The organism is Alishewanella maricola (assembly GCF_016343785.1).
Lineage (GTDB): Bacteria > Pseudomonadota > Gammaproteobacteria > Enterobacterales > Alteromonadaceae > Alishewanella > Alishewanella maricola.
In genome coordinates, this window is sequence record NZ_JAEINI020000003.1 from 115343 (window position 1) to 173013 (window position 57671).

Genomic DNA, 57671 nt, shown 5'->3' on the forward strand with positions numbered 1-57671 from the left:
TGCATCACCGCTTGGAAAATTAAGCCAGTCTTGCGCGGGTAAATCGGCCAGCCACCAATGCTTGCTACCGATATGATTAACAATAATATCCTGAATCACTTTAATGCCACGACGATTCGCAGCGGCGACAAAGTCGCGAAATTGCGCATTGCTGCCAAAGCGTGGGTCAACTTGATATAAATCGGTAGCTGAGTAACCGTGATAAGAATACGCCGGTTGGTTATTTTCGGTTAAGGGTGTGGGCCACACCGCCGTAATACCCAAGGTTGCAAGGTACGGCAGTGCCGCTTGCATACCCGCGATATCGCCACCATGACGACCGTTATCCTTTGCACGGTCCACACCTTCTAGCATAGCGGGTACTGTATCATTTCTCGGATCGCCGTTGACAAAACGATCAGGCGTGAGTAAATAAATCACATCACTGCCATTAAAGCCTTGCCGCTTCGCGGAACCCGGCGCTCGCGGATGCAGCGGATAATCATAGCGAAGTGCTACCTTTGCTCCCTGCTTTAGTTGCAGCGGCAACTGCCCGGCTTTTGCCTCAGCAGCGATAGTCAGCTCCACAAACAAATAGTTGGGATTGTCAGTGCGCGTGACTTGGCTAATCGCAACCCCAGGGTAAGTTAACGCGGGTGTTAAGCTACTGATATTTTTGCCGTATAACAGCAGTTCAACCGTTGGATGCTGCATGCCCACCCACCAATTTAACGGCTCGACCCGTTGTAACGTTGGTATGCTGGCGTGAAGCGGTAAGTTACAACCAAGCAGAATGACAGCAAGCAGCAAAAAGCGCATGTAAGATGAGCTCCTGTTTAAGTAAACAGCGCCAGATAAAACCGGCGCTAGTGATCAGTACTGAGACTATTTAATGACAATCTGACTCAACTCAGCCTGCCACGTGAGTTTGAGATACACTTTTTTTGCCGCTTTATCGTACCAAGCCAACTGCTGGCCTTTAGCAAAGCGCTGTGGTTGCGCGACGAGCGGAATAAACTGGCCATCGACATAGATTTTGTCTGGTTTGCCACGTTGATTATGTACAACTAAGGTTAGTTCGCGCTGTGCGGGTTTACCCTGATAATCTCCACCTTGGCGCTGCAACGAAAACAGCAGCTTTTCGTTGCTGTGCTCTGCGTTAAAGCTCAGCAATTCATATTGGCCTTTGGCAAGCGAATCGGGCGTTACGCCGTCATCTTCAAACATCTGGCCTTTAGCCGAGCTTACACTGGTATCCGCGTAGTAATGTAAGGTAAGCGCTTGGCTACTGTAGTCTGCGGTTCGCTGGATCGGTGCCGTCATCGGGATAAAACTCCCGGCTTTGACTAACACCGGTATGGTTTCGAGAGTGACTGGGCGCTTTACAACTTCGCCGCCAATAATGCGTTCACCGTTAAAAAAGTCAAACCACACGCCCGTTGGCACATTCACTGGCCATTCGGTCACACCAGGTTCAGTCACCGGTGCCACTAAAAACGCCTCACCCCACAAGTAGCTATTGGTTTCTTGGCGCAGTTGGCTATTTTGCTCATCAAGGAAAAACAACGGCCGCATCAGGGGTATCCCCGTTTGGCTATGTTGATAGGCCAGCGTGTAGTTATAGGGCAGCAGTTGATAACGTAAGTTTAGCCAGGGGCGCAGAGTGTCAATGACCTCATCACTATGAAATACCGGCTCAGGGGCAATATGTTCTTGCGCATGTGGCCGATAAACTGGCTGAAACACACCGTACTGTAGCCAGCGAATATACAGCTCAGCATCAAACTGCTCACCGCCGGCAAAACCGCCCAGATCAGAATGAATATAGCCAAAACCAAATAAGCCCATTTGTAGCGCCAGCTCAACTTGTGGCTTTAACCCACCCCAACTGCGCTCGACATCGCCGGTCCAAGGCACCATGCCATAACGCTGCGAACCAAGATTCCCAGCACGCATCATAATAAAAGGCCGCTGCTCGGGGAAATCTTGCCGATAGCCTTGATAGACTAATTCTGCCCAGCGCTGCCCATAAGCATTGTGTACCTCATTGGCCGTCACACTACCCATACCCGGTAACTGATGCTGGGTATCTGCTGGATGCACTTCGGGCTCACCTAAGTCGCCCCAAATACCACCAACCCCTTGCGCCAGTAGATCACGATAAATACCCCAAAACCAACTTGACGCTTCAGGTTTAAACACATCAATTAAGCCGGTATTGCCAAAATAAAAATCAAAGGTGTTTGGCTTGCCATCGGGGCCCAAGGCTATAGCACCGGCGTCAACAGCTTGCTGCCAACGTTTGGAACTGGTTAAGACGAATGGCTCAGTAACCAAAATGGTTTTAATGCCATCGGCGGCAAAGTCAGCCAGCATGTGCTCCGGCTCAGGAAACGCCTGTGTATCCCAAGCCAAGTTGCCCATATGGCCTTGAATGTCTTTACCAAACCAATATAGATCAATGACGATGGCATCTAATGGTAAGTTTAGCTCACGAAATTTTTGCACCACAGCACGCGCTTCGGCTTCTGTACGATAACCAAAACGCGACGCATAATTGCCTAAAGTCCAACGCGCCGGTAACGGTGCCTGACCACTCGCCGCGGTGTAGTTAGCAATCAGTTCAGGTGTATTTTGCCCTGCCACCACGATATAAGCACTACGGCCACCTTCGGCTTGAAAAGCCAAGGTATCGGCTTGGCTATGGCCCAGATCCAACTCGCCGCTAGCACCATTATCAAATAGCAGCATGTAGTTTTTACTCGACATCACCCCAGCCAAGCTAAAATACATCTGGTTTGATTCGGTGCTATAACCATAATGTGCTTTGTTATACAGCGGTAATTTATGCCCACGACGATCCATACCCAGTACGCGCTGGCCACCGCCAAATAACATCTCCTCGGGCGTTAAGCGAAACTTAAAAGCAATTTTTGTAGTATCGGGTTGCAACAAACCCGCAATATCTTCAGTCAGTAACTGCTCACCTTGATAAAAACGTAGTGCTAGTGGGCTTTTTTGTATTTCGACCCGCAAGCGGGCGCTTTGCAAGATCAGTTGCTCTGGCTGTTGCTGCAAGGTCAGTGCGACTGCAGGTGTCTTATCGGCTAAAATCAGGGAGGGTAATTGTTGTCGCCCTTCCGGCTGATACCAGACCTCTACCACCGCATCGTGTTGAAAACGCAAACTCACTTGGCCACGGTCGGTAGTTAAAATAAGCTGGTTATCATTAACCCGATGTGATTGATAATGTTCCGCCGCACCGAGTAGCAGCGAGGCAAACAGCAGCGCACTACACACCAACCATTGAAAATAACGTTGCATAGTTTTTCCTTAACGCACCAATTGATATACCAAAGAGCCCAGTGGTGCCAACTTCACCGCAATACGGCCTTCACCATTGGTCACTACTAGTTCATGGTTTACACCCGTTAACTGTTCATGTAATGCATATTTGCCATCGGCTAATTGCCATTGCTGCATGAGCGTGCGAGGTAATTGCAGCTGAAATTCGACTGACTCTGTGGCATTGAAATGGCTAACCACCACCAATTGTTGTTCGTTAGAAAACCGTGCAAAAGCCAATTGCTGCTCGGAATAAGCACTGCCTGCCGCTAAATTTAGCGTATGCAATTCCACATAATCACCGTTGAGCGCCGGCGCTTCGCGACTAAAGCTAAGCAAGCGTTGATAAAAATGCCGCAAGTTCATTTCGGCGGGCGTCAACGCGCCACCATCAAACTTCCCGCCATTCACCCAGCGCTGATGATGCGGTACGCCCCAATAGTCAAAAATCGTGGTGCGGCTGGCTTTGCCAAAACCGGCATCTTCACTCGCCGGCTCACCGACTTCTTGGCCAAAATACAACATAGTGGGTGAACTACTGATTAATGTTGAGACCACCATGGCTGGCATGCCTTTACGCGCATCTCCAGCAAACTCGGGGCTGGCAATGCGCTGCTCGTCATGATTTTCTAAAAAATGCAGCATATGGTGTTCAATATCCGCCATGCGCTGCTGCACCTGCACTAAGGCTGAGGTAGGTCCTTTGCCTTGCATCACTAATTTTAAGCTGTCGTAAAACTCGACCTTGTCATACAAATAGTCCATTAAACCTAACTGTATATAGTCGCGATATAGCGCTGGCTGATACACTTCTGCAAGTAAAAATGCTTGCGGATTAGTGTGTTTGATATGCGCGTTTAAATAACTCCAAAACTCCACGGGCACCATTTCGGCCATATCATAACGAAAGCCATCAACACCCAGTTGCAGCCAATATTGCGTAATATCACGGAATTTTAACCAAGAGTCAGGCACTGACTTACCTTGCCAAAACTGGTAATGCGCTTGCCAATCTTTCTGCGCATAATCAGCCGGCAAGCGGTCAAAATCATAACTGCCATCAGGCCGCACACCATAATTGATTTTGACCGTTTCATACCAATCATCAAAGGCGGGTTTGGCCGCTCGTGCACCATTACCGGTCCATTTCGCCGGATTTTCGTTAAATTGGCCATCAGCCAACGGATGCGCTTGCCCCCCTAACACTTGATAATCAGCGGGCCAGTCAGGTACTTGAAAGGCTTCGCCAGGCACATAGTAAAAGTTATTGTCACGCGCATAGACCACACTGGTATCATCATTCGCGCCAAAATCAGCCACGCCAGCAGGTTTCGCCAGCGACTGATAAGAGCGCGCCACATGATTGGGTACAATATCAATTAACACCTGCATGCCATGCTGGTGAGTACGCGCAATCAACGCTTGGAATTCTTGTAAACGCTCAGCAGGATCAACCGCTAAATCAGGATTCACACTGTAATAATCTTTTACCGCATACGGCGAACCGGCGCGGCCTTTCACTACATCTGGATCGTCATCACTGATATCATAAGCACTATAATCGGCAATAAGCGCATGATGTGGCACACCGGTAAACCAAATATGGGTGGTCCCCAATGCTTTGATGCCACGTAGGGCGTCATCATTGATGTCATTAAATTTACCCACGCCATTTTGCGCCAGCGAACCCCAGGGTTTGTTAGTACTGGTGGTATTGGCATAAAGACGAGTAAACATTTGATATACCACCGCCTTGCCCTGTGCAGCGGTGTGTTCCGAGTCTGCGCTAACCACGGCTGGCGATGTTGCGGTGTGCGATGCGGGTGTGGGGGCTTTATCACAGCCGGCCAACACTGCGAGTGCCGCCAAGCTCAATAAGCGAATTCTTTTTATCATCTTGCTGCTACCTATTGGGTTTATCCCAATAAGTTACCGCAATTTTTGACGCAAGCATTGCCTTTTTTTGGTGCATACGTATGCAACAGGTCGATACCCAAATTAGGGTTGCAACACTTGCTCGGTCCATAATACGGCTTCTTGATAAAGCTCCTGCAAGTCGGTCAATGGTTCGAGAGCCTGTTTTAGTTGCTCCATTCTTGGCCAATCAGCTTGTTCAAAGGCTTCTATCAATTGTAAAAATTGCCCTAACACACCTTTTCTTGTTAACAGTGCTTGTTTTACATTGTCTAACAGCGGTAATTGTTGCAATAGTTCTGCCAGCGGTTGCTCGACTATTTCGTGCACATTTGAAAACAAACCGGCTAAGAAAGCACTTGGAGGATTGTCAGGCAATTTCTTTTGTTTTGCGAGTTGCCCGCAAAAATAAGCCCGCACTAAAGATTGGGTGATCCGCTCATCAATGCCGCCATCCGCTAAATTGGCTAACGCTAACAACGAAATAAATTTCTTTAATTCCGTTTCGCCCATAAAGACCATGGCATGCTTTAAAGAAGAAATTTTTTCTGCACGCATAGGCCCGGAATTATTAATAAAACACAGCAATTTGTAAGATAAGCCCACATCGCGCTGACAACACTCAGCTAGCCGATTAAAATTCATTTTGCTGGATGACGCTTCAGCAATTAACTCCAATAAGGTCGTTTTGTTTACCGGTAATTGTTTGTGCTTCATCATCTCTGGGCGAGCGAATAAATAGCCCTGAAACAAATGAAAACCCAAAACCTTTAACTGCTCAAATTGTTCAGCGGTTTCTACACGCTCGGCTAATAAGATCAATGGAAATTGTTTTAACTCGCGTAATTTGTTGCTAATTTGCAGCATGTTAAACTGCTGAATATCAACTTTTAAATAGGTAATGTAAGGTAAAAAAGGCCGCCATTTTTCATCAAAGTCATGATCATCTAACGCTAATTTATAGCCGCGGTCATGCAAAAACTTTAAGGTATGCAACAGCTCCTCAGAGGCAGGAACCGATTCTAATACTTCAATGACCATACTTTCTGGGCGAATTGACGTAGGAAAGTGATAAATCAAGGTGTCTTCAGAAAAATTGATAAAAGCGAGTTTATTGGCGGCGACCTTTTCGACACCCAACAATAAATGATGTTGCATCAAGAGTTTAGATGTCGCCTCATCGGCGTTTATATTGGGAAAGGCATTCGCCTCACCATCTCGAAACAATAGCTCGTAGCCGATAGTCTCTTTCGACACATTAAAGATGGGTTGTCTTGCAATAAAACCATACATATTATGTAACCCTAAAGCACTACTGATTGTCAGTATAAACTTTAACGCTACTAGCACAAGAGCGCAGCAGAATTAATCCGCTGCGCAATCAAAAGGCTTTAATGTTTTTGCGAAACGCTACGCTGACCTGCTCGGTGATCGCGTGCCTGTGGTCTTTTTGCTGCAACGGCCCGAGGTGCTTTGCTATTAGCCGTGGTAACAGGTAAAGGTTGCTGCGGCGTAAAACCGGCAATCACCTGCCTTGGCAGTAGTTGCTTAATTAACCGCTCAATACCCACCAACTCTTTTAACTCTTCTGCACACACTAATGACACCGCTAAACCTGCGGCGCCAGCGCGACCTGTGCGGCCTATGCGGTGCACGTAGTCTTCAGGAACATTGGGTAATTCAAAGTTGACGACTTGTGGCAGTTGCTGAATATCTAAACCACGGGCGGCGATATCAGTCGCCACTAACACCCGTACTCCGCCCGCTTTAAATTCAGCGAGGGCTTTGGTACGGGCGTTTTGGCTTTTATTACCATGGATAGCCATAGCCGTGATGCCCGCTTTTTCTAATTGTAGCGTTAGCTTGTTGGCGCCGTGTTTGGTTTTGGTAAACACCAATACCTGCTGCCATTTATGCTCGTTAATTTGTTGAATGAGCAAGGCAGCTTTTTGGCTTTTATCTACCGGATACAGCCACTGTTCGATGCGCTCGACCGTACTGTTTGGCGGAGTTACCGTCACTTCTAATGGGTCGTTTAACAGACCTTTTGCCAAAGTACGAATTTCGTTGGAAAAGGTTGCCGAAAACAACAGGTTTTGCCGCTTAGGGGGTAATAACGCTAAGATTTTTTTAATGTCGCGAATAAAGCCCATATCAAGCATACGGTCAGCTTCATCTAACACCAGCACTTCAAGCTGATTAAAGCGCACGGCATTTTGTTGATATAAATCCATTAAACGGCCTGGCGTGGCAATCAAAATATCAACGCCTTTGCGAAGCGCCATCATTTGCGGGTTAATTTTCACGCCACCAAACACTAAAGTGCTACGCAGTGGTAAGTATTTACCATATAACGCCACGTTTTCTGCGATTTGCGCAGCTAACTCGCGAGTTGGCGTTAAGATTAAAGCACGCACTTGGTTAGCTTGTACTTTGCGTCCTTGCGTTCGGCCTTCCGCTAATAATTGTAATAAGGGTAAAGTGAAGCCGGCCGTTTTACCGGTTCCGGTTTGCGCAGCCGCCATTAAATCGCGCCCGGCTAACACGGCAGGGATGGCTTGTTGCTGAATAGGTGATGGTGTGGTGTAACCTTTTTCTGCTACTGCTTTTAAAATGTCAGCCGATAACGGTAAATCTGTAAATTGCATGCGTATTCCCGCAATTGTCGCTGCGAAAATCTCTGCCCGCAGCTGCAGTGCCCTTCCAAATGAAGGGCGCGCAGCTTACATTAAATTGCAGCAAAAAACGAGTAAATCGCTTAATTAGTCCCGTTAATTGGTAATAATGCAGTGAATCGCTTAGAAAATAACTTTTTCGTAAAAACAAAATGTTTTTTAATTTCAACTTTTGCTCTATTGCTACTTTGCAGCCTAGATCGGGAATGGTATTTTGTTTTATAAATCAACTCATATCGGGGCTTAGTTTTGAATCTTGCGCTTCCCAAAAAATCGGTTTTTGTGCGAAACCTTGAGCAGCTATTGGCACAGTTTTATAGCACTCAGCAAGCGTGTTTTTATAACGAGGCGGTAGATTTTTTTGCGCAATATCAAGAACAACAACGTGCTTTACATCAAGCGGAACTTGTTTGGAAGCAAAGTCAACAAGCGGGTGATATTGCCGAGGTTCAACGCAAAAACCGTAGCCTTTTTACTGATTTGCAATTTGAAGACGAAAAGCGACGTATCCGGTGTTGGACGTTGTTGCGCCAAGCCGCAGAAGCCCTGCTAAAACTGAGTGAAGGTACCACGCCGCTCGAAACACAAACGGCTAGTGCTCGCTTGCTTGGTGGTTTGTTAATGACTGCAAGCTCAAATAAACGCAAAACGCTCTTACTGGAAAACGCCTATAAACCTTGTTATCGCGCCTTACTTACCTTGCGCTTGTTAGAAGACTTACTAGAACAAAACATATTAAAAGAACCACTTTGGCAAGAGTGGTATCAAGAACGCAATTTGGGCTCTTTAACAGACTGCCCCTATCGGCAAAAGCTGCAAATACCGATAGTGATGGGCTGTATCATTCAACATGCGGGCTTAATGTGTTTACCAGCACAGCAATTGCTTGCCAAACAAACTGGCGGTGACAAGACCGAGCGAGCCTTGACTCAGGAGCAACGGCAAGAGTTATTAAGCCATTGCCTTACCGGCAGCCTCGACTTATTAAAATATGGCCTGGGCGAATTACCTTATAGAGGTAATAAACGCGAAGAACGTGATTTACATCAACAGCAACACGAACGCTTATTAAAACAATTACAACGTTTTATTAGTGCCAAACCCAATACCCCGCTAGGCAGCTTATTTAAAGTGCCGCAAGCTTATGCCTCTGTCGCCTTACCGGGCCGGCCGCGCTATAACTATGACGCCTTACCTAAAGCAGCATTGTTAATGCGAGATGGTGTGCAACGTGGTGATTACCATGGCGTGTTAGTTGACAGGCTGTTTCGGATTGTTGGTTTGTTCCCGCAAGGCTATGGCGTAGTGTTCACGCCTCTGGGTGATGATGGTAAACCACAAATGAAATATGAGTTTGCCATTGTGAACACCCTTTATCCCGAAAAACCGGATCAACCTGGCTGTCGTGTAGTGAGCCGAAATATGCAATATCGCAACACGGGGCATAATATTAGTTTAAGCAGTGAGCTGAATTTATTTTTTAAACCCGCGCGAGACCGTTTAAAGCGGCTGCCTGAAGAACGGTTAAAAGAGTTGCTGAATATACTGTTTAAAGACGGTGAAGAGAACTACATGAATGTACTCTTGCCTAAGTGCTGGTATCCAGAAAGCTTTTTTAGCGTGCCAGAAAACCAGAACCTATGGCAAACCGTGCATTTAAAACAAAACTAAGTAAAAATTCAGGTTTTGGCCGCTTTTACGCTGTTTAATCGCAGTAGACAACATACAGACGCTATGTCGTCTACTGCCAGTACGCTGACTTTCACTTACTTTGATGGCATTACCAATCCAACAGTAACGGCTCTTCCTCAGCGCGGTTCTGTTGCCCGTTTTTTTAACAGCACGCTGTCAGCATCAACGTTTAGCCTTTACTGCCCGGCCGCGCTTCGCTGCAAAAATTGTTGGTGACTAGGTAGTTGGGCTGCGGTGCGCTGCATAATTAACTGGATATCATCTAAAAAGCCGGTTAACTGCCCAGCTGACAAACTTTCCGCCAAGGGATGATAGTGCTTAGGTAAGACATGTTGCCCTAGCATCACTTGCTGCCAAGCTACTTCGGTAAATAACTCATCTTGTTGACGAAACACGGCAGCATTTTCAGCAAACAGCGCTATACGTTGCGCCAGCGAATCAGGCAAGGTCATTTGCTGACAATATTGCCACAAGCCCTGATCAGTGCGCTGATTTAAATGATAATGCAGAATAATAAAATCACGGATAGCAACGTATTCCTCAGCGGATTGCCGATTATATTCTTGGCGTAATTTAGCCATATCCACCGAAGTAGGAAAGCACTGTACTAAGCGCACTATGGCACTTTGGATCAGATGAATACTGGTCGATTCTAACGGTTCGAGAAAGCCACTTGATAAGCCAATCGCCACACAGTTGTGCTGCCATTGCTGTTTACGCCGGCCCGTTACAAAGCTAATTTTGCGCGGATCGGCTAAGGCCGGTGCATCTAAATGATCCATTAAAGTATGCTGTGCTTGTTCATCGCTTAAAAATTGGCTGCTGTACACCAAGCCATTACCGGTTCGATGCTGTAACGGAATACGCCATTGCCATCCAGCATCTCGGGCGATAGCGCGCGTGTACGGTAAAATAGGTTGTGTTGCGGCTGATGGTACCGCTAAAGCGCTGTTACAAGGCAACCAGTGTTGCCAATCTTCATAGCCTACGGCTAATTGCTGCCCAATTAATAAAGCGCGACTGCCCGAACAATCAATAAATAAATCGGCTGCCAACTTTTGGCCATCGGTTAATACCACCTCTGCAATTGCCTCAGAAGGATGCTGGGTTACCGCAGCGATAGTGCCTTCGGTGCGGCTAACGCCTAAGCGCTCACTGTATTGGCGTAAAAAAGCGGCATATAAACCGGCGTCAAAATGATAGGCATGCACTAAACCTTGTAAGGGCGTATTCGGGATCTGCGCTAAAGGCTGGTATTTACCGGCACGCGCGGCCTGATAATTTAATGAAAACTCCCAAAAACTGCGGCTATCACCGCGAGCACGTGCCGCTAACCAAAAATGATGAAACGAGGTAAAACCTAGGGGTTTGCCAATAGGTCCAAAGGCATGCATGTAACTGTCGCCCAGCTTGCCCCAATTCTCAAATTGTATGCCTAATTTGATGGTGCCCTTGGTGGCTTGCAAAAACTCGGCTTCGTTAATACCGAGCGCCGCATTAAAGTGTTGAATGGCCGGAATGGTTGCTTCGCCCACACCAACAGTGGCAATAGCATCAGATTCAATAAGTTGGATTTGTACTTGTTGGCCCATAAACCTTGCCAGCATAGCCGCTGACATCCAGCCTGCTGTACCACCGCCAACAATTAATACTTTTTTAATCGCGCGTTGCTGCATCATCCGTCTGTTGTCTCCATGATAAAAAAGCCCCTGGTTATCGATGATAACAGCAGGGGCGGCTTAGTCAGTTAGACTTTATTAAAACTTATATGACACACCGGCCATAAATGAGCGACCGTAGCGCTGATACTCAATCACGCGACGCGTGTCATCACCTTCAACCCGCACAAAAGGTTCATCGGTAATGTTGTTTGCTTGCAGTAACAACGTCAGACCTTCATAGTCACCCGAGAAGCTGTAGCTTAACTGAGCATCTACGACAGTTTCTGCTTCAATCATCCGTAAGTTACGACCATTACCAAAGCCTGAGATTTCACCTAAGAAATCTGAACGATAACGGCTGCTGATCCGTGCAGAGAAGCCTTCGTTTTCGTAGTAGAACGTTAAGTTAGCCACTTTCTCTGATAAACCGGGTAACGGCGTAGCAGGATCATCGGGATTCGCTTTGATATTACTATCAGTCCAAGAACCGGTTAATACCGCACCGAAGTTGTCTAACGCTGGCGTTAACATGCCACCGCTAGCCGATAAGGTAAATTCTAAACCGTTGATCCGACCGCCTTGACCATTTTGTGGTGTCGTCACAATACCTTGGTTAATCACCGGTACTTCGCCACCTGATGGGAAACCGGTAAAGTCTTGGATCACGCGCTGATCATAGATGTAGCTTTCTAAATCTTTGTAGAAAGCAGCAATGGCCACATAACCATTACTGTTGTCGAAATACTGCTCGTAAGAGACATCCAGTGAATTAGCAATCCAAGGGCGTAAGGCAGGGTTACCACCACTAGCGCTCCAAGGTGAATTTTGCTCTGGCGTTGCTTGTGCGTTATTCAGTGCAGGGTTAAAGCCGAAATCTTGGCTCGCCCGCATCTGATCCATCCGCGCCCGCGCCATGGTCCGCGCTAAACCAACACGGACATATTTCGCCATACCTACTTCAAAATTCAGGTTTAAGCTAGGCAGTACTTCCCAGTATTTATCGCCACCGTCTAAACGGAAAGACGAGACGTTAATACCTGAGCCTGACGCCGCTAACGCGAAAGAAGATTGGTCAGTGTGCACTAATTGCGTACCCACATTACCGGTGACGGGGATTTCACCAATACGGCTGTTAATACCCACTTTGATATAACCGGTGATCACGTCTTCTTCTACGTTCCAATCTTTAATCAAAACGTCAGCATTGGGGTTACGCACTTTGACGAGCGCACCGGTATCAATCAACTCGCGCGGATCATAGCTCACCATGCCTGGAATACCGAAAGCGGCTAAGCTGGTTGTGCCGGCCACGTTCGGGATCGGCGCAGATAAGGCGCCATTAGGTAATGCCAGGAAGAACTCGTTAGCTTGCTTGTCTTTTTCACGGTTGCTGTAGTTAATACCGACTTCTAATGAATCGAAGTTTTCGCTTTCTAGCATGGTTTGTGCACTAAAACGCAGCTGATTCAAATCATCGGTAATACCAGGTGAGTTGAAATAACCTAACTGTCCGCCAGGGATAATATCGCCACCCCAACCTTGCGGGCTGGTGAGTAAAATTAAGCTGGGATCAGCATAGTTAAGCGTAGTGTTAAACACAGGGCCATTTGGGCCCATGGCGAAAGATAAATTATCTAAAGCGCCTGTTCCAGCAGGGCCAGTACCGGCATCTGATTCTAAAATTAAATCGGTACGGTCTAAGGATGAGTGACTAATATCTAACGTAGCATCCCAACGATCAGATAACTTGAACTCGTTTTTCCAACCCAACGAGAATAATTCACTTTCGCGGTAGTTGCCGTGGTTACGCACAATGCCTTTTACGCCAGTATAGCCACCTGAGGTCACTAAACCGTTTTCTACCGTTGCATTAACCAGTGGTGCGCCACCCCAAAATAAGGGTAACTCAATAAAGCTGGTGCGCTGCGTTTCATCAAACTGTGAGTAATAAAAATCAAGGGTGCTGCTGAATTTATCGCTAGGCTTGTATTCTAACACGCCGATAAAACCGTCGCGCTCTAATAAGTTAGAGTTTGCATACACTTTACCGCCGCCGATCACTTTATTGCCATCCGCTGTATCAGCATAACCCCATGCTTCAAAACGCTCGATTTGCACTGGGTTAGACATGTTGGCATAACCTAAGGCCACGCCAATGGTGTTATCGGCAAATTGGTCGATATAAGAGATGCTAAAACGTTGACCCGTGTCATCGGCACCGGCATTTAACGCATCAATTTGGCTCCATTCGTAACGCGCGTTCACCACTACCGTGGTTTCACCGTGTGTTAATGGGCTAACCAAACGCATATCCGCCGTACCGGCTAAACCTTGGCCCAGTAAAGCCGCGTCTGGCGTTTTATAAACGACCACGCCACTGAGTAATTCAGAGGGATACTGGTCGAACTCGACGCCGCGGTTGTCGCCTGAGCTCACTTGCTCACGGCCATTTAATAACGCGGTAGAGAAATCGGGTGCTAAACCACGGATACTGATGACCTGGCTGCGACCATTTAAACGCTGTGCCGTTAAACCGGGTAAGCGAGCTAATGATTCAGCAATACTGACGTCAGGTAACTTACCAATGTCTTCTGCAGAAACCGCTTCTACAATTGAACTATTGAACATCTTAATGTTCTGAGACTCTTGCAAGCTGCGGCGAAAACCACGTACTGAAATCACTTCAATCGCTTCTTCTTGCGCTTGAGCGGCTTGTGCCTCTGTCGCCTCTTGTGCCAACACCATTGAGCTGCTGCCCGCTGCCGCTAACGCCAATGTCAGCATACTGAGTTTAAATTTATTCATAACCCTACCTTCCCCGGTCTGTTGTTGTTTTATTGCTGCGAAATCCGTAAGCCTGCCCGTAAGTAATCAGTCTCGGTTTCGCCATGCTCATTTATTAAACTTATTCTGTCGTTCACTCAAGATGAATACGTATTCATAAGCAAAATTATGCCCAAATGCTGTGCATCGCAAGATAAGCTTGCACCTTGAATGCACAAAGCTAACATTGGTAGAGCTTTGTTTTTTATTGAAAAACACAGCGCGCCACGCAAAAAACACCGTTATCAAACAGAAGTTTGCACCAAAATGAACTGCATACGTATGCAGCATGTTCCCTAATGTCAGGGAGCTGTTTATGCTTGTGAGGGTAATATCTACACCAGACTAACAGGTGCTTTATGGAACAACTTCAACAGCTAGCCGATCTTGCCGGATTGCAACAAAGCTATGTGCATGCCAATGGTCACCCAGTGACCATTGCGCCAGAGGTGCAACAGGCCATCTTAAATGCCATGGGTTTTAACCTTTCAAATGAACAGGTTATTGCCGAGCAAGTTCAGCAAACTATTGCATCACGCTGGCAAGAGCCCATAGCGCCCGTTACGGTGGTCACCCAAGGCCAGCCACTACAAGTCAGACTCCAACTCGATGCACAGTACGCTAGCAGTTTGTGGCAATGGCAACTTAACTTAGAAGAGGGTGAAGTACGGCAAGGCGAAATTAGTCTTCAACCCAAAGATATTATTGAACAAGCCGTTTTAGCCGAGCAAAAAATGCTGGCCTTTATGCTGCAGTTACCCGACGATTTGCCACTGGGCTATCATCAATTACAATTGAGCGATGGTCATCATCACTGGCAGCAGCAGGTGATTGTCGCGCCAAGCCGCTGTTTTCAGTTACATGACAATGCCATCTTACACAAAACGATGGGCCCGGCTATTCAGTTATACGCTATTCGCTCGGCCCGCAATTGGGGGATCGGCGATTTCCTTGATCTTAAAAACATGGTGGCGCCGTTAGCGGCACTGGGTAACGACTTTATTGGTTTAAACCCATTGCATGCGCTTTACCCTATGTTGCCGCAAGATTGCAGCCCTTATAGCCCGAACAGTCGCTTGTGGCTCAATACGCAGTACGTTGCGCTTGAACACAGCGCCGAATTTCAACACTGTAGCGCTGCCCAACAGCTAGTGGCGTCAGCGGAGTTTCAGCAACAATTGGCCGCCTGTCGTGCCGCCAGTGATGTTGATTATGCCCAAGTTGCGGCATTAAAAGCCCCAGTGGCTAAATTGCTTTACCAGACTTTTAAGACCCAAGAGTTGGCCAAACAGAGTGCGCGAGCACAAGAATTTCAGCAATTTGTGCAGCAAGGCGGCGCATCGTTAAAACAAACTGCGCTATTCAAAGTGCTACAAGGTACGCTATTTTGGCAAGATCACGCGATGGCGGCTTGGCAAAACTTTCCACCGGAATATCAAAATCCGCAAAGCGATGCGGTGCAGCAGTTTGCCCAAGAGCATGCAGAACAAATTCATCAGCAATTGTATTTACAATGGCTAGCTCAACAGCAATTAGCCGAAGTAAAAGCTGAGTGTCAAAAGCAAGGTATGGCCATTGGTTTGTATTGTGATGTCGCGGTAGGCACCAGTCGCAGCAGTGCTGAAAGCTGGGCCGCGCCTGAAGATTTCTTACTGGATTTAAGTGTGGGTGCACCACCGGATATTATGGCCCCGAAAGGCCAAAACTGGGGTTTACTGGCTTATAACCCACACACCTTACGTCAAAAAGCGTATCAGCCATTTATTGAATTGATCCGTGCCAATATGCGAAATGCTGGCGCCTTGCGTCTTGATCATGTGATGGCACTGCTGCGTTTGTGGTGCTGTCCCTTAGGCGCGGATGCTACCGCAGGCGCCTATATTGGCATGCCCGCCACGGCGCTTTTTGCCATACTCGCATTAGAAAGCCAGCGTAATCATTGTGTGGTTATCGGCGAAGACTTAGGCACAGTGCCTGTTGCCATCAGCGAATTGATGCAGCGCTATCAGGTGTTGTCATATCGCGTGTTTATGTTAGAACAAAAACACGGCAGCTATGATTATCGTGATCAAACTTATCCGGCTCGTGCACTCGCCACCGTGACAACACATGATATGCCGACGCTAATTGGCTATTGGCAAGAGCATGATTTAGCGCTGCGGCATAAACTGGATTTATTTCCAAGCGCTGAGGTGGCCGCTAATTTGCAGCAACTGCGTAAAGATGAAAAACAGCTGTTACAGCAGCAGCTGCAATTACATGAGCCCGATGCCGCCGCCTTAGTAACGGCGTGTCATTTGTATGCAGCTGCTACACCGGCGCAGCTATTTGCCTATCAGTTAGAAGATTTGGTGTTGTTGGATACACCGGTTAATATTCCGGGCACCAGCACCGAATACCCCAATTGGCGTCGTAAATTGCCGAGCAATATTGAAGACATTTTAGCGCAAGCGGATGTCCAGCAATTATTACTCAAAATCAAACAGGCACGCGCCTAAAACGAAAAAACCCGATAGCTTACTTGCCATCGGGTTCTTTTATGCTTAATCGTCAGGTGACTGGTTAAGCCAACTTATTCAATTTGACCACGGATCTCGCCACTTGGGAAAGCTGGGGTATGAATGTTGACATAGTGCCCACCCGACGCCAATACGGCAAAAATCGCTGCATTCAGGTTAGTACCGGTGCTTGTCTGCCAACGATTCACATCCGCGGCATTTCGCTCAAGCGCAACAAGAACCGGACCATTACTCCCTCTGACACCTGTATGAATGTGCGCCATGGTGGCATCCGCAACGCCGCTCGTCAGCACTTGTAATTCCACATTAAAGTCTTGTAACCGCACTAAGGCATAACCATCACCTCGCGCCATTGTTGTCACTGCAGGTACTTCTTGCGCCCCAGACAGTGGGAACGTGACTAAAGCATAATCGCTAGCCCGAATGATTTGACCACGCAATTCACCACCTGGATTGGTTGGCGTATGAATATTCACGTAATGTCCGCCATCTGTTAACACCGCCAAAATGTCTGCGTTTATCACCGTATCCGCTGGCGTAGACCATTTACCTGCATTATCTGTAGCACGCTCCAGTGCAACCAAAACACCGCCATTTTGACCAATGCGACCAGTATGAATGTGTGCCATAGTGGCTGCATCTGCGTCTTGAGTTAAAGCAACCAACTCTAGATTAAAGTTGCTCGTATTCACTAAAGCATAACCCTGACCCGTTGCCGTTGTGGTTACCGCTGGCACTTCTTGCGCACCGCTGAGGTTAAACGTCGCTAATACAAAATTATCCGTTAAGATTTGCCCACGTAATTCGCCACCAGGATTAGCCGGCGTGTGTACATTGACATAGTGCCCACCTGAGGCCAGTACCGCAAAGATATCCGCATTGATCTCGGTTTCAGCAGGCGTAGACCATTTACCTAAGTTAGTTTGGTCTTGCTCAAGCGCCACTAACACTGGGCCGTTATTCCCCACGCGGCCAGTATGAATATGCGCCATCGTCGCGTCATTAACACCCTGTGTTACCGCAACCACTTCCACACTGTAATCTGTAGTATTGACTAACGCATAACCATCGCCCGAAGCGGTGGTAGTTACCCGCGGTACTTCTTGTGCGCCACTGAGTTTAAACGTAGCCAAAGCAAAATTGTCGGTTAAAATTTGACCGCGTAACTCACCGCTCGGATTCGCCGGTGTATGCACATTGACGTAATGACCACCTGAGGCCAACACAGCGAAAATATCAGCATCTATCTGGGTATCTTCTGGCGTCTTCCAGACACCAACAGCACCATCTGCTTGCTCTAACGCAACCAAGACACCACCATTATTGCCAACTCGACCCGTGTGAATGTGTGCCATAGTGGCATTATCAACGCCTTCAGTAACGGCTACCAGCTCTACACTGTAATCTGTGGTGTTAACTAACGCATAACCATCACCTGATGCTGATGTTGTTACCGCAGGCACTTCTTGCGCTCCACTCAAGGGGAAAGTAGCTAACACAAAGTTTTCCGTTAAAATTTGTCCACGCAATTCACCACTTGGGTTAGCAGGGGTATGCACATTGACATAGTGACCACCTGAGGCAAGCACTGCAAAGGTGGCTTCGTCTATAAGCGTATTATCCGCTAACACCCAAACACTCACATCATCGCTTAATTGTGTTAAGGGTGCTAGCACAGAACCATTCATACCAATACGGCCAGTATGGATGTGTGCCATGGTCGCATCGTCAACACCCGAGGTACGCACTGTCAAATTCACTTCGTAATCGGTTTGATCGACAGCCGCATAGGCATAACCCATTGCAGTAGTAGATACTGCGGGTACTTCTTGCGCACCTGATAATGGGAAGGTCACAATAACGGTTTGCGCATTGACAATTTGCCCACGAATTTCGCCATCTGGGTAGGCAGTGGTATGCACATTGATATACCAATCGCCATCTTTCAGATCCGTCATTAAATCTGCAGAAATGGTGGTCTCGGCTAATTGATATATCCCATCATTATTACCATCGGTGAAACTGAACGCGACGGGCCCATTTAAACCCAAATCACCATCATGAATATGCACAGCTTGCACATTGGCGACACTGGTTAAGTTTATCGATGCTCTGACTTGCATCAGGTTTTCATCAATTTCAACAGTACCCGTTGCCATTGCGGTAGACGGCGTGCGTGGCACTTGTTGATCGCCAGAAAGTTCGGCATTAAAGGTTTGTGATACGGTGAATACCGGTGGTGGTGGGACTTCAACTTTATCATTGTCGTTATCATTACAGCCCATTAGCAGTAACCCAATGACACTGAAACAAATCAGCTTTTTCATATGTGGATCCTTAACCGTTATAAGCCAAAACACGCCGTTTTTGGCAAGAGGGAATCTCTATACATCTAAGGTTGCATATGGTGTAACGTAAGGAAGGCGAAAAAGGATCGTTAATTGTGGTTATTATTTAAGCGCAAAGTTTGCCTAATCCTTAATTAATCGGCTACAGGCTAAAGACGACAAGCCCTTAAGGCATTACTTGCCATTAAAAATAATTCAGCTCAGCACTTAAGCTGCGCAACAAAAAATCAGGGATAAACATGAAACAGGCGCATCAAAATGCTTCAGAATTTTGACTTTGCTGAAATCCTCGCGGGTTTAATTCCGCTTATAGGTAAAACTGGCGCGATCAAAAAAAAAGCGTGGTTGCCCCGCCCATTGCTCCCAACTTTGCTGCTTTTGATAGCGTTGCTGTAGTTCTTCAACAAAGGGCTGCTATAGCTCACTTTCTTTCGAGTTCACATATTTAATTAACTCCTGCCCAAAACGCCATTGGGCAAACATTGCTAAGCTGCTAATAATCAACAAGCTTAAACCGAGCAGTGTTAATAACAGTTTATTTGGATCTTCATGGCGCTTACAAGCTAATTAAAGGCGTAACTTTATTGCAGAGTAGCAGCAAATAATGTGCATTAATGCGTTATTTCATTAGTCGGCACCATTACCCCTATACCTGCTAGCCCACTTTCAGCGCTATGCTGACTCAAGCGGCAACGCCTTAGCGCTTGACGGATGGTTTTCAAGCCGCTTAGCTAGTAAAACCCTTATTGATACTGCTAAAGTGCAGCTTCATTGACGCGCTGCAGGTATCACAAATACTGCGCAAGAAAGCATAGCCTTGCGCTAACGCAACTTTTACCCTGCCGGCCGCGCTGACTGATCGTGCAATAAAACCTTCACGGTCGGCCGCTTACTACATCATAAAAAGAGAAACAACCATGGCTAACGACGGCAACTACAAAAAAAAGAAAATTGGCGAACATACTTTAAAACCTGAAACTATGATGATGTCTTATGGTTATAACCCACAGTTTTCCGAGGGTTCCGTTAAGCCACCGGTGTTTTTGACCTCGACTTTTGCTTATCAGACCCCGGAAGAAGGCGAAGAGTTTTTTCATATCATGGCCGGGCGCAAACCGGCTCCAGCAGGTAGTGTCGGCGGCTTAATTTATAGCCGTTTTAACCACCCTAATGTTGAGATCATTGAAGATCGTTTGTCGTTATTTGAAGGGTCAGAAAGCGCGGTGGTTTGCTCAAGCGGCATGGGTGCGATCAGCGCCATCTTACTGGCCTACCTGCGCCCAGGTGATGTGATCGTACAAAGCGCCCCACTGTATGGCGGCACTGAAACCTTGATCCGTAAGTTTCTGCCAGAATTTAATATTCATACTGGGGAATTTCATAATGGCTTAGACGAAATGGGGATGCTAAGTTCACTAAGGGCCGCCGCGCAAAAAGGCCGCTTGGCGATGGTGTTTGTCGAATCACCCGCCAACCCAACCAACACATTGGTTGATTTTGCCGCGTTAAACCGTGTACTCGACATCATCAAAACGGAAACGGGTCATCGGCCGATCAGTGTGTGTGATAACACGTTAATGGGCCCCGTATTTCAGCAAGCTGTGCCACAAGGCATTGATATGGCGATGTACTCACTGACCAAATATGTGGGCGGCCACAGCGATTTAGTCGCGGGTGCGGTGTGTGGCAGCCGCGATATATTGCGCCCAGTACGGGCTATTCGCGGGGCCATTGGTCTTAACCTCGATCCACACACCAGCTGGATGATTTCACGCTCATTAGAAACCTTAAGTATTCGGATGGAACGTGCTGCTGCCAGTGGGCGTAAAGTGGCAGAATGGCTGGCGAATAATCCTTATAAGCCAGCCAAAGTGCTGCATCCAGACTTGATTACTGACGCGGCTTATCAGGCGGTCTATCAACGGCAGTGCTCTGGCCCCAGCTCAACCTTTTCTTTTGTTATGGACATAGCAAAAGCCGATGCGTTTCGTTTAATCAATAACCTGTCGATTTTTAAATCGGCGGTCAGTCTCGGTGGTAGCGAAAGTTTAGTGTGCCACCCAGGCAGCACCACACACTCTGGTGTGCCAGCCGAGCTGCGCGATCGTTTTGGCATCAGCAACGGGCTGATCCGTTTATCGATTGGCTTAGAACACCCAGACGATTTAATTGCCGATTTGGACCATGCGTTCGCCGCCACTTTTGGTACGAACTAACCACAGCATGCGGTCGGGGGCATCAACCGCCACCGACCGCGCAACCTCGATGCGTTGCACCTAGCAACGATTTTAAAGCGGAATTATTCATGTTGAAGTTATCTCAGGCTCTGGCCATCTGCAGCAGTATGTTTTGCTTATGGCTGCCACAAGTTAATGCCCAGACCTTATATCTGGTGCGGCATGCCGAAAAACTCAGTGGTGCCGATCCGACACTCTCGGCGTGTGGCCAAGCCAGAGCCGAGGCACTGGCCGAGTATTTCCAAGCCATCCCATTGCAAGCAGTCTATGCCACGCCCTATCAACGTACGCAACAAACAGCCGCCGCGGTAGCAAAGCGCCAGCACTTAACCGTAACAAGTTACCATCCAGCCGCACCTGAGCAGTTAAAACAACAGCTGAGTAGTGCAAACCACACGGTATTAATCGTTGGCCACAGCAACACCGTGCCGGCTTTAGTCAAACTGTTTAGTGAGATCGACGTTGCACCGCTGACGGAACAAGATTACGCCATGCTGTACCAAATCGACTTAAGCGGGCAGCCGACCGTATTACTGCGCAAACAACAGTTTCGTTGCCAACCAGACACAGCCGCTGATTAACACATTACACAGCGTCATTGCTTAATAGTGATTAGTTGAGTGTTGAGTGTTGAGTGTTGAGTGTTGAGTGTTGAGCATGACTTGGATTAATTACCTGCAGTGTTCTTTCCAAAAAAAACATCAAATACTGTACTCTTCAACCTGTAAAACAAAAACCGCCGGTAGCCTTAGGTTACCAGCGGTTTTATTATAACTTAATAAAATACAGCCGTTTAGCCGTTATTTTTGGCTGGCGGGCTCAGCGTTTTTTACAAATTCATCTAACCAGGCTGTGGTTTCCCACAGCATATGTAAGATTGACTCGCGCGCACGGTAGCCATGAGACTCAAGCGGCAGCATCACTAAACGGGTGGTGCCGCCATTACCTTTGATGGCTTGGTATAAACGCTCACTTTGTAGCGGGAAAGTGCCTGAGTTGTTATCGTCTGTACCATGGATCATCAGTAACGGTGTTTTGATTTTTTGCGCATGGAAAAACGGAGACATCCGGCTGTATAGCTCAGGATCATCCCACAAGGTGCGCTGCTCACGCTGAAAACCAAACGGTGTTAAACTGCGGTTATAAGCACCACTACGCGCAATACCGGCTTTAAATAAGTTGGTGTGCGCCAACAAATTCGCGGTCATAAAGGCACCGTAAGAATGCCCCCCTACTGCTACGCGATTAGCATCCGTTACGCCCAGCTTTACACCGGCCGCAATCGCGGCTTCGGCGTTCATGACCAATTGCTTGATAAAAGTATCATTTGGCTCTTGCTCACCCTCACCAACGATCGGCATGGTAGCATTGTCCATCACCGCATAACCTTGCGTTGCTAAGAACTGTGGCGTCCAGTAACTGATGCGGTTAAACCGATAAGGTGAATCACTGACTTGGCCTGCTGCTGCGGCACTTCTAAACTCGCGTGGATAAGCCCAAATTACCGTGGGTAAGGCGCCATCACGCGCTTTATCGTAACCGGCTGGCAGTAATAAGGTTGCCGACATCGGCACACCATCGGCACGTTGATAATTAATTAACTCGCGACTAATACCCTGAGTATGCGGCATCGGATGTGCAGTTTGTGTTAACGCCGTGAGCTCACCATTTTGCAAGTCACGCAGGTAAAAATCGGGTGGCACATCGCTTGACTCACGCTGGGTCAATAATTTGCCTGACGCAAGTAAGGTGTACGGATATTCATAGAAAGGCGCTTCTGAGCGCCATAAGCGGCTGGTTTCACCACTGCTCAGTTGGCGTTTATCTATAAATGGTCGGTTACCTTCTGTAGAGGCACCAATACCGGTTAAATAAATCGCGCCATCTTCTATGCGTAATAAACTTTGGCCATTAGCAGCAGTGGTCATTAACGGTGTACCAGGATCGTTATAACGATCTTCAGATGAACGCTCCCACATTAATTGCGCTGGCTGTTTTGGCGCTAAATACCACACTTTTTCGTTGCGATCTTGCCACCAACGCTCCGACACCATCAAGCTACCATCAGCGCCCGCGCGCAAATTAGCAAAGCGATAACTTAAATCTAGCAGCTTTTCAGCGGGTTGCGTAAAGGGGGCTGGCAGTTGGAATAACTGATCGCGCACTGTGGCCGTATTGGCCGGATCACCACCATCTGCCGCTTCCGCCCAATAGAGGGTAGCCGCATGATCGGCACGCCAGCCGATATCACGCCGCCCCGTTGGCACCGCATCAAAGGCAATAGGTAAATTATCGGCAACCGGTTGCTGCACCACGTTATAAACTAACTTACCCGTGGCATCCCATACTTCGGCAGTATAGCCAAAACGAAATACCGGTACAGCATAGGAAAACGGCTGTTCTAAACGATTGACTAAAATAAACTTATTATCAGGAGACACTTCAACACCGCGAAATAACTGCGGCTTGCCAATGGCGGCAACTTTGTTGTTAAGACCAATTTTCACTAATTGACTGGTGAAGTAATGGCTAAACAAGGCTTCATCATGTTTATCTTTCAGTAAATCTTGATAAGTCCGCGCTGGCGCGGTGCGACCACGCGCTTCTGTTACTATAGGGCCAGTAGGCACTTTACTCGCTAGTGGCTCGGCCCCCCGTTTTGCCGGCACACTGCTGGCGAAAATCGCTTTGCTATCAGCTGACCACTGTAAAGCCCCACCCCAGATCGCATTAATGGGTGTTTTACTCCACTGGGTGGCTTTCGCTTTAGCAATATCAACCCGCCATAAGGTCGCTATGCTGTCATCTAACTGAATAAACGCGAAATAACGACTGTCGGGCGACCAGCTTAAATTCACCGCTTTTAAGTTTTTCGGTAAACCACTGATTGCACGGCTTTGCTGGTTAGCTAAATCAATAAGTTGTAACGACGAAACATAGCGTGGTTGCGCTGGGCCATTATTCGCCGGGTTAAAACGGACGCCCGCCAAACGGTAATCGGGTGCAGCTAAATCGGCAATACTGGGTAACGCAGGAAAAGCCGTGCTTAGCAATGTACGCCCATCAGGGCTTAAACTGGCACTGGGTGCCGGTGCGGCATCGACAATATCAATAATTTCTTGGCTAGGTTGTTGATAATTAATATCAACGGCTGTGGCAAGCGCATAGCTACCATAAGCAAGCGCAGCCCCCAGCAGCAGAGTACGTAATAAGCTGTTCATGTTGTTTTCCTAATAATTTATCAACTTCTTTTTAGCATGTTCTAGCACAGGCTGCTGTCAGTTTCGACCATCTAGGGTAAAGCTGAGATAAATGCACAAAACAGCGTTAAATCTTCATCATTTTTATGAACGGTAGATGAATGAAAAATGTTATTAAAATAAACCATATATGTAAAATCATTCAGATTATATTCAGGCGTTGCGGCAGATAGTAAGGGCGTATAACAACCCACAAGGAAAGACCATGTTAAATAAAATTTTAGCCATTGCCCTGGCAAGCAGTTTAGTGACGCCCGTTTTCGCAGCCGACTCACCTTTTTATATCGGTGGCCAAATCAGTAATACCACCTTAAAAGAATCTGCGGCTGGTTTTAGCGATGATTTTGATTTTACGGTATTAAGCGCCATCGCTGGTTATCAATTCACGCCTTTTTTTGCCACAGAATTACGCTTAGGTAAGGGCGTTAACGGTGAAAGCTTTCAAGATATCGGCTATTCCGAAAAACTGGACGTAAGCCAACAAACCGCAGTGTTAATGAAAGGCAGCGTACCCATTACCGACGCATTTTCTCTGTATGGTGTTGCCGGTTATGCTGCCAGTAAGTTCACTTACAAAGAACGCGACGGCGATTTCTATTACTCTGATTCAGAAACCGTAGACGGTTTAACTTGGGGTGTTGGCGCGGGGGTGAAATTTACTCAGAACTTATCTGCAACCGTAGAATATTTACAAATGCCAAGTGAAAAGTTTAACGACGATGGCTTTGGCTACAAGCTAAAAAGTCATAACCTGAGCTTAGGTGTCATTTATCAGTTTTAATTGCAGCGCTTACTAAAAATCCGGTTTGCTCTTCAGCAAGAATGCAGCAAGCAAACCGGATGTTATAAAACATGGCACTAAGGGCCTAGACCCTTAGTGACCACCACTACCAAATTTTCACGCGCACATCTTCTTCACGATACATACCGTCACCCGGTTTGATATCGAAGGCTTCGTAAAACTCTGGCATATTCGACAGTACACCTAACACGCGGTACATGCCTGGCGAATGCGGGCCAGTGATCACTTGCTGGCGCAAGGCTTCATCACGGAATTTAATGCGCCACACTTGCGCCCAACCAATAAAGAAGCGCTGATCAGGAGTAAAACCGGCAATGGTTTGCTGTGGTTTATCTTTAGTGGCGGCCTTATATGCTTTATAGGCCACGGTTAACCCGCCTAAGTCCGCGATGTTCTCACCTAAACCCAAAGCACCTTGCAAGGTTAAGTTATCAATAGGATTAAACGCATTGTATTGATCAATCATCCGCTGCGCGCGCTCGCTAAATTGCTTCGCATCGCTGGGAGTCCACCAATCACGCAAGTTTCCGTCACCATCAGAACGGCGACCTTGATCATCAAAACCGTGCGTAAATTCATGGCCAATAACACCACCAATGGCGCCATAGTTAATGGCGTCATCCGCAGCTACATTAAAAAAGGGCGGCTGCAAAATAGCGGCAGGGAAAACGATTTCATTCATGGTAGAGCTGTAATAGGCATTCACGGTTTGCGGTGTCATGCCCCATTCATCACGATTCACTGGCTGCCCTAAACGCGCCACCATGCGTTGGTATTCACACTCGCTGCTGCGGCGTAAATTGCCAATTAGATCATTGGCGTCAATTGTTAAACAGTCATAATCGCGCCAAACATCAGGATAACCAATTTTCGTATTAAACTTGGCTAATTTGGCCTGCGCTTCCACCTTAGTCGGTTCGCTCATCCATTCTAACTCAGCAATGGCGACCTTAAATGAACCGCGTAGGTTTTCGATCATCTCGTCCATACGCGCTTTGGCTTCTGCTTTGAAGTAGCGACCGACATATTGCTTACCAACCATAAAGCCTAAGCTGCTGTCCACCACACCCACTGCACGTTTTTCTCGGCTGCGCTGCTCTTGTAAACCACTGAGTGTTTTACCGTAAAATTCAAAGCTCGCTTGCACAAAAGGCTCACTTAAATTACTGGCATTACTGCGAAGTAAATGAAATTTTAAGTAGGTTTGCCACTGTGCCACTGGCACATCACCCTGCATTTTGGCGAACGCCGTAAAATAAGATGGCTGACGTACCACAACTTCATTCACCTTATCCAGCTCGGCGGCAGCCATAAAACGCGACCAATCAAAGCCCGGTGCCACTTGTTGTAACTCGGCTAAAGTGTATTTGTTATAAGTGGCGTTACGATCACGATTTTGAATACGGCTCCACTGTGCTTCTGCCAATTGGGTTTCTAACGCAATAATTTGCGCCGCAGCTTGCGCTGGATTATCCCAGCCGGCCAACTGCCACAAGGTTTGAATAAAGTCACTATATTGGCTTAACAGTTTTTTAGAGCGCTCATCATCTTTGATGTAGTAATCGCGATCAGGTAAACCTAAACCCCCTTGGCTAGCACCTGTAATATATTGATCAGATTGACGTTGATCCTGACCAACATAAACAGACACCGGTGTCCCGAAACGGTAACGCTGTAACTCGCCCCATAACTCGGCAAGATCTTGGTGTGTGCGTAACTGTTCAATACGCACAATGTCGCCCCGCAACGGATTTAACCCCAAGACGTTAATTAATGGCTCATTTAAATAAGAAGAGTATAAATCAGCAATCTTTTGCGCATCAGAGCCTTTAGCATGTTCACCCGCCGCCAGCTCGCGGATAATCTCTAACACTTGTTTTTCGGCATTTTCACGCAGTTCATCAAAGCTACCCCAACGTGAACGATCACCAGGAATGTCGGTACTGTTTAACCAGTTACCATTAACAAAACGGAAAAAGTCTTGCTGAGGCGCTACCGTTTGGTCAAAGTTTTTTAACTCAAAACCGGCTTTCTGTTCTTGCATCGCCAGTGTTTGCGCGGTTTGTTCCACGGTCGGCTGACTGCTACAGGCCGCTAGTCCCAACGCGGCAGCAATGCCCAGCGCCAGTAAAGAAAGTTTTTTCATCATAGTTCCTTGGTTTTTTGTTTTATTGTTTTAAAACGACTTGTCGAGTGTAGAAAAAGTCAGCAAAGCCTGTCCAATAAACAGGATATTAGCCCTGCCGGCTGCGATAAACTTCGGTAGTTTTTACCTTGATACGGTTTTACTTGAATTACGCCGCAAATTTCCGCAGGATCAGTGCATCATTTAGGTAATAGGACCTTACTATGTTAGATACAGCGTTAAGCTCATTAACCGGTTTACCCTCTTTTTTGGCTTACTTTGCTTTGGCCATTGTTTCTTTACTGTTGTTTATTCGCTTATATAGCTGGGTAACACCGCATGATGAGTTTGGTTTAATTCGAGCGAATAATCCTGCAGCCGCAGTGGCCTTTGCCGGCGCATTAATTGGTTTTGCATTGCCACTGTCTAGCGCCATTACCCATTCATTGTCATTGTTAGATTGTGCCATCTGGGGTGCAGTGGCCTTGCTAGTGCAAGTGCTAACCTTTTTTGTTAGCCAGTTGGCCTTAAAACAACTACCAGAACGTATCACCAAAGGCGATATCGCTGCAGGGATTTTTTCTGCAGGCTGTTCAATCAGCGTCGGTATGTTAAATGCCGCCTGTATGAGTTACTAAGGAGCAGATCATGCCAAAAACCACATGTAAACGTAGCCGCAAAGCGGCGCTCATTTTTATGGTGCCCGCCGCCACCTTGTTACTACAAGGCTGTGGCCAAGAAAAAACGGTAGAAGCTCAGGTTTACAATACACCAGATGAGTGTGCTGCTTTTTATAATCCACCGGCTCAATGCCAAGCTGCGTTTGAAGAAGCCGCCGCATTGCATCCGCAAGTGGCTCCTCGTTATGCCAATAAACAAGAGTGTGAGGCTGACTTTGGTACGGGCAGTTGCGAAACCGCACCGCAACAACAAAGTGCTCAAGGCAGTTTTTTTATGCCCATGATGATGGGCTTTATGGCCGGACAAATGCTCAATCGCGGTGGTATGGGTGCACAAGCGCCACAACAAAGCAGTGCAGCGGCGCGCAACAGTGTGCCGACGCAACCGTTGTACAAATCACGGGATGATCGCAGTACTTTTCGCACTGCAAGCAATGCACCGGTAGCTAGCCAATCTGGCCCAACACAGGTTCGGCCATCGGCCGTGCAGCCTAAACCTGCCAGCTTAGCGCGTCGTGGTGGCTTTGGCTCACAAGCGCAGCAACGCGCTACTGCCGCACAGCGCAGCAGCAGTTACGGCGGTTAACATGAAACGCATCCCCATAGCACCGCGCCCAGGTTGGCAAGATTTCGCTGAAAGTGTGGGCTTTGATTTTCATACCATAGATGGCGAAGTCTACTGGGATGAATCGGCTTATTATCAATTCAGCTTGGCGCAAATTGAGCAAGACTTAGAAGCGCCAACCGAAGAGCTGCATCAAATGGCGTTGGATCTGATCCCCGACATTTTGCAAAACGAACAACAGCTTACCCAGCTCGCTGTACCTGAGCGCTTTTGGGATGCGGTGCGTGATAGCTGGAATAATGCTGAACCTCATTTATACGGTCGCCTCGACTTTGCTTACAACGGCCAAGGCCCAGCTAAACTGTTAGAGTTAAATTACGATACCCCAACGTCTTTATATGAAACGGGCTTTTTTCAGTGGGTATGGCTAGAAGATCAGCAGATGAGGGGTGTGCTACCCGCCAATGCCGATCAATTTAACTCCTTGCAAGATAAGTTAGAGCAAGCCTTTGCCGAATTACCCTTACCCCAACCGTTTTATTTTAGTAGTGTGACGCAAAGTATCGAAGATAAAGGCACCGTCGATTATCTGATGGATATTGCGCTGCAAAGCGGCCTAGACAGCCGCTATATTCAATTAGAACAACTGGGTGATATTGACGGCCAGTTAGTCGATTTAGCCGGTTTCCCGATCCAAGGGTTGTTTAAACTATACCCGTGGGAATTTATGCTGCAAGAAGAGTTTGCCGCGACCTTACTGACTACAGAAACGCGTTTCTTAGAACCTCTGTGGAAAACCTTGTTATCTAACAAAGGTATCTTGCCACTGTTGTGGCAAAAATATCAGGGCCATCCTAATTTATTACCGTCATTTTTTGATGACGGTAAAAAGCCATTAACACCCGGCTGGGTACGTAAACCCTTATTCTCCCGTGAAGGTGCCAATATCGAAATGAACACTCCGGATGGACAAAGCTTGTTTGAACCCGGCCCATATAACGATAATGGCTATATTCGACAAGCCTTTGCACCTTTACCCCGTTTTGGTGAACACTTTACTTTAATTGGTAGCTGGGTGGTCGGTGATATGGCCGCAGGTATTGGCATCCGTGAGGATAACAGCCTCATCACTAAAGATAGTTCTCGATTTGTACCGCATATCATCCTAGATTAAAGAATAATTATTCACTTATTGTGGATATAAAGTCACTTTAATGCTATGTTGCCTGCGTTATTTCCGTTCAAGTCTGGCAGTTTATGCCAATAGCTGCCAGACTTAACCTTAAATGTTAACCAAAGGATCTTCATCGCCCGTGCGCACTACTGAACTTGTCAGCGGTTTCCGCCAATCTGCCCCTTATGTGAATGCCCACCGCGGTAAAACCTTTGTCATCATGCTCGGTGGCGAAGCGATTATGCAATCGGGTATCCGCAGTATCGTTAACGATATTGCCTTGTTAAATAGCCTCGGTATTAAAATCGTTCTAGTGTATGGCGCTAGGCCGCAGATCAATCAGGCCTTGCAACAAGCCGGCTTAGAGCCACAATACCATAATCGCGTGCGCGTCACTGACGACGAATCCTTTCGACTGATTAAACAAGTCGCCGGTGCCTTACAATTAGATATTACCGCTCGCTTATCGATGAGTTTGAGCAATACGCCCATGCAAGGCGCACAAATTAACGTGGTGAGTGGTAACTTCGTTATTGCGCAGCCGCTAGGCGTTGACGAAGGTGTCGATTATTTCCACAGTGGTAAAGTAAGACGCATTGATACCAACGGTATTCGTCGGCAATTAGACAACAACGGTATCGTACTGATGGGACCCATTGCGGCGTCTGTCACCGGGGAAAGTTTTAATCTGACCGCCGAAGAAATTGCCACGCAGGTCGCGATCCGTTTAAAAGCCGATAAGATGATTGGCTTTAACGAAGCAGGGGGCATTACTGACGAAGATGGGCAAATTACCGCCGAATTAATGCCAAACCGTGCTGAAGAAATTATGCAGCGATTAGCGGCAGACAGTGATGCTTGTGTAGGTACGGTAGCTTTTTTAAATGCCGCCATTACGGCGTGTCGAGCGGGCGTACCACGCTGTCACTTGGTTTGTTACAACGAAGATGGCTCAATCTTACAAGAATTGTTCTCACGTGATGGTATCGGTACGCAAGTGGTTACCGAATCCGCAGAAAAACTCCGGCGCGCGGCGATCAGCGATATCGGTGGTATCCTTGATTTAATCCGGCCGTTAGAGCAGCAAGGCCTGTTGGTGCGTCGCTCACGCGAGCAATTAGAAATGGAAATTGAACATTTCACTCTGATCGAACGTGACGGTTTAGTCATTGGTTGTGCAGCGCTGTATCCGTTTCCTGAAGATAACGTCGGCGAGTTTGCCTGTTTAGCCGTGCATCCTGACTATCGCGATGCTGACCGTGGCAGCATCTTGTTAAAAAGCGTGATCCAGCAAGCACGGCAGCGCAAGTATGACCGGTTATTTGCCTTAACCACACGCAGCATTCACTGGTTTTTGGAGCAAGGCTTCCAGTTGGTGACTGTCGATGACTTACCTAGTCAGAAAAAGCAGCTGTATAATTACCAGCGCCGCTCAAAAATTTTAGCGCTCGATTTTTAAAACTCCACGCCAGCTAAGCTGGCGTTGTTGTTTCAAACAGGGCTAAATCATCTCGATGCACGGCCACTTCACTTGGGCAATACCCTAACAAGCTGGCAATCTGCTGGCTTTTCGCACCACGAATTTTGGCCAGTTCTAAAGCACTGTACTGACTGATCCCCTGCGCCAAGGTAAGCCCCGCCTCTGTTTGCAGCAATACTGCATCACCCTTATCAAAACTTCCTTCTGTCGCCGTAATGCCCGAGGGCAGTAATGATGCGCCGCGCTGTTGTAACGCCTGAGCAGCACCCGCATCAACCACAATACTTCCCTGCGGTTTTAAGTTGTGCCGCAACCAATGTTTCTTGGCGCTGATGCGCTCTTGTTGCCGCTGAAACAAAGTACCACAGTGCCGATCGGCTAATAACTCATCAAAGGTGGTAGCCTTTTGTCCATTAATAATCAGCGTATCAATACCGGCCTTAGTGGCTTTATCTGCCGCTTGAATTTTCGTTGCCATACCGCCCGTGCCAATGGCATGGTGGCTGCCGCCCGCCATCGCATAAATAGCGGGAGTTATATGCTCAACTAAGGGAATAAGCTTGGCCTCTGGTGTAGTACGCGGATTGGCATTAAACAAACCGTCAATATCAGAGCAAATTAATAAGGCATCAGCATCGGCTAAAATCGCAACCATCGCGGCGAGATTATCGTTATCGCCCACTTTTAATTCCGCTGTGGCTACCGTGTCGTTTTCATTGACTATCGGCAGCACCTGATTTGCTAACAAAGTGCGCAAGGTGTTATCGATATTCAGATAACGGCGCCGATCTTTTAAATCATCGTGGGTCAGTAAAACCTGCGCACAATCAAAATCAAAAAGCTGTGCCCAGCAAGCCATCATACGGCTTTGCCCTACTGCCGCCATCGCTTGTTTAATGTTAATCGGCAAAGGTAACTGCTTAAAACTAATCGCATTGCGCCCAGCAGCGACACTGCCTGATGAAACCAGCACCACTTCAGTACCCGCAGCGCGACACTCGGCAATAAAGCGCGCAATCGACAATAAATAGCGTGTTGAACAGCCGTCTGTCGAAGGTGCAATTAAAGCACTACCCACTTTTAACACTATACGTTTCCAACCTCGAACGGGCATATCCTGCATCCTTAACGCTCATTTAACTTGCTTAGCTTAAAGTTTGGAAGTCTATATGTCTATTGCTATTTATCTGCTAACACTTATACCAATTCAGCCATGATTCAGCCGCTAGGCCTAAGCTTAGCCTTAATTACCTTGCTTCACGGAGTAACACCATGAATTTAAAAGTCACTACCGCCTTAATGATGTCAGCCAGCTTAGTCTTAGCCGGTTGTGCAACCACAGAAAATCAAAAAACTGCGCGCGGTGCCGCTATTGGCGCCGTTGTTGGTGCCGTTGCGGGTAAAGCTACGGGTAACCATAAAGACAAGCGCATCGTAATTGGTGCTGCCGTAGGCGCCTTAGCCGGTGCTGCCGTTGGTAGTTACATGGATAAGCAAGAAAAAGCCCTGCGCGAAGAGCTCAGTGGCTCAGGCGTTAAAGTGATCCGCAATGGCGATAAACTAATGCTGGATATCCCGGCTCAGCTGACCTTCGAAATTAACCGCTCAGACGTGCGTGCCAGCTTATACCCTGTATTAAATGATATCGCCAAAGTATTGCGCGATTATCCTAAAACCATGTTAGTGATTGCTGGCCACACCGATGATACCGGTACACGCCAATACAACATGACGTTATCTACCGCCCGTGCTGATGCCGTGAAAAATTACCTAGTGGCGCAAAGTGTGCAGTCGATACGTTTAGAAACCATTGGTTATGGCCCGGATTACCCTGCTTTACCGAATAATTCAGATGCCAATCGTGCAGCAAACCGCCGTGTCGAAATTCATATTGAACCAGTAGTTGAATAAACTACAAGCCTTAAACAAAAACGCAGCCTAAAGGCTGCGTTTACTATTTTAATATTATACCCATGCACTTTTAGCTTTAATTAACTCAACGCTAAAAGCAGACTTAAAGTAAAATGGATACCAGCGAATTATTTCTTACCTAATCTTGTTCTAACCGCCATGATTAATCCAAAACCAAACAGTAATAATGTTGCAGGTGCCGGCACGGCAACAGTGTCAGAAACAGTGCTAGCACCGGGTCCTGTACGATATAAGCCAGCAACTGCTTCCGCACTTAGCAAGCTATCATTCCATATTTGAATATTATCAATGTAACCTGTGTAGCTTTCTGTTGTTGCTCTGTTAATACCCACTCTGAAATTTTGTAACCCGCCTGGGTTATAACCAATGTTTTGAACGAAAGCACCATTAAAATATAAGCGGGCATTACTACCACTAAATTTTTGCACAACGATATGCTGCCAATCATTCGCAACTGCAGCACCAATAGTTGAGTTAGCACCGTTAGCAGAGATCAGTCTATAATCGCCATCAAAGCTGTCTATTTGCCAAGAGTTAGCATTGGTAGGGCCGGCTAAATTTGAAAATATTCCTTTAAATTGGCCTTGGTTTGCTTGCTCAGTGAAAAGCCATAGAGACAAAGTCCAATCCGTTAAACCGCCTGGCCCGGTTACGTTTAAATAATTTGCACCGTTACCATCAGAGAAATAAGCTTGTTTAGAAAAGTCCGCTGCGCCAACTGTAGCTAAATTGTAAGCGGATGAAGCAGTGTTGTTGGCAGCATTTCCGTTAAAATCATAAGCGGCAATAAGGCCTGCTGACGCTTGTGTAGAAATGGCCGCCATTGCTGCCAATGCTAATAACCGAACAAATTTCATAATGCTTATCCCTAAATTAAAACTATCATTATTGTTAAGTAAAAATGCTTAATAATACAAAAGCATTAATTAATGCAAAAAAAGTGCCAAAAATTAAATCGTTGATTTAATTAAATTTAAAAAATTATCGATATGCAACTTGTAAAAAATCCTGACATTTACAAAATAGCCAAAATGCTTTTGGCCGGGGGGAAACGCTTACCTATTAATAATAAAAATAATCAGTAAGCTCGGCTTTTGTTCGCTTGGCTAACCATAGCGGAGACAACAAAGAGTTACTCAGCGTGATTAGCTAAAATGTGTTGTCTTAACATCAACTGCTTTAAAATATATTACTAAACACTTTCTTTGTGATAAGAAGCTTAGCTATTCATGTTGTATATTTGACGATATGCCGCCAAGCAGCCATAGTGGCGGTATTACATTCAGCATTCATTTTCAATGGCAGTAACGTTTTATGCGCTTATCTCTGGTCATTTTACTATTTACAGCTTTTAGCATCAGCGCTTCAGAAAACCTGAGTGACCACGAAGCGTTTTGTCAGCAAGACAACACGATAAGCTGTGAGCACTACCTGCAACAGCAACTTACTGCAACAACCCCCTTCAGCAATAACTGGTATCGGATAAAAGCCTACCAACTCAATTATTTGTTTGACAAACAGCAATTTTTACAATTGCAACATGAAGCAGGACATTTATTAACGCAGCAAGCCATGCCGGATGTGTTTCAAGTACAGCTGTATTTTTACTATGCTAAGGCGCTGTTTTATTTTAAAAAAACCGATGAAGCAAAAATCTATGCTGCCAAAGCAGTGGCTATCTTAAAGGAGGTTTACACCGCTTTTGGTAACCCACTGCGAATAGTCGAGTTGGCCAACCTGCAATACTCTTTAGGCGAACTTGATCAGGCAGAGCAACTCCTGCGTTTTGCTCAATCGCATTATTCTAAAAGTATCGATCCTTTGTTCTTATTCGAACTTAATTCTAATTTGGCGCATATCAGCCATCAGCGTGATGATTTAGCGTCCGCAGCGGCTTACCGTGCCGACGCATTAGCGGCTGCCATTACGCTTGGACATACTGGCAAAATAATTATCGGAATGGGCAATCTGGCCCGCACACAACAACTACTAGGCCAGTTAGCGGCGGCAGATCAGCTCTACCAAGATTCGCTTAAGTATACCGCCGAGCCAGAGCACCAAGTGCAACATCACATCCATCTGCTGCGACTTCTAGAGATAAACCTAGAGCTCAAACGTCCAGCGCAGGCTTACAGCTACTTTCAGCAAATCGAGCCAGCAGTACTGGGCAGTTTTCATCAACAACTGTATCAGCAACTCGCCACTCGCTTGGCGCAAACCGCTGAATAATACAGCATGCATCGCTGCTTAATGTTGTAAAGAAAAACGTAGCACTCTATTTTTGCTTAGCTAAGTGCCACAACCCCTAATCACAGCATTAGAATAGTTTGCTTGACCGATTTACGAACAATGTTAACGTTATTTTCATGCTTAAGTACTTTTAACTGCCTATACTGCGCTCATGTTCCGCTCTAAATAAATTAGGTCTATGTACCAACGCAAACTGATTGTCTCGCTTTGTATTTTATTAACAGTGGTACTGCTGCAGTCTGGCATCAGCTTTTGGGCGCACCAAAATTCTGAATTTCATACAGAGCGTAACCGTATTGCCAATCAAATGTTGGCGGAGTTTTTTTCGCTGCGTGCGGATAAGCAGCGGCTAAAAGTGTGGTTGGCAGAATATCTGCTCACTGAAAATGCCAATACGGGTTTTCGTGACACCTTGTCATCCCGTATGCAAGAACAATTAACAGATCTAGACCAACTGGCTATTCGCGATCAACTATACAGTACCAGTGAAGCCGATTTACAACATACCATGGCGCAAGTGAAAGTGATTTCACTGCTGCAAAGCAATCTACAAACCTTAGAGCGGGCGCTAAAAACACAGGAAATAGCGCTGTATAACGATGATGCCGAACGTTGGCGTACTTTAATCGCCCTGTTTGACACCTTTCAAGACACCGATTTGGCTGAACTGCTGCAACAGGCGATCTTGCAACAAAAACAACGTGCTGAGCTCACCGAGCAAGATGCGCTAAACGCACTGCTGTTAGTCAAACGCGCTATTGCAGCGATCAGTGTCATTGCCATTTTGCTCACCTTATGGCTGGCGATATATCTGTCACGGGCGTTAAGCCGCCCTTTGCAAAATTTGCTAAGCGGCACGCAACAATTGCAGCAAGGGCATTTTTCACACCGCATCCATGAAAGTGGCTCGACAGAGTTTGCTGAACTCGCCCGGCAATTTAATCTGATGTCGGGCTATATTTTTGCTTACGCCGAACAAGAAAAGAAAACCCAACAAGCCACCGAGCAACTGGTGCAAACCCGCACCAGTGAGTTGCAAAATGCTTTAACGCAGTTGCATCATGCTGAACAGCGACAAAAACAGCTGTTAACCGACATTAGCCATGAATTACGCACGCCGGCCACCAGCATTCAGGGTGAAGCTGAAATTAGCTTACGCGGTAAAGACAAGGATATTGCTGAATATAAGGAAGCATTCAGCCGTATCCTCGCGGCCAGCAACCAACTGAATCAACGCATTGATGATTTATTATTTTTGGCTAGAGGTGAAGACCGTCTGGTACAGGTTAGCCTTAAACCTTTGCTTACCAGCACTTTTATGGGCATGGCATTGAATATCATTAAGCAACATCTGAATAGCCGTTTTGAACTGAAGCATTGCCTCGTGCCTAGCCTACCTGAAGATCAATGGTTACTGCTCGACGTTGAAAAGTTTGCGGTGGTATTGCGTATTATTACCGACAATGCCCAACATTATTCACGCCAACATACCTGCCTGAAACTGGCGTTTAGCGCTGATCAAAACGAGCTTCGACTGCAACTGACAGACCAAGGTATTGGCCTACAACCGGCAGATAGGCAACAGCTGTTTCAACGACATTACCGCAGTGCAGCAGCACGGCAGGCGCGTCCAGATGGCTTGGGTGTGGGCTTATGTATCGCTAAAGCCATTGTGGAAGCCCATGACGGCAGCATCCGCCTTGATAATAATGCCGCTAATGGCTGCACGGTAACGATTAGCCTCCCTCACTTTTATGGAACTGAACATGAAAATACTGATCGTTGAAGACGATGAAAAAGTGGGGAGTTTTTTATCCCGAGGGCTGAAAGCCGAAGGTTACTTGACCTTATTACTGGACTCCGGCGCAGGTATTTTTGACGTGTTAAGCCAATTTGAGCCCGACGTTATCGTCTTAGACCGCATGCTCCCACAAACAGACGGTATAACCTTGTGTCAGCAATTACGCAGCCAAAAAGTCAGTGCCCGTATTCTTATTTTATCCGCACTGTCTGAAGTGGACGAACGTGTTAAAGGGTTGCGCGCCGGTGCAGATGATTACCTGGGCAAACCCTTTCATTTTGAAGAACTTCTGGCGCGTATTGAAGCATTAGGTAATCGCATGGCCGCAGGCGAACGCACCAGGCAACTAACAGTAGCCGACTTGCAGCTCAATTTAGATAGCATGACCGCGCAGCGTGCCGGCACCACTCTGACGTTAACCGCCAAAGAGCTCGGCATACTGGAACTGTTAATGAGTAACAGTGGCAAAGTGTATAGCCGCGAGCGCATCCTGACCAATGTGTGGGGCCTAAATGAAGATCCCCTGACCAACATTGTTGATGTGTATATGGCGAGGCTACGGAAAAAAATTGACGATCCTTACCCAATTAAATTGCTCCACACCCGGCGTGGCTTGGGTTACTGCCTGCAAGAATGATTGACTGCGCGACAAGGCATTACGTTTGTCACGTTTTTTCGGAGACTTTTCGATAAAAAGGGCTAGTAACGCTGTTGTGTTACTAGCCAAGGTTGGGATGAGCTGGGTAATACGCGTCAAACACGCGTTGGCAATTTATTGGCTATAAGGTAAAGAAGAATGGTGCAATACGATGCGCAGCGCGCCTTGCTCATCCTTCTTAAAGCCCCAAGTTTTATCCACGGTGGTTACGTTACCGCTTTTGTCAGTCAGCATAACGTGGCCCATCGTTAAAGCTAAATCACCATTAATATAGACACTGGCATTGCTAAAGTCATAACCCTGCCAACCTTTTAGCGCAAAGCCGCTGTCATTGGCATATTCGGCATTGTTGCCGATAAAATAAGACAAGGCGCCGTCATAGTTGGTGCGAAATGTCTGGTTGCCATTAGCTAAAGTGGGTTTAAACAACACCGCACCTAAATTGTAACCATAGGCGGCATCTAACACTTGGCGGGCCACTTTTTCAGCTTGCGCTTGTCCACCTGCGGTGTAAGCCGCGCTGATGTCAATGAGTGCTTGTCCCCAAGCTTGTTGCGCTGTTTTCACTTCAGCTTCAGTAATATTGTTGTTTACTACTGGAGAGGCCATAACCGCACTGCTTGCCAACACAGACAGCGCTATTGAAACCATTACTAACTTTTTGTTCAGCATAATTATTGTTCCGTTCTATTGGGTTACAAGAGGTCGTATTTAACTGCTGACCACTTTACTCAGACAATCTGAACAACAACTCCCACTAAACATGAACACAACGCAGCACTTAGATTAAAAATAAATGAACAACGGCAACTACGTCGTTTGTTTCAACACACTGGCTGATTTAAAGCGGTACTGTTTTACGCTTGCGCTAACCAGCACTTGTCACTTCTGGCAATTCGCATTTGACGGCCACAATGTTACGTTATAACATAATGTAAATTGTTATAACGTAACAATATGCCATGCGCATATTTTGCAAAATACGGCTCGCAATGACTCATAACATGGCCGGATACCACATACTGAGAGATTTTATGAAAGACATTATCGCTGCGGCGTTATCAGGCCTGTGTATCGTCCATTGCCTTGCTACTCCGATTTTATTGCTGTTGGGCAGCTCTGGCTTAATGCTTGGCGTATTAAGCTCAGAGTGGTTTCATTATTTGATGTTACTTCCCATCAGTGTATTACTGGCCTGGAGTCTGCCTGGCGGTTGGTGCGTACACAAGCATACCGCCCCTTTTGTCTTGGGTTTGGCAGGCTTTTTACTGCTAATCACCTCTTTGTTCGCCTCGCACCATGCAGAAACCGCACTGTCTTTGATTGGAGGTGGGCTGTTAATCGGCGCGCATCTCTATAACCGTCAACTGCTTCTTCAAGCACAAGGAGTGCAACATGCTGCCCACTCAGCGTAGTAACGACAAACGCCTCCCCGTTACCGTGTTATCAGGCTTTTTAGGTGCCGGTAAAACCACATTACTCAATCATGTTTTAAATAACCGCGACGGTTTGCGCGTGGCGGTTATTGTGAATGACATGAGTGAAATTAACATTGATGCCCATCAGTTAAATAAAGAGGTCAGCCTTAACCGTGCTGAGGAAAAACTGATTGAAATGAGCAATGGCTGTATTTGCTGCACCTTACGTGAAGATTTATTGATCGAAATTAGTAAACTGGCTAAAGCCGGTCGTTTTGATTATTTATTAATTGAATCGACCGGTATTTCAGAGCCGCTACCCATTGCAGAAACCTTTACTTTTGAGCACGAAGACGGCCAAAGCTTAGCCGATATTGCTCGGTTAGATACGCTGGTAACAGTGGTAGATGCCGTAAACTTTATGACTGACTTTGAGGCCGCGCATGACTTAGCCGAACGAGGGGAAAGTTTAGGTGAAGACGACGAACGCAGTGTCGCTGATCTACTTATTGAGCAAGTCGAGTTTTGCGATGTCTTGGTGATCAGTAAAACCGATTTAGTTAGTCCTGAGCAATTAGCACGCTTCAGCGCCATTTTACGTAGTTTAAACAGCCGTGCTCGCATTATTTATGCTGAGAAGGGCCATGTCGCATTGCCGCAAATACTCAACACAGGCTTATTTAATTTTGAACAGGCTCAGCAAGCGGCAGGCTGGTTAAAAGAGTTACGCGGCGAACATAAACCCGAAACGGAAGAGTACGGCATTAGCAGTTTTGCTTTTTATGCTCGTAAGCCTTTTCATCCAGAGCGATTTTACCATTTTTTACATCAAGACTGGCCAAGTGGGCGTTTATTGCGATCTAAAGGCTATTTCTGGTTAGCTAACACGCCTGAGCATGCTTGGCTGTGGCATCAGGCGGGTGGCATGGCTCGTTATCATATCGCAGGACTGTTTTGGCAGGCTGTACCCTCAGAGCAATGGCCCGAGGAGCCAGAGATGCAAGACGCGATTAAACAAAGCTGGCAGGAACCCTTTGGCGACCGCCGCCAAGAGTTAGTATTTATAGGGCAGCAACTGGATAAAACGGCAATACTGGCACAATTGAACGCGTGTTTACTTACTGACAGCGAACTAGCGCAAGGCGAACAGCATTGGCAGCAGCTGCCCAGCTTATTTGTTCAGGAGCAAACCGTATGAGCGCGCTAGCCTTCAATGCGTTTCGCCCCCAGATACAACAGGTCATGGCTGAGGATCCCACTGATCTGACCCGCATATTTAGTGATGAGGTGAATTTAGTCAGCTGGCAACGAAATGCCGATAACGCCATCGCAGAATACTGCCGCACACTGGCGCTTACGATGCCAATCAAACGTATTGTTCATGTTGACTCGGTACAATCCGATATCGGTCATGCCTTACCTGATGCGCAGGGAAAAGAGGCTTTTCTGCACGATATTGCCCTGCTCTGCAACATGTTCAGTTGCTTAATGGATTGCCAGCAGCTGGGGCTACGTTTAGAAACCTTACGTCAACCGATGTGCCCCAAATTTCATACCGATCATCTGGTGTGCCGCTTGGTATGCACTTATCTTGGCCCTGGCACCGAATGGCTAGACGCGAACGCGAACACCTTAAAAGCTGCCCCCTTTGCCGTTACTTTGCTTAAAGGCTCTGGCTGGGAGGGTAATGAGCAGCACGCTATTGTTCACCGCTCACCCGCCGGTGACGCCCCCCGCGTGTTGCTAACCTTAGATCCGATGTAACATCACACTTATCATTAAATAGCTGCTAATCTCTGCGATAAGGTGATTAGCGGCAGCAACACAAATAAGCTTTTTATCCCAGCAAGTTAAGCCAATTAAGGCTGTGCCGTCTTCGCGTCGCTATAAGCTTGCGTTCCCCACAGCGGCACCGTCGACAGGCTGTGTTTAAAGCTACCTGAGGTTTCTTTAGTGGAGTAAGACAAATACATTAACGTCTGGTTTTCGGCGTCCAGAATACGTCGAATTTTCATGCTTTTAAAAAAGATGCTTTTTGATTTGGTAAACAGTACCTCTCCGCTTTTGCTTTTATCTATTTTGGCAATCATTTCGGCAGTAATCGGGCCTGTTTGGCGACAAGAAATACCGCTATCAGAAGGGTCTGAAAGATTTAGATTGGCTTCAATACTGGAGACATGACAGGTCACGCCGGTGACCACCGGATCAGTAAAAGCATCAAGCTTGATATCCTTAGTGGTAAAAACGCCTAATGACACGTCACCTACTTCATTGCGGTTACACCCCGCCAGTATTAACAATAGTAAAGCCCCGAAGAGTAAGCGCATGTTAAGTTCCCCTTTGTTAAATGAATATATTGCTGCAAGCCACAGCTGGTAACAGTATAGGTACCAGTAAAACACACCGGCGCAATTGTTGTTAGTATTTAACAGCTCTATTATGCGTTCAAGAATTGCTACTCGTGCACACTCAAAGTGCGTCAAGATAGTTTACAGTCAACTGTAAAAAAACAAATCACTTAGGGAGGGGCTTATTTTATTTAATAAGAAAAAAATTAAACCATTGATATTTATTACTAAAAATTTAAAGCGGATTGATTTTTGCATGTTAAGTTATTGTCATACTCTTTATGATAATAATTAATCACATTTTAGGAATTAAATCAGCAATGAAAGTAATAAAAAATATATTCTGCTTATTCGTATTCATGCTTAGTAGCCAACAAGCTATGGCAACCATAATCAATTTGAGCGATGATGACTTTTCAGAGCAAACCATAGGCTTTGATTTTACTTTTTTTGGTCAAACATACAATTCTGTATTTGTCGGCTCAAACGGATACCTGACCTTTGGTAGTGGTAATACAGATTTTACTGAATCTGTTTCTGAGTTTTTAGACGAGCAAGCTCGAATTGCAGTGTGGGATGATTTTAACCCTGCAACAGGTGGGAATATTGAAGTAATCAAGTCAGCTACCTTCTTTTCGGCTGTTTATAGCAATATTCCTCAGTTTAGTAACTCTGATAGTAACAGTTTTTCTATTAGCCTTTTTCAGAATGGGTTAATAGAAATTATGTTTAGTAGTTTGAACACCAACGATTTATTGGTGGGTATATCTACAGGTGGTGGCAGAACAGGTAGCTCAGTTGATTTATCAACTCGCGGTGCTTGGAATACAACAACTTCTATTTATGAGCAATTTTCTGGCAATTTTGACCTAAACCAACGCACATTAACATTCAATACTGCTGTTGATGTACCTGAACCAAGTTCGATTGCCATTCTTGCATTTGGATTAATTGGATTGATGAGTCGTCGCCTGATTAAATAACAAGCATGTTTATCAACGTAATTGCAAGGCTACTTCCGTAGCCTTTTTTATAAAAATCATTTCGTCTGGTGTTTGTGTCACTAGAACAACTTCATACATATACAGATAAAAACCACATACGGTGCCTTTACGTATGGCATACTTCATCATCTAAGTTGTCGGCGGGGTTTGGCTGTCAGCTCGGTTAGTCTTTTTAAGCTCGGAAATGCCCTATATGTATCTTATTTGTTTTGACTTGGACGGCACCCTGTTAAATAACGCCTCTGAGATCTCCCGCTTTACCTACGACACCTTACAACTGTTAAGTGAGAAAGACATTGCCTTCACCATCGCCACCGGGCGCACTATGCTGTCGGCACAAAGGGCGGTGGCGGGTCATAAATTTGTGTTACCGCAAATCTATAATAATGGCGTAACAATTTGGGATCCGAACACCCAGCAACTGACCTTAGAGAACATCTTAGAGCAGACTGAAATTAATACTATTCTTGAGCTTGCTCTGCGCCAAGGGATCTCGCCCTTTGTGCACGTGATTGCTCAGCACCAACATGTGGTATTTCATGCTGAAACCCAGCACGAGGTGGAAAAAAGACTGGTCGAAAAGTACTTTAGCGACACACCACAACAGCTACAGCCGCTAAACGCCTTAGCGCCTGAACATCAGGTCACTAATATCAGCATGATTGGTGAGGCCGCCACCATTCATGCCATGTGGCAAACATTAAATACCTATCCAAACCTGATTGCGTACTCAGGCCCTGCCATTGAGGGGCCGCAGTATCGTTGGATGGACGTGCATCATTACCAAGCCAATAAAGGCAAGGCCGTTGCGCAGTTGAAAAAACAACTGGGGGCCAGCAAAGTTATTTGTTTTGGGGATGGTGATAACGATTTAAGTATGTTTGCTTGTGCTGATGAAAGTTACGCCCCCGCCAATGCGATAGACGAAATTAAACAAGTGGCCAGTGCGGTGATTGGGCATCACCATGAAGATGGCGTCGCGCATTTTCTTCGCGAACGTTTCTCGTTATAAACAAAAACGCCTGCAATGGCAGGCGTTATGATTAGCGGCGCGTATTAACTACTTCGCGGCAAAGGCTTTTTTAACAAAGTTAGGCAAGGCCGCGGCGGCTTTATGCACCTCAACGTTGTAATACTCGGTATCAAAGCCAGCCGCTGCCGCTGCAGCTTCGCGAAAACCGTTAAACTCACCGCTTTTCTTCGCCAAGGTACAGGTCCACCAACCAGAGGGATAAACCATTTGCGGGAAGTTCAGTGTTTGTAAACTGGCAAAACCCGCATCGCTCATCGCTTGACGCATCGCGGTTAATAACGGCATATGAATAAGTGGCGATTCACTTTGTTGCACTAAGATACCGTCACTGGCTAACGCCGCTAAGCAGCTGGCATAAAAAGCGCGGTTGAATAAACCTTCGCCCGGGCCAATCGGATCGGTAGAATCAACAATAATCACATCAATGGAGCCGGCGGCCGCTTCACGCATAAATTTAATGCCGTCTTCAAATTTCAGCGTGGCGCGTGGGTCATTGTTTGAGGCACACAGCTCAGGGAAATATTTTTCCGCCATGCGGGTGACTTGCTCGTCGATATCAATTTGCGTAACGCGTTCAACACCTGGGTGTTTTAATACTTCGCGTAAAGTGCCGCAGTCACCGCCACCAATAATCACCACATTTTTTGGGTTAGGATGCGTGAAAAGTACAGGGTGACTCAGCATTTCGTGATATAAGAAGTTATCACGGCTACTGAGCATGATAACGTCATCAATTACCATTAAATTACCAAAATGCGTGGTTTCGTACATGGCAATTTTCTGAAATGGTGACTGCACTTCGTCTAATTTCTTGGTAATCGCTAGACCAAACACACTACCACTGTCGGCAAACACCTCAGTAAGCCACTTTTTGTCATTAATTACTGACATAATTTCCCCCTGCATCGTATAAGGGGCGTATTTTGCCTGTGTTACAGGCCACATACAAATTTTTTGGGCAATTTTGCTGCACCAACCCGTTATAGGCTTTAAACTATAGCAGTTAATTTTTTTGAGGAAGCACAATGTCAGCTTGGGGTTTTGAAAAAGCGCGATCGATTTATAACGTGGCAGTCTGGAGTGAAGGCTATTTTGACGTCAATCAGGACGGTGATCTTATTGCCTATCCCGACCAAGATCACAGTAAAAACGGGATCAGCTTTCCCGAGCTTACGCAGCGTTTCAAAGAAGAAGGCTTAACCTTACCGGTTTTAGTTCGCTTTACCGATATTTTGCAGCACCGGGTTGATACGTTAATTAAGTCGTTTCAACTCGCCAAAGCAGAAAAAGAATATCAAGGGCAATACACTGCCGTTTACCCCATTAAGGTAAACCAGCAGTTCTCTGTAGTAAAACGTTTAATTAGCCACGACAGCGGCAAGGTCGGCTTAGAAGCCGGTAGTAAGCCTGAATTAATGGCGATCTTGGGTGTGACTGAACAACCGCTGCAAATCGTTTGTAATGGTTATAAAGACAGCGAATTTTTACGCTTAGCCACCATCGGACAAATGATGGGCCACACGGTGTATGTGGTGGTAGAAAAACTGTCTGAGCTTAAAACGCTGATCCGCGAAATTGATAACTTAGGCGCAGCACCGCGAATTGGTATTCGTATTCGCTTAAACTCGGTAGGTAAAGGCAAATGGCAAAACACCGGTGGTGAAAAGGGCAAGTTTGGCTTAACCGCTACTCAAGTATTGCAAGCGATCGACGTACTGCGTGCAGCAAACAAGCTCGACCTGCTGCAATTAGTGCATTTTCATATCGGCTCACAAATTGCCAATATCCGTGATATTCACAACGCTATACGTGAATGTGCCCGTCACTATGCAGAATTACGCACCCTTGGCGTGCCTATCACCACGGTTGATGTGGGTGGTGGCTTAGGTGTCGACTATGAAGGGTCGAAATCGCGCTCAGCCTGCTCGATGAACTACACCATGATGGAATATGCGCGTAACGTGGTAAACGGCTTAAAAGAAGTCTGTGACGAGTACGACTTACCGCACCCGAACATCATTACCGAATCGGGCCGCGCCATGACCGCGCACCATGCGGTATTGGTTACGGATGCGATTGATATTGAACGCGCACCGGGTTTAGTCAATTTACCTGAGCCCAGCGAAGATTCACCCACGGTGATCTTAGGTTTGTGGGAAGCTTATCAAAGCGTCACGCCACGTTCAGCAATTGAAGCCTATCACGATGCGATCCACTACTTCACTGACGCTCATGCCCAGTATGTGCACGGTTTATTAACGCTGCAAGATTGGTCGTTATTAGAGCAAATTTACTTCGCTACCATTAACAAAGTGCGCGCGAACTTAGATTTATCGGCGCGTTCGCATCGCAGTATTCATGACGAGCTAAACGAAAAGCTGGCCGATAAGCTGTTCGTTAACTTCTCATTGTTCCAATCAATGCCAGATGCTTGGGGTATCGACCAACTATTCCCAGTAATGCCACTCGAGCGGATGAACGAACCACTGAATCACCGCGCTATTATTCAAGATATTACCTGTGACTCAGACGGTATGCTGAAAAGCTATGCCGATGGTAACGGTATTGAATCAAGCTTACCGCTGCCAGAATATAGCGATGATAAGCAGTATTTACTTGGCATGTTTATGGTGGGTGCTTACCAAGAAATCTTAGGTGACTTACACAACTTGTTTGGTGACACCGATTCAGTGCACGTTGAACTGACGGATGATGGCAGCTACAAGCTAACCAACATTATCAAAGGCGACACCGTAGCCGATGTATTACGCTATGTGCAGTTTGATGCGAAGAAGCTGATTGCCTCTTACACTAAACAGCTGGCGAAACTTGAAATGGAAAGTGAACGTAAAGATGAACTGCTGGATGAATTAAAAGCCGGCGTTTATGGTTATACCTATTTCGAAGATTAAGCTAGAATAGCAACTGATCGGACGAGTAACGCAGCTTATTAGCGCGTTACTCGTCTTACATTTATTTCCTGTTGCCGCCTCGGCAACACTAAATAATCAGGTGCGTTATGTTGGCGTTTTTACCCAAACCCCTTGTCGGTGTGCTCTCCATCCTACTCTATACCCTTAATACCTTATTCTGGTTTGTCCCTGTTTTGTTACTGGCTATCCTGAAGTTGCTGCCAATACCACTTTGGCAAAGCGGCCTCACTTATCTGCTGGATGCCTGTGCCGTATGTTGGATCAGCGTGAACAACTTCACCACGGCATTATTCACCCGTATTCGTTGGCATGTTCAAGGCATCGAGCAACTGTCGCGTAAAGAGTGGTATTTGATTATAGCCAACCACCAATCTTGGGCAGATATCTTGGTATTACAGAAAATTTTTAATCGCAAAATTCCGTTTATTAAATTTTTTCTGAAAAAAGAACTGCTGTATGTGCCGTTTCTGGGCATTTGTTGGTGGGCGCTCGATTTCCCTTTTATGAAACGTTACAGCAAAAGTTTTTTACAGAAAAACCCGCACTTGCAGGGTAAAGACATCGAAACCACACGCAAAGCCTGTGAAAAATTCCGCTATAAGCCGGTCTCGATTATGAATTTTGTTGAAGGCACCCGCTTTACCAAGGCGAAGCACCAACAGCAGCAATCGCCATTTGCGCATTTACTAAAACCCAAAGCCGGCGGTACCGCCTTTGTGCTTGGCGCCATGGGCCAACAACTGCATAAGCTGCTAGATGTGACCATTTATTATCCGCAAGGGATCCCAACATTTTGGGATTACATCTCAGGCAAAGTTCATGCTATAACAGTAAAGGTGCAGGTGTTGCCCATTACAGAAGATTTGATAGGCGACTACAATGATTCTGCTTACAAAGCACATTTTCAGCAATATATTAATCAGTTGTGGTTAAATAAAGATCAACAACTGGCCGAGCTAGATAAAAACAGCCAGTAAACAAGGAGTGGACGATGTTAAGCATATTGCCAGGGTTTCTGTTATTGCCGATAAGTTTTAGCTTATTTGCGCTTAATTTGGCATTTTGGGGCATCGTCGTCACCCCGCTGGGTTTATTAAAACTACTGATACCTAACGCTGCCGCCCACCGCTTGATTGCTAAGCTGGGTCGCTTTTGCTATCGCGGTTGGACACGAGTTAATACGGGTCTGATTAATCTCTTTAACGATGTCGATTGGCAAATTAGCGGTGAGCAGCAACTGGATAAAGAAAGCTGGTATTTGCTGATCGCCAATCATAAAAGTTGGTTAGATATTCCGGTGGTCAGTGCTTTTGCCGCCAAACTGATCCCCGAACCCAAGTTCTTTTTAAAAGACCAATTAAAATGGGTGCCCTTTTTAGGCACCGGTTGCTGGGCCTTGGATATGCCTTATATGAAGCGCTACAGCGCAGCGACCTTGGCAAAACGGCCTGAATTAAAAGGCAAAGACATCGAAACAACACGTAAATCTTGCGCCAAGTTTCGCCATGCCCCCACCACTATTATCAATTTTGTTGAAGGTAGCCGATGTACCGAGCAAAAACAAAAATTGCGGCGCAGCCCTTTTAGCCATTTATTACCCCCGAAAGCCGGCGGTATTGCCTTTACCCTGGCCAGCATGGGCGAGCAGTTTAACGCCATCTTAGATATCACGCTTATTTACCCTGACAATCAGCAAAATATTGCGCTTGATATGTTGATGGGCCGTTTAAAACGCGTGGTGATCAAAGCCGAGATTTTAGCCGTTGATCAACACGTCATGGGTGATTACTTTAACGATGCGGTATTTCGCGAGAATTTTCAGCAATGGCTGAATCAGCGTTGGCAGTTAAAAGATCAATACATTAGCGCCTATTATCAGCAGCAACAAAGCGATACGTTTAAACAACCTATCCGCTGTTAATCTTCAGCAACATGGCCGTAAGCTGGCCTGTTGCTTAGAAACCGCTGGCCATCATTGGCTTGGCCGTTAAACAGCGGGGTTTAAACTGGCTTGCAGTAATAAATTACGTGGGGTCAGCTGATAATCACAAAAGGCTTGCACGCTTACCTGATAACCGTGTTGTTGCAAGTACAAGGCTCTATCAAGCACCAAATACAGCTCTAATGGCCGCCGAAACAGGTGCCGAACGGCATCTAACCGCTGTACCAACAGATAACGCGCCTCGCCAGCCGCTAAATAACTCGGCCAGTCTGTAACTGCAGGTGCAGTTAAATGCTGTAAACTGGCCGCCATCTTGGCAAACGCAGCAAAATCGCCACTAAACCACTGCTTGGGTAACGAAGGTAACGGTTGATATGCCCGCTGCCCCGTATGCAAAGCGCGCCATTCATCATAGGCCAAACGCCATGTCACTTCGGTTTGCCGCAAACGACTGACCCGCTCACCCGCTGTAACTTGCCCTTGCACCGCCAGTTTTAAATCTTGCCGACTTAGCGCTAACGCATCGGCTTGTGCCTGTTTAGATAACGGCTGATAGTCTGAGCTGCTAATTAAATGATAGCAACAGGGGGCAACTTGTAACTGTTGGCAGCGATGGGCTACCGCCACCGTGAGTAATTGCAGATGGAGTTGACCGCAAGCATGCAAGGCCAGCACTTGTTGCTCGGCATGCACTGCCGCCGCCCCCGCAGCAGTTAGCACATCCGCCTGAATAAACTGCTGTGAAATCTTATGCTGTGAAGCTAAAGCACTGCCCGCCTCACATAAGCTTGGCTGCCATTCGATACTCGTCACGGTGCGGCTAGATTGTGCGGCAAACAGCCGGCCTAAATGGCCTTTACCGGCGCACCATTCCAGCACCGGCAACGCTTGCTCAGGAATAAACTGACAAAACTGCTGAATTTGCGTGAGCTTACGACCATGAATGCCATTCGTTAACCAAAACGGCCAAGGCGAATTGTCGGCGGTTTTGTTGGCAGTCAACCACAAAGGCAAAGTCATTAACTCAGGAAAATACTCGGCAAAACAGCGGCGTTGTTGCTGCGGATCCTGATCTAGCACCGCGAGCTCACTGGCGCCAAGTTGCGACAGTTGTGCGTTCAAGGCTGGCGAGAAGCGTAATGTCAGGCAGTCCATCGGTGAGAACTGCCAATACTGGCGATAGCGCTGCAATACACTGCTGAGCTGCTGAAACAACTCAGACAGCGCACTGCCCTGCAGCGGTGCGTTCGACATTAATACAACAGGGCGTATAAACGACGACGATATTGGCTGGCCAACGGATCACCTTTCGGCAAGGCAGCCAAAATATCTAAATACAATTTTTTGCTCTGACCAAAGTTTAAATCTTGCTGCAAAATTTTCAGTAACAGCGCTAGCGCTTCTTCTGAACGTAATACCGCCTGATATTGCACCGCTAATTGTTCAATTACCTGCTTATCTTCCGGCGCCGCCGCTAACTTTGCTTCTAAGGCCTGAATTTCTGGCGTATTGGTGGCTTGCTGAGCTAATTCTAATTTGGCTAACACCGTTTTGTACAAGGCGTCTTGATCCGCTAAACGCACTTCCGCTAACAGTTTTTCAGCCTGCGTCAGCTGACCTAAGCTAATGGCACAATCTGCTAACCAAATTTTGATCTCTACACGCTCCGGCGCCAGCGTTAAGGCCTCGGCGAGTAACGGATAAGCGGCGTTCATCTGCCCAGCTTCTAATTGTCGCTGCGCTTTCGCTAGCAAGTCATCTTCCGGCTTGGGTAAGTAAGCTGCCAAGCGTTGTAAAATTTGTTGTTCGGTTGCGACACCGGCAAAACCATCAACCGGTTGGCCTTCTTTAATAAACATAACGGTGGGCAGCGATTGCACACCAAATTGCATGGCTAAATCTTGCTCAGCATCGCAATCCACTTTCGCCAAACACAGCTGCTTGGGATATTGCTGCACTATTTTGGTTAGAGTGGCAGAAAGTTGCTGGCAGCCGGTACTGCGAGCCGACCAGAATTGAAAAATAACTAACTGCTGCATCGAGCGATCGAGGATCTCCCGCGCATTCATCATGCTGACGTCAACAATAGGGTTTTGCATTAGCGGTAAATCCTGTAACAAAAGTCTTAGTTGATACTATGGTGGCACCGCCGTCCTTTTTAAAGCAGTAAAGATGGCTAAAAAGTGAAAAAGACATCGACATTGCCAAGCAGTTGCCGTAAATTAATTAAGCGCACAAAAAACGCCAGCAGAGCCATAAAGATAGCGCAAGAAACGTAGCGAAAAGCTTACGATTCAAAACAGACCAGCCCACGTAGCACCACTGACAATCCGGTAACGGAATGTCGGCAGTTTTTGGTATTTAACGCCTTACAACTGCTTTTACCTCAGCAACTGATGAGATACTACATTATGACAAGCCAATCCAAACAAGCCGAGATGTTATCGGGCGCAGCTATGGTGATCCGCGCGCTGGCCGATGAAGGGGTAGAATACGTCTATGGCTATCCCGGTGGCGCTGTGCTGCATATTTATGATGCGCTGTTTCAACAAACTCAAGTAAAACATGTGCTGGTACGCCATGAACAAGCCGCCACGCATATGGCCGATGCTTATGCTCGTGCTACCGGTAAAGCCGGTGTGGTGCTCGTGACTTCAGGTCCGGGTGCCACTAATGCCGTCACCGGAATTGCCACCGCCTATATGGACTCGATCCCGATGGTGGTGCTCACCGGCCAAGTGATGAGCCATTTAATAGGCGAAGATGCCTTCCAAGAAACCGATATGCTCGGTATTTCCCGGCCGATCGTCAAACATAATATGTCGGTGCGCCGCCCCGAAGATATTCCGGCACTAATTAAAAAAGCCTTCTATATCGCCCAAAGCGGCCGCCCAGGCCCAGTAGTGCTCGATATCCCGAAGGATATGACGATCCCCAGCCAAACCTTTGCTTATGATTACCCAAGCGAAGTGAAGCTGCGTTCATACCAGCCAAAATTAAAAGGCCATAGCGGCCAGATTAAAAAAGCCGTTACCGCGTTATTAGCCGCGAAAAGACCGATCATTTATGCTGGCGGCGGGGTCATAATGGGCCACGCATCAAGTGAACTGACTGAACTGGCGCAGCTATTAAATGTCCCCGTAACTAACACCTTGATGGGCTTAGGGGCTTATCCGGGTGAAGATAAGCAATTTGTAGGCATGCTGGGGATGCACGGCAGTTACGAAGCCAACCAAACCATGCACCACGCCGATGTTATTCTAGCCGTTGGTGCGCGCTTTGATGATCGGGTGACCAACAACACCAAAAAATTCTGCCCAGATGCCACGATTATTCATATTGATGTCGACCCGGCCAGTATTTCTAAAACGGTGAATGCGCATATTCCAATCGTTGGTTTAGTGCAGCCGGTGCTAGAAGAAATGCTTGGCCTGGTAAAGCAGAAAAAGAAAAAACTGGACGAAACCGCACTGGCCAGTTGGTGGCAACAAATTAATGCTTGGCGTGCCGTGCACGGCGGTCGTTATGACACCACCACCTCGCAAATCAAGCCACAGCAGGTCATTGAAATGGTCAGCAAAATTACCAAAGGCAATGCCTTTGTCTGTAGTGATGTTGGCCAGCATCAAATGTTCGCGGCACAGTATTACAAGTTTAACAAACCGAATCGTTGGATTAACTCAGGCGGCCTTGGCACCATGGGCTTTGGTTTACCGGCGGCAATGGGCATTAAGCTGAATTTTCCTGACGATGATGTGGTGTGTGTTACCGGTGAAGGCTCTATTCAGATGAATATTCAGGAGCTATCAACCTGTAAACAGTACGGGCTGGGTGTAAAAATCATCAACCTGAATAATGGCTATCTAGGCATGGTGAAGCAGTGGCAAGATATGAACTATGAATCGCGCTATGCCAGTTCCTATATGGATTCATTACCTGATTTTATTAAGTTAGCCGAAGCCTACGGCCATGTCGGTATTCGCGTGACGAAACCAGAAGAACTTGAGCCGGCCCTAGAGCGTGCTTTTGCCCTCAAAGATCAGTTGGTGTTTTTAGATATTCATATCGATCCGAAAGAGCATGTTTACCCGATGCAAATTCCAGGCGGTGCCATGAATGAGTTATTTTTAAGTAAGACAGAGAGGACTTAACCATGCGACATATTATTTCTGTTTTACTCGAAAACGAATCGGGTGCTTTAGCGCGTCTTGTCGGTTTGTTTGCTCAGCGCGGTTACAACATTGATTCGCTTACCGTAGCACCAACGGAAGACGCCACGCTTTCGCGTTTAACCTTGGTGACGCACGGTAATGATCAAGTGATTGAACAAATTACTAAGCAGCTGCATAAACTAATTGAAGTAGTGAAATTGACTGATCTAAGCGAGTCCGCGCACATTGAACGCGAATTGATGCTGGTAAAAGTGAAAGCCGCCGGCAACCAACGCGACGAAGTAAAACGCTGTGCGGATATCTTCCGCGGCCAAATTGTTGATGTGTCTGCCAATACCTATACCGTGCAATTGGTCGGTACCAGCGACAAACTGGATGCGTTTATTCAGGCGTTAGCCGGTTCGCAGATCTTGGAAGTGGTGCGTAGCGGTGTGTCGGGTATTTCACGCGGTGAAAAAACCTTAGCGATGTAACGTGCACTAAGCCTACAGAGCGGCGACCTAGGTCGCCGTTTTCTTTGGCTGATGACGGCCATACACCCACTGAAACAGCGGCGAAGCCATCAAAGTGGTGACAATAGCCATTACCACCATAATCGAAAATAGCCCTTGCTGAATAATGCCGTAATTCAACGCGATATTAATAATAATCAGCTCCATTAGCCCACGCGCATTCATTAAGGCGCCCACTGCTAAAGCGGTTGGATTATCCGCACCGTTCCAACGAGCCGCGGCCCAACAGGCGGCAAACTTAGCTAAAATTGAGCACACTAAAATAATGAGTGTAATCAGCAACAAATTACCGCTGCCTAAAACATCTAACCGGGTATTTAAGCCCGAATAGGTAAAAAACATCGGCAACAATAACAAAATGGTAAGGCGCTCTAATCGCTTGCGTAGTAATTCGGCCATCAGGCCGCGCGGAATGGCAATACCCAATAAGAACCCGCCAAATACCGCATGCAAGCCCACCCAATCCATACTCCACGCCGATAGTACGAACAACAGCATTATAAATACAAAAGGTGGCCACTGTAATTGTTGCTGCTGCGCCACCCGATCTGCCAAAGGTTGTAACCACCCCCGCACCTTCGTTAGCATCAATAAGGCATATAAACCGCCCCCCACTAAAGCGGTTAACAGTACACTGATGCCACCGCCAAAACTGGCCAATACCAAGGCTAAAATTAACCAGGCCGCAGCATCATCTATCGCACCCGCGGCCAAAGCCATTGTGCCCAGTGGCGTATTAGCAAGGCCGCGCTCATAAATAATACGGGCCAGCATCGGAAAGGCGGTAATCGCAATGGCAGCACCTAAAAAGAGCGCAGCATTAAAATAGCTGATACCGGGCGCAAATAAGCCTGGCTGCTCTAACAGCCACAAGCAGAGTAAAGCCGCCACAATAAAGGGTACCAGCATACCAGCCAGCGACACTGAAATGGCACTGCGGGCATGTTGTTTAAAAAGACGCGTATTAAATTCTAAGCCCACTAAAAACATATAAAGGCCGACACCTAATTGCGCGCCAAAATACAACCAACTGCGTGTTTCAGGGATAAAAATACTTTGTTGAAACGCGGGCAAAAACCAACCAAACAAAGAAGGGCCGAGCGCCACACCGGCAATCATCTCGCCAACGACTTTCGGTTGCCCAACAAACCTAGCCAGCCGACCAAATAACTGAGCCGCCATTAAAATCAGGGCTAACTGCGCAACAAACAACAAGATTAACTGCCAAAGAGACACCCTTAACTCCTAATAACCATATTTAACTGAGCAAGCCGAGATACCAACACAAGAACAATACGGCAAAACCAAACAAATAACTCAGTCCTAGCCAACTTAATAGGGTTAACCCTTTCGATAATGGCGGCATATCTGCGCCACGCAGTAAACTAAAATTCAGCCAAGCAAAAACGGGAGTAGTTAAAAACGCTAAGGTCATCGCAAAAGTCAGCATCGGGCCGAGCGCCGAGCGGAAAAACAAGATCACCGCCATACCGCACAGTGCCTGCACAATCAGCCAACTGCTTAAACTCAGTCGATTATCTACTTTTTGCCAACCCAGTAGATAAAACGATTTATTCAGGGTGCGAGCATACCCATCAAGAACCGTGATGGTGGTGCCAAACATACATAAAAAGGCAATCAGCGACACTAACGGCTTTGACCATTCGCCAATGGTAGCGCCATACATATCGACCAATTGTTGGGCAAAGGCAGCACCGGCTAGGGCAATCGGTTGCGCCGTGCCGTATTGCACTAAAGCCCCTAAGGCTACAAAAACCAGTGCCAAACCTGCGGTTAACCAATAACCGAGGTTAAAATCGAACAGGCCCTGAGCGCGCGTTACCGGTTGTCGCCGCTGTTTCGCGGTTAGCCACAATGAGCTAATCGCCGAAATTTCAATCGGTGCAGGCATCCACCCCATTAACGCCACTAAAAAGCCCAGCATCACTAATTGCCAAGGGGATTGCCCAACATAATCAGCGGGCGCTGACGCACCGTTTTTAGCCGCAATAATAGCCGCGGTTACGGTGGTGAGGGTTAAGAGCAACATAATCACTTTCGCGACGCTGTCTAGCGCCTGATAATGCCCCAGCAACAAGATCAGTAAGCAAGCCAATAAGATTAAGCAACACAACAGGGTTAAAGACCAGTTGCCAGGCAGTGCATATTGCAACAAGGCTGCTGTTAAAATTAGCACTGCCGCGGTATTAACCACCGCCGCGACGACATTTAACACAACAAAACTGTAAAAGTAGCCTTTACCCTTGCGTTGATAGCCTTCAAGCAGGGTTTCGTTTTGTTCTAAGGTGTATTGCACACCAAACCGAAAAAACGGGTACTTAAGAATATTGACCAATAAAATTAACCATAACAACTGCCAGCCGAATAAAGCCCCTGCTTGCGTTGATGCCACCAAATGAGAGCCACCAATCGCGGCTGTGGCCATTAAAACACCAGGCCCCAATGTTTGCAGGCGGGTGCGCCAGCCAGAGAAAACTTCGTGCATAATACGACTTGTTGATTGTTATTTGATGCTCGCTAGCTTAGCCTAAGCATCACAGTGATGCACTGCTTTTACCGCGAACAGAGGCTTGGAACATGCAAGAAAGCGATTTAACCGATCAGGCAACCCTACTTGAAGTACTCGAAAACCAATTAGCCGATAATTACCCAACAGAAGTGATGGCGACCTTAATGCGTTTACGTATGACAGGCCACAGTCGTGAGGCGGCTATGGAGTTAATGGCCTGCGCGCTAGCCCCAGAAATGTTTGCCGTGGTTGAACAGCAACAAAACTTTAATTTAGAACGCTATACCGCGCATTTAGCGTTGTTACCTGCAACCCCTTGGTTAGATGAGGAGTAAGCTATGACAGAACCGCTTATTAAGCATCTCGCATCAGAGCAACGCTTTACGCTCACCTTGGCGGATGCCAGTGCGCAGCTAGATTATCACGTGAATGGCAAGGTGATTAATTTTCACCATACCTTCGTGCCTCCGGCGTTTCGCGGTAAGGGTTTAGCAGAAAAATTGGTGCGCCATGCGCTGCAGTGGGCGCAAACAGAAGGTTATGACATTCAAGCAAGCTGCTCTTACGTGCAGCGTTTTCTCTAATAAAAAAGCCAGGTGACATCACCTGGCTTTTTCTATTTACTGATGCGGCTTATAGCTTCATGTCGATAATCGGCAATTGCAATTTTTCTAACTCAGGCTTGAGCTTATCTGCTTCACCCACTACCACAATCACCATCTCTTCTGGTGATAAATAACGGCTGGCTAACGCATTTAGTTGCGCTTGCGTGCTTTGCTGTAAGATCTGATTACGCTGCTGAGTAAACTCCGCACCGACGTTAAATTCTAACATCTGCGCCATAAAACCTAACTTGGCATTCGGTGTTTCATAACGTAACGCTTCAGATTGGTTTACCGCACTGCGCATAAAGGCTAACTCTTCAGCAGTAATACCCTTTTGTTGGTAATTGTTAAGCTCTTTTAAGAACTCTTCAATCGACTCACGCGTGACATCAGCCCGCACTGCGGCACTGGCCGAAAACATGCCGACTTGTTTATCACCACCAAAACCACTGCGCGCGCCATAGGTATAGCCTTTATCTTCACGTAAGTTAAGGTTGATACGGCTGTTAAAGTTGCCACCTAAGGTAAAGTTCATCAAACCCGCTTGATAGAACTCACCGGTCAGATCACGCGGCATAGCACGGCGCACAATACGGATCTCGGATTGTGGTGATTGGTCTTTATGCACTAAGTAAATCGCGCCTGTCTGTACCTTAGGTGCAGGCAGTGCCAAGTTTAACTCAGGTGCTTTACCTTGCCACTGTGGTGCCATATTCGCTAACAACGGCAGTAGTTCGGCTTGAGGTAAATCCGATACCGCCACTAACTGCGCGCCAGCAGGTTTAACAAAGGTTTGATAGAAACTATTAATCTGCTCTAAGGTCATCGTCGCTAAGGTTTGTTCGTTACCCATGCTTGGCTGACCGGCAATGGTGTCACCGAACATCAACTGGCTTACCGCTCGCTCGGCCAAGTAACTGGCATTTTTCTGTGCTTGCGCCAGTGATTGTAAACGTTGTTGTTTTAAACGATTAAAGTCTTCAGCTGAAAAAGCTGGGTTTAATAGTTTTTCCTGCACTAACTGCAAAGTTTGCGGTAAGTTACTGGTTAAACTGCTGACAAACACATTTAAATCGCGGTCATCGGCACTGATTGACACCGAACTGCCGAGTAATTCCAGCGCCATGCTCATTTGCTCGGTGCTGTAATTTTTAGTGCTCTCGTTCAGTAAGGACGCCATCATCGAGGCGACACCCGCTTGTTCTACGCTGTTAGCATAGCTACCGGCTGGGATCCGCAACAATAACGACGTAG

General features: G+C 46.8%; 45 protein-coding genes (2 of these 45 running past the window's edge). 25 read left to right on the forward strand and 20 right to left on the reverse strand.

The window, feature by feature from the left end:
* The 5 genes from JAO78_RS06085 to JAO78_RS06105 form a co-directional block, all read right to left on the reverse strand.
* On the reverse strand, positions 1 to 798 hold the 5' portion of the coding sequence (locus JAO78_RS06085; RefSeq protein ID WP_226750473.1) for a glycoside hydrolase family 13 protein. 1065 nt of this gene lie to the left of the window's left edge; only the first 798 of its 1863 coding nucleotides appear in the window; its start codon is at positions 796 to 798; its stop codon lies off the left edge, out of view.
* Positions 799 to 864: 66 nt separating this feature from the next.
* Positions 865 to 3303: a glycoside hydrolase family 31 protein gene (locus JAO78_RS06090; RefSeq protein WP_226750474.1), complete on the reverse strand. Its 2439-nt coding sequence runs from the start codon at positions 3301 to 3303 to the stop codon at positions 865 to 867.
* A 9-nt stretch (positions 3304 to 3312) separates the two neighbouring features.
* Positions 3313 to 5220 (reverse strand): alpha-amylase family glycosyl hydrolase, encoded by a 1908-nt coding sequence (locus JAO78_RS06095; protein ID WP_226750475.1) that lies wholly within the window; start codon positions 5218 to 5220, stop codon positions 3313 to 3315.
* A 102-nt stretch (positions 5221 to 5322) separates the two neighbouring features.
* Positions 5323 to 6531, reverse strand: a complete 1209-nt coding sequence (locus JAO78_RS06100) for an EAL and HDOD domain-containing protein (protein ID WP_226750476.1) — start codon at positions 6529 to 6531, stop codon at positions 5323 to 5325.
* A gap of 98 nt (positions 6532 to 6629) precedes the next feature.
* Positions 6630 to 7886 (reverse strand): DEAD/DEAH box helicase, encoded by a 1257-nt coding sequence (locus JAO78_RS06105; RefSeq protein WP_226750477.1) that lies wholly within the window; start codon positions 7884 to 7886, stop codon positions 6630 to 6632.
* A gap of 276 nt (positions 7887 to 8162) precedes the next feature.
* On the opposite strand from JAO78_RS06105, the gene JAO78_RS06110 reads away from it, so the two are divergent.
* On the forward strand, positions 8163 to 9584 hold the full coding sequence (locus tag JAO78_RS06110; protein ID WP_226750478.1) for a hypothetical protein: 1422 nt from the start codon (positions 8163 to 8165) through the stop codon (positions 9582 to 9584).
* Positions 9585 to 9781: 197 nt separating this feature from the next.
* Here JAO78_RS06110 and JAO78_RS06115 read toward each other — a convergent pair whose 3' ends face one another.
* Positions 9782 to 11281, reverse strand: a complete 1500-nt coding sequence (locus tag JAO78_RS06115; protein WP_226750716.1) for a tryptophan halogenase family protein — start codon at positions 11279 to 11281, stop codon at positions 9782 to 9784.
* Positions 11282 to 11362: 81 nt separating this feature from the next.
* Positions 11363 to 14071: a TonB-dependent receptor gene (locus JAO78_RS06120; RefSeq protein ID WP_226750479.1), complete on the reverse strand. Its 2709-nt coding sequence runs from the start codon at positions 14069 to 14071 to the stop codon at positions 11363 to 11365.
* Between the two features lie 377 nt (positions 14072 to 14448).
* Here JAO78_RS06120 and malQ point away from each other — a divergent pair, with 377 nt between their 5' ends.
* Positions 14449 to 16587 (forward strand): 4-alpha-glucanotransferase, encoded by a 2139-nt coding sequence (malQ, locus tag JAO78_RS06125; RefSeq protein WP_226750480.1) that lies wholly within the window; start codon positions 14449 to 14451, stop codon positions 16585 to 16587.
* Positions 16588 to 16661: 74 nt separating this feature from the next.
* Here malQ and JAO78_RS06130 read toward each other — a convergent pair whose 3' ends face one another.
* A complete protein-coding gene (locus tag JAO78_RS06130; RefSeq protein WP_226750481.1) occupies positions 16662 to 18935 on the reverse strand; it encodes a CHRD domain-containing protein in 2274 nt (757 codons plus the stop codon).
* Positions 18936 to 19873: 938 nt separating this feature from the next.
* Here JAO78_RS06130 and JAO78_RS06135 point away from each other — a divergent pair.
* Together JAO78_RS06135 and JAO78_RS06140 are read left to right on the forward strand one after the other, a co-directional pair.
* A complete protein-coding gene (locus JAO78_RS06135; RefSeq protein ID WP_226750482.1) occupies positions 19874 to 21172 on the forward strand; it encodes a cystathionine gamma-synthase family protein in 1299 nt (432 codons plus the stop codon).
* A gap of 89 nt (positions 21173 to 21261) precedes the next feature.
* Complete coding sequence (locus JAO78_RS06140) at positions 21262 to 21774, forward strand: SixA phosphatase family protein (RefSeq protein ID WP_226750483.1); 513 nt, start codon at positions 21262 to 21264, stop codon at positions 21772 to 21774.
* 219 nt (positions 21775 to 21993) lie between these two features.
* Here JAO78_RS06140 and JAO78_RS06145 read toward each other — a convergent pair whose 3' ends face one another.
* On the reverse strand, positions 21994 to 24414 hold the full coding sequence (locus tag JAO78_RS06145) for an alpha/beta hydrolase family protein (protein WP_226750484.1): 2421 nt from the start codon (positions 24412 to 24414) through the stop codon (positions 21994 to 21996).
* A gap of 244 nt (positions 24415 to 24658) precedes the next feature.
* Here JAO78_RS06145 and JAO78_RS06150 point away from each other — a divergent pair, with 244 nt between their 5' ends.
* Positions 24659 to 25234: a porin family protein gene (locus JAO78_RS06150; RefSeq protein ID WP_226750485.1), complete on the forward strand. Its 576-nt coding sequence runs from the start codon at positions 24659 to 24661 to the stop codon at positions 25232 to 25234.
* A 106-nt stretch (positions 25235 to 25340) separates the two neighbouring features.
* Here JAO78_RS06150 and JAO78_RS06155 read toward each other — a convergent pair whose 3' ends face one another.
* A complete protein-coding gene (locus JAO78_RS06155; protein WP_226750486.1) occupies positions 25341 to 27401 on the reverse strand; it encodes a M13 family metallopeptidase in 2061 nt (686 codons plus the stop codon).
* A 203-nt stretch (positions 27402 to 27604) separates the two neighbouring features.
* Between JAO78_RS06155 and JAO78_RS06160 the strand changes: the two genes are divergently transcribed.
* From JAO78_RS06160 to argA, 4 genes are all read left to right on the forward strand, one after another.
* Positions 27605 to 28018 (forward strand): DUF350 domain-containing protein, encoded by a 414-nt coding sequence (locus tag JAO78_RS06160; RefSeq protein WP_226750487.1) that lies wholly within the window; start codon positions 27605 to 27607, stop codon positions 28016 to 28018.
* Between the two features lie 10 nt (positions 28019 to 28028).
* Entirely contained in the window at positions 28029 to 28646 is a 618-nt protein-coding gene (locus JAO78_RS06165) for a DUF1190 domain-containing protein (RefSeq protein ID WP_226750488.1), read from the forward strand.
* A 1-nt stretch (position 28647) separates the two neighbouring features.
* The gene (locus JAO78_RS06170) at positions 28648 to 29799 is read left to right on the forward strand and encodes a glutathionylspermidine synthase family protein (RefSeq protein ID WP_226750489.1); all 1152 of its coding nucleotides are present in this window, start codon (positions 28648 to 28650) and stop codon (positions 29797 to 29799) included.
* A 139-nt stretch (positions 29800 to 29938) separates the two neighbouring features.
* A complete protein-coding gene (argA, locus tag JAO78_RS06175; RefSeq protein WP_226750490.1) occupies positions 29939 to 31258 on the forward strand; it encodes an amino-acid N-acetyltransferase in 1320 nt (439 codons plus the stop codon).
* Positions 31259 to 31271: 13 nt separating this feature from the next.
* Here the strand turns inward: argA and proB are convergent, their stop codons facing one another.
* Positions 31272 to 32393 carry a glutamate 5-kinase gene (proB, locus tag JAO78_RS06180; RefSeq protein ID WP_226750491.1) on the reverse strand — a complete coding sequence of 374 codons (1122 nt, stop codon included), beginning with the start codon at positions 32391 to 32393 and terminating at the stop codon, positions 31272 to 31274.
* A 158-nt stretch (positions 32394 to 32551) separates the two neighbouring features.
* On the opposite strand from proB, the gene JAO78_RS06185 reads away from it, so the two are divergent.
* A complete protein-coding gene (locus JAO78_RS06185) occupies positions 32552 to 33190 on the forward strand; it encodes a YiaD family glycine zipper/OmpA-like lipoprotein (RefSeq protein ID WP_226750492.1) in 639 nt (212 codons plus the stop codon).
* Positions 33191 to 33318: 128 nt separating this feature from the next.
* Here the strand turns inward: JAO78_RS06185 and JAO78_RS06190 are convergent, their stop codons facing one another.
* On the reverse strand, positions 33319 to 34068 hold the full coding sequence (locus JAO78_RS06190; protein ID WP_226750493.1) for a LamG-like jellyroll fold domain-containing protein: 750 nt from the start codon (positions 34066 to 34068) through the stop codon (positions 33319 to 33321).
* 457 nt (positions 34069 to 34525) lie between these two features.
* Between JAO78_RS06190 and JAO78_RS06195 the strand changes: the two genes are divergently transcribed.
* The 3 genes from JAO78_RS06195 to JAO78_RS06205 all read left to right on the forward strand — a co-directional run bounded on the left by JAO78_RS06195 (position 34526) and on the right by JAO78_RS06205 (position 37899).
* Positions 34526 to 35440 (forward strand): tetratricopeptide repeat protein, encoded by a 915-nt coding sequence (locus tag JAO78_RS06195; RefSeq protein ID WP_226750494.1) that lies wholly within the window; start codon positions 34526 to 34528, stop codon positions 35438 to 35440.
* Between the two features lie 199 nt (positions 35441 to 35639).
* Entirely contained in the window at positions 35640 to 37247 is a 1608-nt protein-coding gene (locus JAO78_RS06200; protein ID WP_226750495.1) for a sensor histidine kinase, read from the forward strand.
* Positions 37228 to 37899 (forward strand): response regulator transcription factor, encoded by a 672-nt coding sequence (locus JAO78_RS06205; RefSeq protein WP_226750496.1) that lies wholly within the window; start codon positions 37228 to 37230, stop codon positions 37897 to 37899. The genes JAO78_RS06200 and JAO78_RS06205 overlap by 20 nt, the downstream gene beginning before the upstream one ends.
* A gap of 135 nt (positions 37900 to 38034) precedes the next feature.
* Here the strand turns inward: JAO78_RS06205 and JAO78_RS06210 are convergent, their stop codons facing one another.
* Positions 38035 to 38529 (reverse strand): metal-independent carbonic anhydrase family protein, encoded by a 495-nt coding sequence (locus tag JAO78_RS06210; RefSeq protein ID WP_226750497.1) that lies wholly within the window; start codon positions 38527 to 38529, stop codon positions 38035 to 38037.
* A 425-nt stretch (positions 38530 to 38954) separates the two neighbouring features.
* Between JAO78_RS06210 and JAO78_RS06215 the strand changes: the two genes are divergently transcribed.
* The 3 genes from JAO78_RS06215 to JAO78_RS06225 are packed head-to-tail and all read left to right on the forward strand — an operon-like array spanning position 38955 to position 41102.
* A complete protein-coding gene (locus JAO78_RS06215; protein WP_226750498.1) occupies positions 38955 to 39335 on the forward strand; it encodes a MerC domain-containing protein in 381 nt (126 codons plus the stop codon).
* A complete protein-coding gene (gene zigA / locus JAO78_RS06220; RefSeq protein WP_226750499.1) occupies positions 39316 to 40536 on the forward strand; it encodes a zinc metallochaperone GTPase ZigA in 1221 nt (406 codons plus the stop codon). Before JAO78_RS06215 ends, zigA begins: the two co-directional genes overlap by 20 nt.
* Positions 40533 to 41102: a DUF1826 domain-containing protein gene (locus JAO78_RS06225; protein WP_226750500.1), complete on the forward strand. Its 570-nt coding sequence runs from the start codon at positions 40533 to 40535 to the stop codon at positions 41100 to 41102. The genes zigA and JAO78_RS06225 overlap by 4 nt, the downstream gene beginning before the upstream one ends.
* 95 nt (positions 41103 to 41197) lie before the next feature.
* Here the strand turns inward: JAO78_RS06225 and JAO78_RS06230 are convergent, their stop codons facing one another.
* Entirely contained in the window at positions 41198 to 41665 is a 468-nt protein-coding gene (locus JAO78_RS06230) for a CreA family protein (protein WP_226750501.1), read from the reverse strand.
* A 341-nt stretch (positions 41666 to 42006) separates the two neighbouring features.
* On the opposite strand from JAO78_RS06230, the gene JAO78_RS06235 reads away from it, so the two are divergent.
* Together JAO78_RS06235 and JAO78_RS06240 are read left to right on the forward strand one after the other, a co-directional pair.
* Positions 42007 to 42669: a PEP-CTERM sorting domain-containing protein gene (locus JAO78_RS06235; protein WP_226750502.1), complete on the forward strand. Its 663-nt coding sequence runs from the start codon at positions 42007 to 42009 to the stop codon at positions 42667 to 42669.
* 214 nt (positions 42670 to 42883) lie between these two features.
* On the forward strand, positions 42884 to 43702 hold the full coding sequence (locus JAO78_RS06240) for an HAD family hydrolase (RefSeq protein ID WP_226750503.1): 819 nt from the start codon (positions 42884 to 42886) through the stop codon (positions 43700 to 43702).
* Positions 43703 to 43750: 48 nt separating this feature from the next.
* On the opposite strand, the gene speE is transcribed toward JAO78_RS06240, so the two are convergent.
* A complete protein-coding gene (gene speE, locus JAO78_RS06245; protein ID WP_226750504.1) occupies positions 43751 to 44614 on the reverse strand; it encodes a polyamine aminopropyltransferase in 864 nt (287 codons plus the stop codon).
* Positions 44615 to 44748: 134 nt separating this feature from the next.
* Between speE and speA the strand changes: the two genes are divergently transcribed.
* From speA to yihG (JAO78_RS06260), 3 genes are all read left to right on the forward strand, one after another.
* Positions 44749 to 46635, forward strand: coding sequence for a biosynthetic arginine decarboxylase (speA, locus tag JAO78_RS06250; protein WP_226750505.1), 1887 nt, complete (start codon positions 44749 to 44751; stop codon positions 46633 to 46635).
* Positions 46636 to 46742: 107 nt separating this feature from the next.
* The gene (yihG, locus tag JAO78_RS06255) at positions 46743 to 47633 is read left to right on the forward strand and encodes a 1-acylglycerol-3-phosphate O-acyltransferase, YihG family (protein ID WP_226750506.1); all 891 of its coding nucleotides are present in this window, start codon (positions 46743 to 46745) and stop codon (positions 47631 to 47633) included.
* Positions 47634 to 47647: 14 nt separating this feature from the next.
* Entirely contained in the window at positions 47648 to 48577 is a 930-nt protein-coding gene (gene yihG, locus JAO78_RS06260) for a 1-acylglycerol-3-phosphate O-acyltransferase, YihG family (protein ID WP_226750507.1), read from the forward strand.
* Positions 48578 to 48643: 66 nt separating this feature from the next.
* On the opposite strand, the gene JAO78_RS06265 is transcribed toward yihG (JAO78_RS06260), so the two are convergent.
* Positions 48644 to 49852: a methyltransferase gene (locus JAO78_RS06265; protein ID WP_226750508.1), complete on the reverse strand. Its 1209-nt coding sequence runs from the start codon at positions 49850 to 49852 to the stop codon at positions 48644 to 48646.
* A complete protein-coding gene (locus JAO78_RS06270) occupies positions 49852 to 50697 on the reverse strand; it encodes a tetratricopeptide repeat protein (protein WP_226750509.1) in 846 nt (281 codons plus the stop codon). The genes JAO78_RS06265 and JAO78_RS06270 overlap by 1 nt, the downstream gene beginning before the upstream one ends.
* A gap of 312 nt (positions 50698 to 51009) precedes the next feature.
* On the opposite strand from JAO78_RS06270, the gene JAO78_RS06275 reads away from it, so the two are divergent.
* Positions 51010 to 52749, forward strand: a complete 1740-nt coding sequence (locus JAO78_RS06275) for an acetolactate synthase 3 large subunit (protein ID WP_226750510.1) — start codon at positions 51010 to 51012, stop codon at positions 52747 to 52749.
* Between the two features lie 2 nt (positions 52750 to 52751).
* Positions 52752 to 53243 (forward strand): acetolactate synthase small subunit, encoded by a 492-nt coding sequence (gene ilvN / locus JAO78_RS06280; RefSeq protein ID WP_226750511.1) that lies wholly within the window; start codon positions 52752 to 52754, stop codon positions 53241 to 53243.
* A gap of 27 nt (positions 53244 to 53270) precedes the next feature.
* Here the strand turns inward: ilvN and JAO78_RS06285 are convergent, their stop codons facing one another.
* Both JAO78_RS06285 and JAO78_RS06290 read right to left on the reverse strand, forming a co-directional pair.
* Positions 53271 to 54518 carry a cation:proton antiporter gene (locus JAO78_RS06285; RefSeq protein ID WP_226750512.1) on the reverse strand — a complete coding sequence of 416 codons (1248 nt, stop codon included), beginning with the start codon at positions 54516 to 54518 and terminating at the stop codon, positions 53271 to 53273.
* 22 nt (positions 54519 to 54540) lie between these two features.
* Positions 54541 to 55728, reverse strand: coding sequence for an NRAMP family divalent metal transporter (locus tag JAO78_RS06290; RefSeq protein WP_226750513.1), 1188 nt, complete (start codon positions 55726 to 55728; stop codon positions 54541 to 54543).
* Between the two features lie 152 nt (positions 55729 to 55880).
* Here JAO78_RS06290 and JAO78_RS06295 point away from each other — a divergent pair, with 152 nt between their 5' ends.
* Complete coding sequence (locus JAO78_RS06295) at positions 55881 to 56147, forward strand: hypothetical protein (RefSeq protein ID WP_226750514.1); 267 nt, start codon at positions 55881 to 55883, stop codon at positions 56145 to 56147.
* A gap of 3 nt (positions 56148 to 56150) precedes the next feature.
* Positions 56151 to 56396, forward strand: coding sequence for a GNAT family N-acetyltransferase (locus tag JAO78_RS06300; protein WP_226750515.1), 246 nt, complete (start codon positions 56151 to 56153; stop codon positions 56394 to 56396).
* Positions 56397 to 56445: 49 nt separating this feature from the next.
* Here the strand turns inward: JAO78_RS06300 and JAO78_RS06305 are convergent, their stop codons facing one another.
* A protein-coding gene (locus tag JAO78_RS06305) for a M16 family metallopeptidase (RefSeq protein ID WP_226750516.1) crosses the window boundary here: on the reverse strand, positions 56446 to 57671 show its 3' end. 1615 nt of this gene lie beyond the right edge of the window; the window shows 1226 of its 2841 coding nt (coding positions 1616–2841); its start codon lies off the right edge, out of view; the stop codon is at positions 56446 to 56448.

Bases quoted from the DNA above. Each gene is read 5' to 3' on its own strand.
- JAO78_RS06155 (WP_226750486.1), bottom strand. From the start codon at position 27,401: ATGAAAAAACTTTCTTTACTGGCGCTGGGCATTGCTGCCGCGTTGGGA.
- JAO78_RS06150 (WP_226750485.1), top strand. From the start codon at position 24,659: ATGTTAAATAAAATTTTAGCCATTGCCCTGGCAAGCAGTTTAGTGACG.
- JAO78_RS06210 (WP_226750497.1), bottom strand. From the start codon at position 38,529: ATGGCCTCTCCAGTAGTAAACAACAATATTACTGAAGCTGAAGTGAAA.
- JAO78_RS06105 (WP_226750477.1), bottom strand. From the start codon at position 7,886: ATGCAATTTACAGATTTACCGTTATCGGCTGACATTTTAAAAGCAGTA.
- malQ (WP_226750480.1), top strand. From the start codon at position 14,449: ATGGAACAACTTCAACAGCTAGCCGATCTTGCCGGATTGCAACAAAGC.
- yihG (WP_226750506.1), top strand. From the start codon at position 46,743: ATGTTGGCGTTTTTACCCAAACCCCTTGTCGGTGTGCTCTCCATCCTA.
- JAO78_RS06290 (WP_226750513.1), bottom strand. From the start codon at position 55,728: ATGGCCACAGCCGCGATTGGTGGCTCTCATTTGGTGGCATCAACGCAA.
- zigA (WP_226750499.1), top strand. From the start codon at position 39,316: ATGCTGCCCACTCAGCGTAGTAACGACAAACGCCTCCCCGTTACCGTG.
- JAO78_RS06090 (WP_226750474.1), bottom strand. From the start codon at position 3,303: ATGCAACGTTATTTTCAATGGTTGGTGTGTAGTGCGCTGCTGTTTGCC.
- JAO78_RS06205 (WP_226750496.1), top strand. From the start codon at position 37,228: ATGAAAATACTGATCGTTGAAGACGATGAAAAAGTGGGGAGTTTTTTA.
- JAO78_RS06200 (WP_226750495.1), top strand. From the start codon at position 35,640: ATGTACCAACGCAAACTGATTGTCTCGCTTTGTATTTTATTAACAGTG.
- JAO78_RS06165 (WP_226750488.1), top strand. From the start codon at position 28,029: ATGCCAAAAACCACATGTAAACGTAGCCGCAAAGCGGCGCTCATTTTT.
- JAO78_RS06095 (WP_226750475.1), bottom strand. From the start codon at position 5,220: ATGATAAAAAGAATTCGCTTATTGAGCTTGGCGGCACTCGCAGTGTTG.
- JAO78_RS06185 (WP_226750492.1), top strand. From the start codon at position 32,552: ATGAATTTAAAAGTCACTACCGCCTTAATGATGTCAGCCAGCTTAGTC.
- JAO78_RS06100 (WP_226750476.1), bottom strand. From the start codon at position 6,531: ATGTATGGTTTTATTGCAAGACAACCCATCTTTAATGTGTCGAAAGAG.
- JAO78_RS06300 (WP_226750515.1), top strand. From the start codon at position 56,151: ATGACAGAACCGCTTATTAAGCATCTCGCATCAGAGCAACGCTTTACG.
- JAO78_RS06240 (WP_226750503.1), top strand. From the start codon at position 42,884: ATGTATCTTATTTGTTTTGACTTGGACGGCACCCTGTTAAATAACGCC.
- speE (WP_226750504.1), bottom strand. From the start codon at position 44,614: ATGTCAGTAATTAATGACAAAAAGTGGCTTACTGAGGTGTTTGCCGAC.
- JAO78_RS06115 (WP_226750716.1), bottom strand. From the start codon at position 11,281: ATGCAGCAACGCGCGATTAAAAAAGTATTAATTGTTGGCGGTGGTACA.
- JAO78_RS06120 (WP_226750479.1), bottom strand. From the start codon at position 14,071: ATGAATAAATTTAAACTCAGTATGCTGACATTGGCGTTAGCGGCAGCG.
- proB (WP_226750491.1), bottom strand. From the start codon at position 32,393: ATGCCCGTTCGAGGTTGGAAACGTATAGTGTTAAAAGTGGGTAGTGCT.
- JAO78_RS06170 (WP_226750489.1), top strand. From the start codon at position 28,648: ATGAAACGCATCCCCATAGCACCGCGCCCAGGTTGGCAAGATTTCGCT.
- JAO78_RS06160 (WP_226750487.1), top strand. From the start codon at position 27,605: ATGTTAGATACAGCGTTAAGCTCATTAACCGGTTTACCCTCTTTTTTG.
- JAO78_RS06190 (WP_226750493.1), bottom strand. From the start codon at position 34,068: ATGAAATTTGTTCGGTTATTAGCATTGGCAGCAATGGCGGCCATTTCT.
- JAO78_RS06295 (WP_226750514.1), top strand. From the start codon at position 55,881: ATGCAAGAAAGCGATTTAACCGATCAGGCAACCCTACTTGAAGTACTC.
- JAO78_RS06235 (WP_226750502.1), top strand. From the start codon at position 42,007: ATGAAAGTAATAAAAAATATATTCTGCTTATTCGTATTCATGCTTAGT.
- JAO78_RS06195 (WP_226750494.1), top strand. From the start codon at position 34,526: ATGCGCTTATCTCTGGTCATTTTACTATTTACAGCTTTTAGCATCAGC.
- JAO78_RS06275 (WP_226750510.1), top strand. From the start codon at position 51,010: ATGACAAGCCAATCCAAACAAGCCGAGATGTTATCGGGCGCAGCTATG.
- JAO78_RS06135 (WP_226750482.1), top strand. From the start codon at position 19,874: ATGGCTAACGACGGCAACTACAAAAAAAAGAAAATTGGCGAACATACT.
- speA (WP_226750505.1), top strand. From the start codon at position 44,749: ATGTCAGCTTGGGGTTTTGAAAAAGCGCGATCGATTTATAACGTGGCA.
- ilvN (WP_226750511.1), top strand. From the start codon at position 52,752: ATGCGACATATTATTTCTGTTTTACTCGAAAACGAATCGGGTGCTTTA.
- JAO78_RS06265 (WP_226750508.1), bottom strand. From the start codon at position 49,852: ATGTCGAACGCACCGCTGCAGGGCAGTGCGCTGTCTGAGTTGTTTCAG.
- yihG (WP_226750507.1), top strand. From the start codon at position 47,648: ATGTTAAGCATATTGCCAGGGTTTCTGTTATTGCCGATAAGTTTTAGC.
- JAO78_RS06270 (WP_226750509.1), bottom strand. From the start codon at position 50,697: ATGCAAAACCCTATTGTTGACGTCAGCATGATGAATGCGCGGGAGATC.
- JAO78_RS06225 (WP_226750500.1), top strand. From the start codon at position 40,533: ATGAGCGCGCTAGCCTTCAATGCGTTTCGCCCCCAGATACAACAGGTC.
- JAO78_RS06140 (WP_226750483.1), top strand. From the start codon at position 21,262: ATGTTGAAGTTATCTCAGGCTCTGGCCATCTGCAGCAGTATGTTTTGC.
- JAO78_RS06230 (WP_226750501.1), bottom strand. From the start codon at position 41,665: ATGCGCTTACTCTTCGGGGCTTTACTATTGTTAATACTGGCGGGGTGT.
- JAO78_RS06215 (WP_226750498.1), top strand. From the start codon at position 38,955: ATGAAAGACATTATCGCTGCGGCGTTATCAGGCCTGTGTATCGTCCAT.
- JAO78_RS06130 (WP_226750481.1), bottom strand. From the start codon at position 18,935: ATGAAAAAGCTGATTTGTTTCAGTGTCATTGGGTTACTGCTAATGGGC.
- JAO78_RS06145 (WP_226750484.1), bottom strand. From the start codon at position 24,414: ATGAACAGCTTATTACGTACTCTGCTGCTGGGGGCTGCGCTTGCTTAT.